Here is a 55,862-nt window from a genome sequence, read left to right as displayed (position 1 = left end):
GTCGTCGCCCTCCTGGCGCGGCTCGGCGTGGGCATCGTCTTCATGGCGCACGGCTGGCAGAAGATCGAGGCGGGCGTCACCGCTACGAGCCGCTCGTTCGACGCCCTCGGCGTGCCGCTCCCGACGGCCGCCGCCGTCTACTCCGCCTTCGTCGAACTCCTGGGCGGGGCGGCGCTGATCGCTGGGCTCGGCCTCCCGGTCACCGGCGTGCTCCTCTTCCTCGACATGGCGGGCGCGTTCATCTTCGTCCACGCCGACAAGGGCCTATTCATGGTGGACGGCAAAAGCGTCCAGAACGGCTACGAGCTGGTCGTCGCGCTCGGCTTGGCCGGCCTGCTGTTCGCCGCGGGGGGCGGCGGGCGCCTGACCGTCGACCAGTGGGTCATCGCGAAGCGCCTCCGCCGTCCCGCCGAGAAGGAGGACGAGGACGACGCGGCGAGCTTCGTGGAGTCGCTCCGCCAGGCCGAACTGAAGCCCGCGAAGAAGCCCCGCCGCTCCCCCAAGCCGCCCGCGGCCCCCGCCCCCGAGTCGTCCGGCGCCCCGGACAAGCCCGCCGACACGAGCGACGACGTGCTGGTGGCCGGCCGCCGCAAGCCCTCCCAGCGCCGCCGCACCTCGACCACCCAGCCGGCCGAGCCCCCCACCGGCGACACCGACCCGCCGGCCTGACGGCGGGCCGCGAACCAGGGAACCGCTCACGAGCGCACGATCCCCCGGCTCCGGACCTCGAGGCGGCCGGCCGCTCCCGGCACCGATCACCCGTCGAGCGCACCCCGGTCGCGCTCGACGGGTCTGCCCTCACGGTCGAAGGCCACGGCCTCGAACAGCGACGGCTGCGTCTCCGTGCGCCAGGGCAGGAGATCCAGGAAGTACCCGTTGGGTTGGACGGTGGTCTCATGGCTTCGGCCGTTCGCGAAGTCGAGACGAACCGCCGCCGCTTCCGGCCTGAACACGTGTCCGGCCGCGAACCAGCGGCCGCGCCGCAGCGTCTCCTCGATCACGATGAGCATGGGAGGCACGCCGGGCGGCCGTCCCTCGGCGCTGTCCCCTTGGGTGCTCCCCATCTCGTCTCCGCCGTCGGCCGGGACCTGGCGCAGGTAGACGAACGTCCCGCCGGCCTCGTTAGGGGCTTCCCACCACTCGACGGCATCCAGCTCGGGCGTCTGGAGCCTTGCCATCAGGGCGGCCTGGTCGGTGATGACCCGGAACATCGGCGAGATGCGATCGAACTCGTCCTGAACGAGCTCGTCGCGGAACTTGCGGATGACGCCGGGGGGAATCGGGTCTGGGGGCATTGACGTGGTCATGACGTCCAGCCTCGGACGCCCTCGCCGCCCGCGGCATCGGGAAGATCCCTGAAGCGACCCTGAAATCACCGCTCCACGACCGAGGGCCGGGGGCGGCCTGGGTACGGGCCCCGGGCCGGACGCGGCGAAGGGGAGACGGGCTGAGCCGTCTCCCCTTCGCCGACCGATCCAGGCTTCGCCGCCGTGGAACCTGGGGTCGGTCCTGGCCATGCGCCGCACGGTTTCCTCGCCGAGGACGTGCTCGTCCATGCGGACGACGCTCAGCAAGTCACGCCATAGCCCGGAAACCTTGGCGCCAGGAGGGGTGTGCCGGGTGCCAGCCCAGTTCGCGCTTGGCCTTGGCGTTGGACGCGCCGCGCAGTTCGGTCATGAGCACGACGCCGGCCTGTCCGGCGGCCAGCCGTCCGACGAACCGCGGTACCTTCATCGGCTTCTTTGCGCCCAGCATCGCCGCCAGTTCCGGCAGCCATTCGGCGACCGGAGCGGGATCGTCATCGACGATGTTGTAGACACCGCGGCCGCCCTTCTCCACCGCTGCGACCGTGGCCTCGGCGGCGTCGGCGATGTGGATGAACGACCACACCCCGCCGCCGTCGCCGACGACCGGGAACTTGCGCTTGCGGATCATCTCGACCTGCTCGGAGCCCGGTGCCATGGAGGTGCCGGGTCCGTAGAACCCGCCATAGCGCAGCACGATCCCCTCGGTCCAGGCGGCGCCCAGCACGGCCTTCTCCAGGTGCTCGATCGCGGCGATCATCGAGGCCATCTGGGGGATCGGTGAGCGGTCCAGGGGGTCTTCCTCGACCTTGACCGGCCCGCCGGTCCGGTCGTAGGTGAACGCGCCGTTGCTCTGGGCGACGAACCGTCGCACTCCGGCGGCGCGGGCGGCCGCGAGCAGGTTGTCGGTGCCCTCGGTCCGCAGCCGGCCGGTGGCGGCGAAGCTGCGTTCGAAATGGCGGGTGTCGATGTCCCCGATGGCGGTCAACTGGTGGACGATCACCTCCGGGGCCGCCTGGCGCACGGCCGCCTCGACCTGGACGCGATCGAGCGCGTCGGCGATGACCGGCACCGCGCCCAGTTCCGCCGCCTTGGACTTGCCGGAGTCGCTGCGGACCATGGCGAACACCTCGTGTCCCGCCTCGACCAGACGAGGCACGAGTTCCGTGCCGATCGCTCCGGTCGCTCCTGCCACGAGCACTCTCATCGTCGGCTCCCTTGCTGTCCGGTTCGGGTTCGCCACTTGAACCGGATGGCCCGCCGATTGCTGACAAGAGTCGAATGTGACTTGGGTCACACTACGAGGAGGGGCTCACCATGGTCGGCCGCCGCCCACTGCTCGGTCGCGCGTGCGAGCTTGTCGGGGTTCGCCTGTGTACGGCAGGCGGCGATCCCCTCGGCCGTGACCTCCAGGCACATGATGCCGACGACCCGGCCTTCCACGACGGCCACGACGGCGGGTTCGCCATTGGCGACCCAGGCGTATATCTCAGACGAGCCACCGACGATGGCGCGCGTCGCCTCGCTGGGCTTGAGGAGTGTCCCCACGAACTTCGCGACCGCGACGGCTCCCTTGAACGCCTTGGTGCGTGCCGGGACCTTCCCTCCGCCGTCACCGATGGAGACGGCGTCCTTGGTGAGCAGGCGTACGAGCTCATCGGTGCGGCCACTGGTGGCGGCGGCGAGGAACTCCTCGACGATCCGGCGGGCGGCGGCCTCGTCGACCTCGCGACGGGCCTTGCCGTACGCGACGTGCTCCTTGGCGCGGTGAAAGATCTGCTGGCTGGCGGCCTCGGTGATGTCGAGGATCTCGGCGATCTCCCGGTGCGGGTAGTCGAAGGCCTCCCGCAGGACGTAGACGGCCCGTTCGTTGGGAGCCAGGCGCTCCATGAGGGTGAGGACCGCGTACGACACCGATTCGCGCTGCTCGGCGGTGTCGGCCGGGCCGAGCATCGGGTCCCCCGCGAACAGCGGCTCGGGGAGCCACCGGCCCACGTAGGTCTCGCGGCGTGCCCGCGCGGAGGCGAGCTGGTTGAGGCACAGGTTGGTGAGCACCTTCGTCAGCCAAGCCTCGGGAACCTGGACGCGGCCGACGTCCGCGGCCTGCCAGCGCAGGAACGTTTCCTGGACGACGTCCTGTGCCTCGTCCGCGGAGCCGAGGAGACGGTAGGCGATGGCCTGCAGACGGGGCCTCGCCAGCTCGAACCGGTCGACGTCATCCGCCCTCAAAGGCATGGCCTGATCATAGTCTTCCGCAGTGGCTTCAGCAGGTCGCGGCCCTTCTCGCGGATCGTGGCCGTCACCTCTGACACGGCGAAGGGGAACCGACCATGGCCGGTTCCCCTTCGCCGTCCGGTGGTTCAACCGGAGTCGATCAGTTCAACGTGCGGATGGAGGTTCGCTCGTCCTACTGGGGCAGAGCACTTATTCGGAGGGTGCGGTATTCCCCCGCTTGGCGTCCTCCTCGCGGGCGATGAGGTATTCGGTCCAGTCCCGTCTGGCGACCTGGGTCCAGCGGACAGCGGTGTTGATGTGCATGCCGAGGACGTCAGCGAGGATCGGGGCGGGCAGGTCCTCGACCAGGGCGATGAGTGCGGCGTTGCGGGCGGGCCGGGCGTCGATGCCGTGGTCTAGGAGTTTCCGGCTGAACCCGGACGGCCCGGCGGGCTGACCGGGCACCCGGCCGGGGAACAGCCAGCCGGCCCCGGCCGCGAGCCGGGTGCGGTTGGCGGGGGTGGCGGCCAGGTCGCCGAGCAGGGTGGCGAGCTTGGGCGGGACGAGCAGCGGGTGGCGGCCGAGGGTGAGGTAGGTGCCGCCGTCGCGGTCGTGCAGATGCTCGGGGCGCAGCATGCGGATGCGTGAGGTCGGCAGGCCGAACAGCAGCAGCAATGCTCCGGCGGCACGGACGTCCAGCGGCAGATCGGTGTCGGTGAGGCAGCGGTGGAGTTGGTCCCAGCGGTCGTCCTCGGCGAGGATGCTGGCCGGGTCCTGCCGCGGAATGGCCGGGACGGTGAGCCGCGGAGTCAGGCCACGGTCGGCGGCCCAGCCGAGAAAGTAGCGGATGGTGTAGGTGCGGGTGTTCCCGGTGACCAGCCAGCGGTCAAGATCCGCCTGGGTGAGCGTGGCCAGGGCGAGGCCGTGCTCGTCAAGCCAGGTCAGTAGCTCCAGCGCGATCCGGATCCGGGTGCGCAGGAAGGATCCAGACCGGGCGGGGTGAAGGCGGTGCGAGGCCCGGCGGCGGGCTTGTTTGAGCAGGAACCAGTGCACGTAGGGGCGGACGAGCCGGGCGTGCTGGGCGGGTCGTTCTGCCAGCAGAGTGTCCAGCCAGGCGGGGATGCGGTCGAGGTCCTCGTGGCGTTCCGGCAGGACGCCGGTGTGCACCAGGGCCTGGCGCACGTAGTGCTCGTAGCGGCCGGGCGGGAGTTCGTCGAGCAGTTCGTGGCTGATGGTCCGGCCGGCGGCAGCCAGCTCGGCGAGCAGGTGGGCGTTGGGGCTGCGTTTGAGCCAGCAGAGCACGCCGCGGGCGTCGTCGGCCTCGGCCAGCGCGTCGGCCAGGGGCCGCAGTTGGTTCGGGACGTGCCCGTCGGGGCCGCCCAGGTGCTGTTCGAGCCGGACCTTCAGCACGCAGCGGGGGCAGCGGCCGTCGGCGTAGAGGCGTCCGCCGGTCCCGCAGCCGGGGCAGGTGTAGGCGCCGGGCAGCCCGGCGCAGGGCCCGCAGATGGCCTCGCCGTCGTCACCGCGGGCGATCAACGGCTGGCTGCTCCCGCAGCGGCCGCACTGCTTGGGATGGTCCAGGACACGGATGTGGCAGGCTGGGCAGACCGGTCCGAGCGGCCAGTAGGCGTGGACACGGCGGACTTCCTCGCAGAGGGCGCAGGGGGCTGGTCTTGTGCGGGCGGCAGCCTCTGCAGACAAAGCCGTATTCGGCGTTGTTCGAGCCGGGTTTGACCTGGTGACAGACCGAGCATTCGGCCGGTGGCGGGACGTTGCAGTTCTCACACAGGTCGGGGCTGTCGGCGGACGCCCGGCGAGAGATCACGCGCGCTTTCCCGCTTTTGCCGCAGACCCGCCGGGGTTGGCGAAGCCGCCGGTAACAGGACTGGCAGAACGCTCCGTTGGCGTCGCGGACCTTGGCGGGGCCGACGGCGCCGCAGGAAACGCACGTGTGCGTCGGCGCCGTCCAGCAGTCCAGGCAGAGCGCCCGGCCGTCCGAGCGGCGGGTGACGGGCATCCGCACGCGTCCGCAGCCAGCGCATTCCTCGACGACCTGGGGATCAACGCGGTAGCAGGCGGCGCAGATGCCGCCCTCGTCCCGGCGTGCCAGGATGCGGGGAACGCGCCCGCATCGGCTGCAGGGCTTCTTGTCGCCGCGGGCGCCGCAGGCTTGGCAGATGCGCCCGGCGGGACCGAAGCGGGGCAGCTCAACGTCAGTGCGGCCGCACTGAGAGCAGCCGGGGGCGATGACGTCGGCGCGTCCAGCAGCGCGCAAGGCGTGTGCGAGCCGCACCACCACGACCGGGGCAGCGGCGTTCTCCCGAGATCAGCGCATCGGGGTGGGCGGCCAAGTACTCGTCCAGCGTGCGCAGCCCGATGCCCTGGTCCGCCCGGGCCGTCGCGACCACCTTGGCGGCCGCGGCGCGGGTGAGTCCCGTAAGGGACGTGGTCAATGCGGTGACGATCCGTTCTCGTCGTTGATGGCGTTCGGCGGCTCGCCGCCGGTCGCGGTCGCGGCTCACTGTCCGGGACGACGGATCTTTGTCCGCCGCGGGCCAGGCAACGGCACAGTCGACTCACCGGCGGTCTTGCGGACCTGGGCGTTGACGACCTCGACCTCGATGAGGTCGCCCGGGGCGCACTCCAAGATGTCGCAGAGCGCGGCCAGGGTGTCCATGCTCAGCCGTTGTGGCGGCTGGGTGACCAGCCTGAACACCTGCTCGCGGGACAGGTGGACGCCGCGTTCGGCCAGCGGGGCGACCAGGTCGGTGGTCTTGAACATCTCGCGGGCGGCCATGAGCTGCCGCAAATTCCAGCGGATGCCCATCTTCTTGATCATTCGCTCTCCCACAGGTCCGGGTGCCGCTTGCGCAGGGCGCGTTGCACCAGCCGTTCGCGGTACTCGTCGGAGACACCGGTGTAGATCGCAGTGGTGCTGGCATAGTCGTGGCCGACCTGCAGCGACACGAACTTTTCCGGATAGTCGAACTCGACCAGGTGGGTGATGTAACTGTGCCGCAGCGAGTGCAGATCCAGCTCGTGCGGCAGCCCGGCGGCGTCACGGGCCTGCACGAAGGCATGGTTGAGCCCGCGCAGCGACATCCGGCCGGCCCGCTCGGTGACGAACAGCGCAGGCAACCTGCCCGGGAGAACAGAGGCCGGACCTCGTTCACCCAGTGGTCGAGTTCGTCGACGATCCAGTCCATCTCGTGCACGGTCAGCGTGGTGCGGCACTTGGGCGGACTGCCTTTGGATGCCTTGCCGTAGCGGACGAACAGTGCGCCGTACTGCCGGTACTGCGGCCTCTTCGGCGTCCGACGCAGGTCCGGTAGGTCGAGCATCCTGGTCTCGTTGCGGCGCAGCCCGTAGGCGTAGACGGTTTTGAGCATGACCGCGTCCCGCATCGCCGTCAGCGCGCCCTTGCGGCCCAGCGACCGGACCTGTTCCACCCGGCCGTCGACGGCGTCGAACAGCGCTTGGAAATCGTCGTAGGTGAGTGACCGCCGTTCGGGACGGCCCTCGTAGTCCGCGACATGGGCAACCCGGTTGTCCTCGGTGAAGATCTGCTGCGGGATCTGCCCGAACCGCTGATGACACTCCTCCGTCCAGCCGTAACGCCGGTCAGTGAGGTAGTCCATGAACAGCGCCAGCGTGGTCTCATACCCCCGGCCGGTCGACATCATCAGCGGCCGGGTCCGGTTCGGCGACCGCAGATGAGCGATGAACGCCTCGCCATCGGCCAGCGTCCACTCCCACGGGTAGGCGTTGGTGAACGCCACCAGCCGCCGCACCAGCGACACCCGCGGCGCGATCGTACCCTTCTCGTTCAGGAACCGGGTCCGCTGCTGACGCACCCACCCAGCCAGCATCGCCTCCAGCACCGCAGGCTTCGGGTCAAGATGGACAACCCCGTCGATGAGTTCCAGATGCGCAGCACCAGGCAGATCGGCGGCTTCAGCCACAGGAGCCTCCCGTTGCATGAGATGCAACATTGTTGAGGTTGAAACATGTGGCGCGCAAGCCCTGCCGCGATCCCGGCCGTGGGCGTCCCCTTCGCGGTCAATCACCCACCCGTCAGGGGCCTGGATTCACAACTTCGGCGATCTCCCGAGCGATCTCTCCGATCGTGTACTGTGCGGTACTCCGAGCGATCTTGTCCGCCAGGGATGGACTCTGTGCCATCACTTCGTCCCGGGTGATTTCATGCCAGATCGGCAGGAGATTCTGCTCACCGGAGACGTACCGGGTGACCAGACCGTCGAGTTCGTACTGTGGCCACCCCTTCCTGAAGAAGGGCTTGGACAGCACGACTACGCCGAAACGACTTCCAGCGAGACCGGCGTCGATCTTACGGCGGAGACTATCCCCGATCCGCAATTCGAAGGTGTCCAGCCACACGTCCAGACCAGCCGTCCGAAGGTGCTCAGCAAGCGGCTGAGCGACTGCCGCCTTGTCCTCGCCGGCATGAGAGATGAAGACGTCCCACACCTGTTGCCCCTCTGTAACGAGGGCAGGAGGCACGTCGTGCCTGATGTGACTCAACGATGCTGGATCGACCGACGACCGGAATGTCGGTAGCGGCGGCGGCTCCACACTGACGGAGGATCTGACCTTCCCTCCAAGGCCTGCGAGATCGACCGTGACGTACCAGTGCCCGCTGCTAGGGACCTTGATTCGAGCCGGTGAACGCTTCACAAGCCCACCGTGAAAGCGCGCCTTCCGCCCATTCTTGTAAGCACGGAAGTTATTAGGATTCATCAGTCGAACATTTGCGGCATTGCCCTTCAACGAAACAACAACCACCGAGCCACGTTCGCAACGCCCCAGGTCATGCACGGCGAATTCCATCGTGAGTCTCCCTTCATGACTCTTCAGAATGAGGTTCAGCACGGTCAGTCACCCGTGCTTGATTGGTGATGCGGCAAGGACCGGCCATCCGAGGTGTGGGCCCTGGACGGCCGGCGTTACCTACTTCTTGCGGCGGCGAGAAGGCGTCTGCGACAGCGCGCTAGCGGCCGCAGCCTTCGCGGCCTTGCTGGCCTTCCCGTTCGACAGCGTCTTTCCCGCCGCAGACGCAGCCTTCTGGCTGGTCTGACGAGTGTTCCTCTTCACCACGATCACCACCTCCTTCCGGACCGACTTGCGTTGCGGCCCGGAAGCTGATGTCATGCGGGTTCCTACACGCGCGCAGGAACATCAACTTCCTCGCCGCAGCGAGCGCCCGACCTCCCACAAGGCCGGGCGTTCGCCGTTTCAGTCGCCAACCTCTAACGACTGAGACGAATCCCGGGCGGCGCCGCGATCCTCCACTGGAACCACGGCGGCACGCCCTCTTCAGTTGTTCTGTGCGCAGCTCACACGCCAGCTACCGAGATGTTGCATCTACTACAACTTTGCCCATCCTCAGCTGCAGCCGCTGGTGGAGCCGCAGCCCTCGCAGACATAGCAGCTGCCCGCCGGGCGCATCTTCGTGCCGCAGGTGAGGCAGAGCGGCGCGTCGGCCGTGCGGCCCTGGCGGCTCTCGATCACCTCCATGGACGAGCGCGCCTCACCCGCCGGGGCCGGGGCGGGCGCCGCGGGCCGGGCGATCTCGGCGGACTGCGCCAGGGACTCGCGGTCGACCTCGTCCTCGGCGTGCAGGGCGGCGGGGTCCTCGCCGTTGGCCTGCATCGCGCGCTCCTCGGCGGTGAAGATGCCGAGCTCGGCGCGCTCCTCGTACGGGAGGTGGTCCAGCGCCAGGCGGCGGAAGATGTAGTCCATCACCGAGGTCGCCATGCGGATGTCCGGGTCGTCGGTCATGCCCGCCGGCTCGAACCGCATGTTGGTGAACTTCTCCACCCACGTCTCCAGCGGGACGCCGTACTGGAGGCTGATGGAGATCGCCATGGAGAAGGCGTCCATCACGCCCGCGAGCGTGGAGCCCTGCTTGCCGAGCTTGAGGAAGACCTCGCCGACGCCGTCGTCCGGGTAGGACGAGGCGGTCATGTAGCCCTCGGCGCCCGCCACGGAGAAGCGGGTCACGGTCGCGGGACGCTGCTTCGGCAGGCGCCGGCGGACGGGGCGCGGCACCGTCTCGGCGGGCGCCGCCGCCTTCGGCTCCTCCTTCTTGCCCGCGGCGGACAGCGGCTGGCCGACCTTGCAGTTGTCGCGGTAGATCGCCAGGGCCTTCAGGCCGAGCCGCCAGCCCTCGAAGTACACCTTCTCGATGTCCTCGATGGTGGCCTGCTCCGGCATGTTGACGGTCTTGGAGATCGCGCCGGACAGGAACGGCTGGACGGCCGCCATCATCCGGACGTGCCCCATCGGGCTGATCGCCCGCTCGCCCATCGCGCAGTCGAACACCTCGTAGTGCTCGGGGCGCAGCCCCGGCGCGTCCACGACGTGGCCGTGCTCGGAGATGTACTCGACGATCGCCTCGATCTGCTCCTGCTGGTAGCCGAGCTTCTTCAGGGCGCGCGGCACCGTGTGGTTGACGATCTGCATGGACCCGCCGCCGACGAGCTTCTTGAACTTCATCAGCGCGAGGTCCGGCTCGATGCCGGTGGTGTCGCAGTCCATCATCAGGCCGATCGTCCCGGTCGGGGCGAGCAGGCTGGCCTGCGCGTTGCGGTACCCGTTCTTCTCGCCGGCCTTCAGGCAGTCGGCCCACTGCTTGGCGGCGGCGGCGTGGATCGCCTTGTCCATCGCGTCCAGCGTGCGGATGCCGTCGTTGGCGGCGGCGTGCTTGCGCATGACGCGCTTGTGCCCCTCGGCGTTGCGCGCGTAGCCGGCGTACGGGCCGACGACGCCCGCGAGCTCGGCCGAGCGCCGGTAGGCGACGCCCGTCATCAGCGACGTGATCGCCGCGGCGAGGGACCGCCCGCCCTCGGAGTCGTAGGCGTGCCCGGTCGCCATCAGCAGGGCGCCGAGGTTGGCGTAGCCGATGCCGAGCTGCCGGTAGTCGCGGGTCGTCTCGGCGATCTTCTCCGTCGGGAAGTCGGCGAAGGTGATGGAGATGTCCATCGCCGTGATGATCAGCTCGGTGAGCTTGACGAACTTCGCGACGTCGAACGCGTTCTCGTCGGTGAGGAACTTCAGCAGGTTGATGCTGGCGAGGTTGCAGGACGAGTTGTCCAGGCTCATGTACTCCGAGCAGGGGTTGGACGCGGTGATCCGCCCGGTCTCGGGGTTGGTGTGCCAGTCGTTGATCGTGTCGTCGTACTGGATGCCGGGGTCGGCGCACTCCCACGCCGCCTTGGCCATCAGCCGGAACAGCTCCTTGGCCTTGACCGTCTCGATGACCTCGCCGGTCATCCGGGCGCGCAGCCCGAACTCGCCGTCCGACTCCACCGCGTGCATGAACTCGTCCGACACCCGGACGGAGTTGTTGGCGTTCTGGTACTGGACGCTGCCGATGTCCTTGCCGCCGAGGTCCATGTCGAACCCGGCGTCCCGCAGCGCGCGGATCTTGTCCTCCTCGCGCGCCTTGGTCTCGATGAACTCCGCGACGTCGGGGTGGTCGACGTCCAGCACGACCATCTTGGCGGCGCGGCGGGTCGCGCCGCCCGACTTGATCGTCCCGGCGGACGCGTCGGCGCCGCGCATGAACGAGACCGGGCCGCTGGCCGTCCCGCCCGAGGACAGCAGCTCACGGCTGGAGCGGATGCGGGAGAGGTTCAGGCCGGCGCCGGAGCCGCCCTTGAAGATGACGCCCTCTTCCTTGTACCAGTCCAGGATCGACTCCATCGTGTCGTCCACGGACAGGATGAAGCACGCCGAGACCTGCTGCGGGGACCTGGTGCCGACGTTGAACCAGACGGGGGAGTTGAAGCTGAACATCTGGTGGACCAGGGCGTACTTCAGCTCGTGGTCGAAGATCTCGGCGTCCTGCTCGGAGGCGAAGTAGCCCTCCTTGAGCCCCGTGTCCACGTACATGCGGACGACGCGGTCGACGAGCTGCTTCAGGCTCCATTCCCGCTGCGGCGTGCCGACCGCCCCGCGGAAGTACTTGGACGTGACGATGTTGACGGCGTTCAGCGACCAGAAGTCGGGGAACTCGACGCCGCGCTGCTCGAAGTTCACCGAGCCGTCGCGCCAGTTGGTCATGACGACGTCGCGGCGCTCCCAGCGCAGCTCGTCGTACGGGTGCACGCCGGGCGTGGTGAAGATGCGCTCGATCTTCAGCCCCTTGCGGCCCCCCTTGCCGCGCCGTGCCGCCGAGCCGCTCACCGTCTCCGTCATGGCCTTCCCCCTCTCGGGCCCTCCCGCCGGGCCCTGTTCAGGAACAACTCCGCCGCCGCACGGGCCATGCCCGGGCGGAGACGCCTTTACATGTGCTGATGTGTTTCCGGAACCGTCCCTACCGGGACGGGCCGGGCTCCCCCGAGGAACCGGCCTTCCGCAGTGCTTCGATCTCCTTGGCGAAGTCGTCCAGCGACTCGAAGCTCCGGTAGACCGAGGCGAATCGCAGATAGGCGACCTCGTCGAGTTCGCCGAGCGGCCCCAGGATCGCGAGGCCGATCTCGTGCGAGGGGATTTCCGCGGATCCGGACGACCTGATCGCCTCTTCGACCCGCTGTCCCAGCTTCGCGAGCGCATCCTCGTCGACCGGGCGGCCCTGGCAGGCCCTGCGCACCCCGGCGATGATCTTTTCCCGCGAGAACGGCTCGGTGACCCCGCTGCGCTTGGCCACCATCACGAGCACATTCTCCTGCGTGGTGAATCGCTTGCCGCATTCCGAGCACGACCGGCGACGCCGAATGGCGCCACCGTCATCGGTCGAACGGCTGTCGATCACTTTGGTGTCAGGGTTGCGGCAGAACGGGCAGTGCACGTTTGGTCCCCTCCCCTGACGTAAACGAGTTACACCGATGTTGATGCCATATATAGGGAACTACATCGATGTGACTACTAGATGTTGTGGTCAACCGTACGGCTCGCCGGAGCCGTTCGCAACCTGATCGGCGGCCCCGTGCGTCACATCCGCCACGTCCGCGCAGGTCACCTCCGACACCCCGATTTTCCCTCCGGGCGTGTCGTCACCCACCGCCTCCGCCGGACGCCTCCGGGTAACCCATCACACCGCAAAGCCCCAGGCCAACGCCCCCGCCACACATGCGCCACCGCCCGCGACCGCTCAGGCCGTCGCACTCGGTGAACGCCTCGCCCGGCGACCTCTCCGGCGTCCGGCAAGGCCGACGCCGCTACGGCACGGGAGCGCCCGGAGTTGCCGCACGCCGGCGGTCGAGCCATGGCGGCACGCAACGCGAGGGAAGGATGGTGACTCGGCGTAGCGGCCGGGGTCAGCTCGCAGGGAGGCGGAGCTCCTGGCCGGGATGGACGGTGGGATCGCCCGCGAGTCCGTTGAGGTCGATGATGCGCTGGACGACCACGCGGGGGTCGCTGCCGGGATCGGCGGCGGAGGCGATCTCCCAAAGGGTCTCACCGGGCTCGACGACGACCGTTCGGGCGGGACGGACCGGGGCGCCGCGGCCTTCGCCGGAGCCGGCGAAGGCGCCCGGCCCCACGGTGAGCCAGAGCAATATCAGCGTCAGGGTGGCGGCGAAGGCGACCAGGACGGCGCGGCCGCGGCGGGTCAGGCGGATCGGGGGACGGTCACTGTGGGGTGAACCCGGCATCTCTCCCCTCCTCGACTTCGAATGCATTTTCGATCGAACGCCTGTACGATGTTCTACCAGGGGGCGTCCGCAAAAAGCGAGCACATCTTCGAACAATTGTTTGATCATCGGGCCTGGACGCGATAGGTTCCATGACAAGGAGTGACGGATCGAGGCGCCCGGGAGGCGACGAGCGATGAGCAAGGTCCGGGAGCTGCCCGACGGGCCGATGGACGAGACGGGCCTGACCCAGCGACAGCGCATGGTCCTGGAGGTGATCCGCGACTCGGTCCAGCGCCGCGGGTACCCGCCCTCGATGCGCGAGATCGGCGAGGCCGTCGGGCTGACCAGCACCTCCAGCGTGTCGCACCAGCTCCGGGCGCTGCAGCGCAAGGGCTTCCTGCGGCGCGACCCCAACCGGCCGCGCGCGGTCGAGGTGAGGGTGCCGGGGGCGACGCCCGTGCGCACCCACGAGGAGGGCTACGAGCCGGGCTCGGCGCAGCCCGCGCCCGCGTACGTGCCGCTCGTCGGGCGCATCGCCGCCGGTGGCCCGATCCTCGCCGAGGAGGCCGTCGAGGACGTGTTCACGCTGCCGAAGCAGCTCGTCGGCGAGGGCACCCACTTCCTGCTGAAGGTCACCGGCGACTCGATGATCGACGCCGCGATCGCGGACGGTGACTGGGTGGTCGTGCGGCAGCAGCCGGTGGCCGAGCAGGGCGACATCGTGGCCGCCATGATCGACGGCGAGGCCACGGTCAAGACGTTCAAGCGCCGCGACGACGGCCACATCTGGCTGATGCCCCAGAACCCCGCCTACGAGCCGATCCCCGGCGACGAGGCGTCGGTGCTCGGACGCGTCGTGGCGGTCCTTCGCAAGATGTGACGCCGCGCCTCAGCGGCCGCCGGAGCCCCTCCGGCGGCCGCTGAAGCCTGCCCTGACCGAGCCCCCCACACCCCGGCGCGCGCCCCGACCGCCGCACGCCCACCGCACCCGGCCACGCAGGCACACGCTTAGCCCGCCCCAGCGCGCGAGCCAGCACATCGCCGCTGCCACCGGTGCCGAGAACCCAGCACGAGGCCCCCGCCAGCACCACACGACGCCTGCGGTGGCACGCCAAGTCACGGCAGTGTCGGCGTGGGTGGGGTGGGCCGCCGCGCCGGTTGGGCGGCGCGGCGGGCCTGGGTCAGCGTTTGGGGACGATGTTGACGATCTTGGGGGCGCGGACGATGATCTTGGCGATGTCGGCACCGCCCAGGGCGTCCTGGATCTTGGCGGAGGCCAGCGCGCGGCGCTCCAGTTCCTCCGCGGTGATCCCGGGCGGGACCTCCAGGCGGTCGCGCACCTTGCCGCCGACCTGGACGACGCAGGTGACCGACTCCTCAACCAGCAGCGCGGGGTCGGCGGACGGCCAGCCCGCGCGGATCACCGGAGCCGTGCGGCCCAGCAGCTCCCACACCTCGTCGGCGGTGTAGGGGGCGAACAGCGACAGCAGCACCGCGATCGCCTCGGCGGCCTCGCGGACGGCCGGGTCGGCGGCGCCGGGGCCCGAGTCGATGGCCTTGCGGGTCGCGGTGACCAGCTCCATGATCCGCGCGATGGCGACGTTGAACCGCTGCGTCTCGACCAGCGTGGTCGCCTCGGCGACCGTGCGGGCCGTGGCGCGGCGCAGGGCCGGGTCGCCGGCGGTGACGTCCACGCCGGGCGCGGACGAGACCTCGGTGGCGATGCGGTGCACGCGGGACAGGAACTTCGACATGCCGTGCTGGGACACGTCGGCCCAGTCGATGTCGTCCTCGGGCGGGCCGGAGAACAGGATCGCCAGCCGGACGACGTCCACCCCGAACTCGGCGATCTGCTCGCCCAGGTCGACGCCGTTGCCCAGCGTCTTGGACATCGCCTTGCCCTGGTTGATCACCTGGCCCTGGTTCAGCAGCCGGGTGAACGGCTCGGTGAAGTCGACCATGCCCATGTCGTGCAGGACCTTGGTGAAGAACCGGCTGTACAGCAGGTGCAGGATGGCGTGCTCGACGCCGCCCGTGTACTGGTCGACCGGCATCCACTTGCGGACCTGCTCGACGTCGAACGGGCCGCCCTCGTAGTTCGGCGAGCAGTAGCGGAAGTAGTACCAGGACGAGTCGACGAACGTGTCCATGGTGTCGGTGTCGCGGGTGGCCGCGCCGCCGCACTTGGGGCACTCGGTGTTCACCCAGTCGGTCGCGGCCGCCAGGGGTGAGGTGCCCTTGGGCGCCAGGTCGGCGCCGCGCAGGCCCTCGGGCAGCTTCACGGGCAGCTGGTCGTCGGGGACGGGGACCTCGCCGCACGCCTCGCAGTGCACGATCGGGATCGGGCAGCCCCAGAACCGCTGCCGGGACACCAGCCAGTCGCGCAGCCGGAAGTTCACCGACGCGCGGCCGGTGCCGCGCTCCTCCAGGATCTCGGTGATGCGGGCGATGCCGTCGGCCTTGGTCAGCCCGTCGATCGGGCCGGAGTTGACGATGGCGCCGTCGCCGGGGGTGGCGACGCCCGTCTCGGCGGGGTCGGCCAGTCCGGTCTCGACGACGACGCGGACGGGCAGCCCGAACTTCAGCGCGAAGTCCAGGTCGCGCTGGTCGTGCGCCGGCACGGCCATGATCGCGCCGTGCCCGTACTCGGCCAGGACGTAGTCGGACGCCCAGACGGGCAGCCGCTCGCCGTTGACCGGGTTGACGGCGTAGCGGCCCAGGAACACGCCGGTCTTCTCGCGCTCGGTGGACAGCCGCTCGATCTCGCTCTCGCGGGAGACCTCGTCGCGGTAGGCCTCGAACGCGGCGCGATGGTCGGGGTGGCAGATCTCCTCGGCCAGCGCGGCGTCGGCGGCGACGACCATGAAGGTCGCGCCGTACAGGGTGTCGGGGCGCGTGGTGTAGACGGTGACGGGCTCGTCGCGGCCCTCGATCACGAAGTCGACGTCGGCGCCGGTGGAGCGGCCGATCCAGTTGCGCTGCATCAGCAGGACGCGCTCGGGCCACTTGCCCTCCAGCTGCGCCATGTCGTCCAGCAGCCGGTCCGCGTACTCAGTGATCTTGAAGTACCACTGGGTCAGCACGCGCTTCTCGACCAGCGCGCCGCAGCGCTCGCAGTGCCCGCCGACGACCTGCTCGTTGGCCAGGACGGTCTGGTCCTTCGGGCACCAGTTGACATGGCCGCCCTTGCGGTAGGCCAGGCCCCGCTCGTAGAAGCGCAGGAACAGCCACTGCGTCCACTTGTAGTACTCGGGGTCGGAGGTGTGCAGGCGCCGCGTCCAGTCGAAGGACGGGGCGTAGCGGTGGAAGGAGGCCGCCTGCGTCTCGATGTTGGCGTACGTCCACTCGGCGGGGTGCGAGTCGCGCTTGATGGCGGCGTTCTCGGCGGGCAGGCCGAAGGAGTCCCAGCCGATCGGGTGCAGGACGTTGTGACCGCGCTGGAACCAGTAGCGCGCGACGACGTCGCCGATGCCGAACGCCTCCGCGTGGCCCATGTGCAGGTCGCCGCTGGGGTAGGGGAACATGTCGAGGGCGTAGCGGCGCTCCTCGGCGGTGCCCGTCTCGTCCGCCTTGAACGGGTCGAGCTCCTCCCAGCGGGCCTGCCACTTGTCCTGAACCGCCCGGGGGTCGTACCCCTCGTTCAGGGGGGACGCCCCCCCTGTACCCCCCGGCGTCGCACGGTAGGGAACGTCGCTGCTCACGCTTCTGACTCCGGTTCCTGCTGCTGGGTCGTGGCCGTCCGCCGACATGAAACGGCCCCTCGCACAGGAGGGGCCACCACGCTGACGTCAGTGCGTCAACGTGGTCGTTCGAGGAGCAGCCTGGCTGACATACCTCAAGAGTAGCGCAGTCGCAACCCCCGCCGCCGCGACTTAGTGCCCCGACTCCTGGCGCGCCATGGACACGACGCCGGTCACCTGGACGCGGGTCAGCTCGAGATCGGCGCCGACGGCCGACAGCGTCTCCTCCTCGGAGACGGTCAGCGGCCCGTCGACCAGCGCGATCTCGGCGGCGGCGCGCAGGATGCTCTCCCGCGCCTCGGGGGCGAGGGCCGAGGCGGCGCGTCCCATCTCGACGCGGACCTCGTCGAAGGGGCGGCCCAGGTCGGCGTTCAGGGCGGTGTCGTCGTACCCGGGCTCGCCGGCCTGCCGGACGACGGCGACGGCGCGGGAGCGGGCGGCCTCGTCGGTGTAGTCGCCGGAGCGCAGGACCTGCGCGATGGCCATGCGCAGCAGCATGGCGGGCATCTGCGCGAGTTGCGCGGTCGTCGGCACGTCGAGCACGCCGGGGTTCCAGCGGCCGTGGCAGGTGTCGCACTCGACGAACTCGCCGCCGGCCTTCATCAGCGGGATGACCGGGATGAAGAACAGCGTGAAGAAGTTGCGCCCCTGCCGGCGGCGGTACTCGCGGTCGCCGCCGCAGTCGGGGCAGTGGAAGGTCCCCCTGGTCAGGGTGAAGAACACCACGCGCCAGCCGAAGATGATCAAGATCGCGCACCCTTTCTCGCCGAAGCGGCACATGGTAACGCCGCCGGACCGCCCGGATGGTAACGACGGCGGGCGGAGCCGCGTTCCCGCCCGGCCCCTTCCGGCCGCGCCGGCCGCCGTCACAACGACGAAAACGGCACGTCAAGGCCTGCGAATGATGGCGCCGGACACGTCCCGTGCAGCAGGATGTGCCAAACGGTTCATACACTCGTCGGTAACTAACCGGCAGGTCACCTTTCCGCGCGAGGAGTGCCATGCTCAACCTGTCCGTGCTGCTGGAGGACGCCGCCCGGGAGACGCCCGACCGCGACGCGGTCGTGTTCGGCGATCTCCGGCTGTCCTACTCCTTCCTCGACCAGGTCGCGAACCAGGTCGCGAACCTGCTGCGCGAGCGCGGCATCGGGCCGGGCGACAAGGTGGCGCTCTCCAGCCCGAACCTCCCGTACTTCCCGATGGTGTACTTCGGGGTGCTCAAGGCGGGCGCGGTCGTCGTCCCGCTGAACGTGCTGCTCAAGCCGCGGGAGATCGCCTACCACCTCGGCGACTCCGGGGCCAAGGCGTTCTTCTGCTTCGAGGGGACGCCGGAGCTGCCCCTCGGCGAGATGGGGCGCGCCGGGTTCGAGCAGGCGGAGGGCTGCGAGCACCTCTTCCTGCTGCCCGCCGACCCGTCCGCCGCGGAGTCCCCGGTCGAGGGGGCCGAGCTGTTCTGGGCGGCGCTCGCCGGCAAGCCGGGCACCTTCGAGACGGCGCAGACCGGGCCGGGCGACACCGCCGTGATCATCTACACCAGCGGGACGACCGGGCAGCCGAAGGGCGCCGAGCTCACGCACAGCAACCTGCTGACGAACGCCATGGTGGACGACACGCTCTTCTACCGGACGCTGCACGACACGTCGCTGGTGACGCTGCCGCTGTTCCACATCTTCGGCCAGACCTGCGTGATGAACGTCGGCCTCTACCGGCGCGCGACACTCGTGATGCAGGCGCGGTTCGACGCCCGGCAGGCCGTCGAGCTGATGGTCAAGGAGAAGGTGAACATCTTCGCGGGCGTCCCGACGATGTACTGGGGGCTGCTGACCGACGAGACCTCCGACGAGGACATCGCGGCGATCCGGGAGAACCTGCGGGTCGCGGTGTCGGGCGGGTCGGCGCTGCCCATGGAGGTCCTCAAGGGCTTCAGGACGAAGTTCGGCGTGGACGTCCTGGAGGGCTACGGCCTCTCGGAGACGTCGCCGGTGGCCTCGTTCAACCGCCCGGACCGTCCGACCAAGCCCGGCTCGATCGGCCTGCCCGTGTGGGGCGTCGAGATGAAGCTGATCGACGACGACTGGAAGGAGATCGAGGGCGAGGGGCCCGGCGAGATCGCCATCCGGGGCCACAACATCATGAAGGGCTACTACGGCCGGCCCGAGGCGACCGAGGCCGCCATCAGGGACGGCTGGTTCCGCACCGGCGACGTGGCCCGCCGCGACGAGGACGGCTACTACTACATCATCGACCGTTCCAAGGACATGATCATCCGCGGCGGGTACAACGTGTACCCGCGGGAGCTGGAAGAGGTCCTGATGACCCACCCGGAGGTGTCGCTGGCCGCGGTGGTGGGCGTCCCGCACCCCTCGCACGGCGAGGAGGTCAAGGCGTACGTGATCCGCACCCCCGGCGCGACCGTCACCGAGGACGAGCTGGTCGCGTGGGGCAAGGAGCAGTTCGCGAACTACAAGTACCCGCGGATCGTCGAGTTCCGCGACGAGCTGCCGATGACCGCCACCGGCAAGATCCTCAAGCGCGAGCTGCGCTGACCGCGCGCGGGGCCCGGGGCCTCAGCGGACGCTGAGGTCCTGGGTCCCGACGACGCGCAGCAGTCTCATCGCCTCGTGCGAGGGCGTGCCCGGCGTGGTCGTGTAGAGGACGACCCGCTGGTCGCGTTCCGGCACGTAGAGGACGTCGCAGTGCATGTCCAGCTCGCCGACGACGGGATGCGTCATGCGCTTGCGGCTGCCCCGCCTGATCCCGACCTCGCCCTCGTCCCAGAGCCGGGCGAACAGCGCGCTGCGGCCGGCGACCTCGGCGACCAGCCCGGCGATGCCGGGGTCGCCCGGATACCGGCCGAACGCCGCCCGCAGGTCGGCCACCAGTCCGCGGGCGAACCGCGTCAGGTACTCGTCGGCGCCGTACCGCTCGATGTCGGAGCCGCCGAACAGCCAGCGGACGACGTTGCGCTCATGGGGCGCCATCGCTGCGAAGTCGGTCATGAGGGCCGCCGCGAGCGGGTTCCAGGCGATGATGTCCTGCCGGGCGTTCAGCACGTAGGCGGGCGTGTCGTCCAGCCGTTCGAGCAGGTGCACGATCCCTGGCGGGACGTCCTGCGAAGGGCCGCTCGGCGGTTCCGGCGCCTCACCGGCGAGGCCGTAGAGATAGGCGCGCTCATCGTCGGTCAGCCTCAGCGCGCGCGCCAGCGCCCCGAGGATCTGCCTGGACGGACGGGGCCCGCGCCCCTGCTCAAGGCGGATGTAGTAGTCCACCGACATCCCGGCCAGCTGCGCGACCTCTTCCCGCCGCAGACCGGGGGTCCGGCGGCGCGTCCCTCCCGGGAGCCCGACGTCCGAGGGCTGGATGCGGGCCCGCCGGGAACGCAGGAACGCCGCCATCTCCTGTCTGTCCATGTCCTCCAGCATGTCCGATACGGCGGAGCGGCGGCCGGGCCGAGGGTGGTACGGCCGATCCCAGCTTCGGGCGGTCTCTCCTCAGCCCGGACGCCGCCGGGAAACCTGGACGGCATGACGACACAGATCGCACTCATCACCGGAGCCAACAAGGGCATCGGCTTCGAGACCGCCCGCGTCATCGGCCGCGGCGGCGCCACGGTGCTGCTCGGGGCGCGCTCGGCCGAGCGCGGCGAGCCGGCCGCCGCCGCGCTCGCCGCGGAGGGGATCGACGCCCGGTTCGTCCGGCTGGACGTCACCGGCGCCGACACCGTCGAAGCCGCCGCCAAGTGGATCGACGCCGAGTTCGGGCGGCTCGACATCCTGGTCAACAACGCCGGGATCACCACGACGGGCGCCACCGGCTTCCCGCCGAGCCGCACGGCCGCGGACCTGGTCCGGACCGCGTTCGAGACCAACGTGTTCGGCGTCGTCGCGGTCACCAACGCGATGCTCCCGCTGCTGCGCCGCTCCCCCGCCGGGCGGATCGTCAACGTCTCCAGCGAACTCGGCTCGCTGACGTTGCACAGCGACCCGTCCAGCCCGGTGCACGGCGTCAACCTGCTGCCGTACAACGCGTCCAAGTCGGCGCTGAACGCCGTCACCGTCGCCTACGCCAAGGAGCTGGCCGGCACCTCGATCACGGTGAACGCCGCCACGCCCGGGTACTGCGCGACGGACCTCAACGGCCACGCCGGGCACCGGACCCCGGAGCAGGGGGCGTCCGTGATCGCCGGGGTGGCCCTCCTCGGCGACGGCGGCCCGACGGGCGCGTTCCTCGCCGAGGACGGCCCCCTGCCCTGGTAGTCCGGGCTCAGATCGAGTAGGGCAGGCGCTTGATCCCGTTGATGAAGTTGGACTCCAGCCGCTCGGGCTCGGCGGCCGCGCGGATCTCCGGCGTCCGGCGCAGCAGCTCGCGGAACATCACGGTGATCTCGCGCCTGGCCAGGTGCGCGCCGAGGCAGAAGTGCGGCCCGGGCCCGCCGAACCCGACGTGCTGCTTGTTGTCGCGCAGGATGTCGAACCGCTCCGGGTCGGTGAAGACCGACTCGTCCCGGTTGGCCGACCAGTAGTAGAGGACGAGCTTGTCGCCCTCCTTGATCTCGTGCTCGTTCAGCATGGTGTCGCGGGTGGCGGTCCGGCGCATCCAGATCACCGGCGAGACGTACCGGACGATCTCCTCGACCGCGCCGGGCATGCGGGCCTCGAAGTCCTCGACGAGCAGGGCCCGCTGGTCGGGGTGGCGGGTGAACAGGTCGAGGCCGTGCGCGATCGCGTTGCGGGTGGTCTCGTTGCCGGCGACGACCAGCAGGATGAAGAACGAGCCGAGCTCCTGGTCGGTCAGAGACTCGCCGTCGAGGTTGGCGTTCACCAGGGCGGAGGTGAGGTCGTCGGTGGGGTTCGCGCGGCGCTGCCGCCCGAGGTCCTCGACCAGGCCGCGGAGCGTCTCGCCGGCGCCGATCAGCGCCATCGCCATCTGCTCGGGGTCGTCGGACGGGATGAACTCGGCGTCGTTGCCCGCCAGGATGACGTTGGTGGCGTCGAGGACGGTCTGGTAGTGCTCCTCCTCGATGCCCATCATGTCGCAGATGATCTTCAGGGGGAGCCGGGCGGCGACGTCCGCCACGAAGTCGCCCGAGCCGCCGCCCGCCGCCACGTTCTCGACGATCTGGCCGGCGACCGCCTCGACCCGGTCCTCGAACCGCTGGATCATGCGGGGCGAGAACGCCCGGGACACGATCCGCCTGATCTTGGCGTGCCGGGGGTCGTCCATGCTGATCAGCGAGCCGAAGTACTCGTGCATGTCGCCCGGCATGTCCGGGATGCTGATGGCGCCCTTGCCGGAGCAGAAGTCCTGCGGGCGGCGGGACGCCTCCACGACGTCGGCGTGCCGGGTCAGCGGGTAGTACCCGGGGCCCTTGGGCACGATGACGACCTCGGGCTCCTCGAAGCGGATGAGGCCGGGGTGCCACCGCAGCGCCTTGAACGCCTCATGGCGGTAGTCGTGCGGCTTCCGCCAGAACTCCCAGTCCGTCAGGTTGATGTCCTCGACTTTGAGCACGCGCCCACCACCTCGTCAACGTCCGAACCCGATTCGGTTTACACGTACCCTCTCAAAGTAAAGAGGAAAGCGCACACTGATCGGCCGGGTGACGCGCCTCACATTAGCCTGCCGGGCCCGGCCCCCGCCCCGGGCCCGGCACGCGGTCACAGCCGCGTCCACGCCTCCTGGAGGACCGAGCGCAGGATCTGCTCGATCTCGTCGAAGTGCCCCTGGTCGCAGATCAGCGGCGGCGCGAGCTGGACGACCGGGTCGCCGCGGTCGTCGGCGCGGCAGTACAGGCCCGCCTCGTAGAGGGCCTTGTCGAGGAACCCGCGCAGCAGCCGCTCGGACTCCTCCTCGTCGAAGGTCTCGCGGGTGTCGCGGTCCTTCACGAGCTCGATGCCGTAGAAGTAGCCGTCGCCTCGGACGTCCCCGACGATCGGCAGGTCGCGCAGCCGCTCCAGCGTGCCCCGGAACGCGTCCCGGTTGCGCAGGACGTGCCCGTTCAGATCCTCGCGCTCGAACAGGTCGAGGTTGGCCAGCGACACCGCCGCCGCCACCGGATGCCCGCCGAAGGTGTAGCCGTGCGCGAACATCTCCGTCCCGCCCTTGAACGGCTCGAACAGGCGGTCGGCGACGAGCATCCCGCCGAGCGGCGCGTACCCGGAGGTCACGCCCTTGGCGAAGGTGATGATGTCGGGCGTGTAGCCGAACCGCTGCGCGCCGAACATCGTGCCGAGGCGTCCGAACGCGCAGATCACCTCGTCCGACACCAGCAGGACGTCGTGCCGGTCGCAGATCTCGCGGACGCGCTCGAAGTAGCCGGGCGGCGGCGGGAAGCAGCCGCCGGCGTTCTGCACCGGCTCCAGGAACACGGCGGCGACGGTGTCGGCGCCCTCGAACTCGATGGCCTCCTCGATCCGGTCGGCGGCCCACCGGCCGAAGGCCTCCGGGTCGTCGCGGTGCTCGGCGGCCCGGTAGATGTTGGTGTTGGGCACCCGGAAGCCGCTCGGCACCAGCGGCTCGTACGGCGCCTTCAGACCGGGCAGGCCGGTGATCGACAGCGCGCCGTGCGGGGTGCCGTGGTAGGCGACCGCGCGGCTGATCACCTTGTGCTTGGTCGGCTTGCCGGTGAGCTTGAAGTAGTGCTTGGCGAGCTTCCAGGCGCTCTCGACGGCGTCGCCGCCCCCGGTGGTGAAGAACACGCGGTCCAGCCCGGCGGGCGCGAGGCCGGCGAGCCGCTCGGCCAGCTCGACGGCCTTCGGGTGCGCGTAGGACCAGATCGGGAAGTAGGCCAGTTCGGCGGCCTGCTTGGCGGCGGCCTGCGCCAGCTCCTCGCGGCCGTGCCCGGCCTGCACGGTGAACAGCCCGGAGAGCCCGTCCAGGTAGCGGCGGCCCGCCGAGTCGTAGACGTAGGCGCCCTCGCCCCGGACGATCACCGGGATCTCGCCGCCGCCCTGGGACGCCGAGTGCCGCGAGAAGTGCATCCACAGATGGTCGCGCGCCGCCCTCTGCATCGCGTCGTGCTGCTGGCTGGTCACGTCCGGCTCCGTCATCACGTTTCCCTCGATGCGATCGATCCAGTTGCGCAGATGCTACGGGACTACGGATTCCGCTGTAAATACGTGGTGATACCTCGATATCCGAAGAGAGACACCCCCGGCGACCGTCGGTCGCGAAGCCGCGGGTACCGTTCGCCGCGAACCGAGGAGGCGGACATGGGCGACATCACGACCGGATCTGTCAGCGCGAACGGGCTCGACTTCGGCTATCTCACCGCCGGCCCCGACGACGGGCCCCTGGCGCTGCTGCTGCACGGCTTCCCCGACTCCCCGCACACCTGGCGGCACCTCATGCCGGAGCTGGCCGCCGCCGGATACCGCGCCGTGGCCCCCTTCATGCGCGGCTACGCCCCCACGTCCGTCCCCGAGGACGGCGCGTACCAGAGCGGCGCCCTCGCCGCCGACGCCGTCGCCCTGCACGAGGCGCTCGGCGGCGGCTCCGACGCGGTGCTCGTCGGCCACGACTGGGGCGCCTTCGCCGCCTACGGCGCGGCCGCCGCCGCCCCGGAGCGGTGGCGCAAGGCGGTCGCCATGTCCGTCCCGCCCCTCTCGGTGATGACGACCGCGTTCTTCGACTACGAGCAGCTCAAGCGCTCCTTCTACATCTTCGTCTTCCAGACGCCGCTGGCCGAGCTCGCCTTCGGCCGCGCGTTCGTCGAGGGGCTGTGGCGCGACTGGTCGCCGGACGACGGCCGCGACCGGTCCGGGGACGTCGACCGCGTCATGGAGTGCCTTGGCGCGCCCGCCAACGCCGCGGCGGCGATCGGGTACTACCGCGCGATGCTCGACCCGTCCCGGCACGTCGAGCGGTACGCGGCCGAGCAGGAGGCGACGACCCTCACCGGCGAGCGCCCCGTCCTCTACCTGCACGGCGCCGAGGACGGCTGCCTCGGCGCGGACGCGGTCGACCTCGACGCCGTCCTGGCGGCCCTCCCGCCGGGCTCGCGGGCGGAGCGGATCCCCGCGGCCGGCCACTTCCTCCAGCTCGACCGCCCCGCCGAGGTGAACGGGCACGTCCTCAGCTGGCTGGCGTCCTGATCAGGTCGGCCGCCTTCTCGCCGATCATGATCGCGGGGGCGTTGGTGTGGCCCCTGGTGATCTGCGGCAGGACCGACACGTCCGCGACGCGGAGCCCCTCGACGCCGCGGACGCGCAGGTCCGGGTCGACGACGGAGTCCTCGCCGGTGCCCATCCGGCACGTGCCGGTGGGGTGGTAGAGCGTCTCGGAGTGGCCCCGGACGTAGGCGGCCAGCGCCTCGTCGTCGTCCGCCCCCACGTAGGGGTCCATGACGTCGCCGACGTACGGCTTCAGCGCGTCTCCGGCCATCAGCTCCTCCGCGTGGCGGATGCCGTGCATCAGCCTGCGCAGGTCGCTCTCCCCGGACAGGTAGCCGGGGTCGATCACCGGCGGCGCGGCCGGGTCGGCGGAGGCGAGCGTGATGCGTCCGGACGACTCCGGCTGGAGCAGCACGACGCCGACCGTCACGCCGTGCTCGGTCGGCGGGGTGAGCCCGTGCGCGACGTACGGGGCCGGCGCGAAGATCAGTTCGAGGTCGGGGGCGTGCAGGGACGGGGCGCTCTTGGTGAAGACGACCGCCTCGCCCACGTTGGAGGTGAAGGGTCCGCGCCGCGCGAGCAGGTAGCGGGCGATGTTCGGCACCGACTCCGCCCCGGCGAGCGTGACCTTCCTGGGGCAGTGCCGGACGACGCCGGCCGACAGGTGGTCCTGGAGGTGGCGCCCGACCTCGGGAGACTCCACGACCGGCTCCACTCCGGCGCTCCGCAGGTGGTCGGGGTCACCGACGCCGGACAGCATCAGCAGATGCGGCGACCCGACCGCGCCCGCGGCCAGGACGACCTCGCGGCGGGCCGTGACGCGTCCGCCGCCGTACTCCACGCCGGTCGCGCGGCCGTCCTCGATCAAGATCTTCGACACCTGCGCGCCGGTCATGACGGTCAGGTTGGGGCGTTTGCGGGCCGGGCGCAGGTAGGCGTCGGCCGCGCTGCACCGCCTGCCGCGCCGCTGGCTGACCGGCGTGAGCGCGAACCCCTCGTTGGAGGGGCCGTTCAGCTCGGGCAGCCTGGTCAGGCCGGCGGCGGCGCACGCCTCCAGGAACGCCCGCGTCGCCTCGTTCGGGCTGCGCTGCTCGGAGATCGTGACGGGACCGGACGTCCCGTAGACGTCGCCCTTGTTGCTGCCGACGCGTCCCTCGACCCGCTTGAAGTACGGGACGACGTCCTCGTACGACCAGCCGGGGACGTCCCAGTCGTCGTAGTCGTCGTAGTGGCCGCGCACCCACATCATCGCGTTCAGCGAGGACGACCCGCCGAGCATCCTCCCCCGCGGCCAGTACAGCTCGCGCCCGTCCAGCCCGGGCTGCCGAGCGGTGCTGAAGTCCCAGTCGTACTCGGTCTTGAAGAGCTTCGGGAACGCCGCCGGGATGTGGATCTCGCCCTTGTCGTCCGGGCCGCCCGCCTCCAGCAGCGCGACCGTGACGGAGGCGTCCTCGGACAGCCGCGCGGCCAGAGCGCAGCCCGCGGACCCGGCGCCGACGATGACGTAGTCGTGTTCCATGAGGGCTCCCGCTCTCCACGGGCCGCGGCACCGGCCCGGTTCTTTCCCCAGGGCTTACCACCGCGCGGCCCGCCCGTCCATGCGTCGCGGAGCGGTTTCGGAAGTCGGCGCGCCGATGGAACCCGGATCGGGCGGACGGCGTCGATCCCGTGGACCTTTGATCACTCGGAGGAGGCGTGCGATGACCGGGTACCCGGCCGGATCAGTCGAACCGTACGAGCGCGGCGTGGAGGCCCGGCGCGACGGGAACCTCGCGGAGGCCGAGAAGCTGCTGAAGCAGGCGTTCGAAGCGGGGCATCCCGGCGGCGCCCACGAACTCGGCGGCATCGCGGCGCAACTCGGCGCCGACCGCGAGGCGGTGGCGTGGTGGCGGCGGGCCGCCGAGGCGGGGCTCCCCGAGAGCGCCTTCGAGCTCGGCTACGGCGCGGAGCGGGACGGCGATCTGGAGGCCGCCGAGCGCTGGTACCGGCAGGCGGCCGAGGGCGGCTTCTCCGGCGGCGCGCTGAACCTGGGCGTCCTGCTGGAGAAGAAGGGCGACGTCGCCGAGGCCATGGACTTCTTCCGCCGGGCCTGGGAGCTCGGCGAGGACAAGGCCGCGTACAACCTCGGCCGGCTGTACGACGACGACGGGAAGGGCGACCTCGAGGCGGCGGAGGCCTGGTACATCCGCGCCGCCGAGCGCGGCAACGGCGGCGCCGCGTTCAACCTGGGGTTCGTGCGGCAGGACAGGGGCGATGCCGCCGGGCAGCTCCAGGCGTGGCGGCAGTCCGCCGATCTCGGGTACCACAAGGCGGCCTTCTGCCTCGGCGACCACTTCCAGAAGGCGGGGGATGAGGACGCCGCCATCGGCTGGTTCCGCAGATCGGTGCAGGAGGCCGGCGTCGAGCACGCCGCCCGCAGGCTCGGCGACATCTACCGCGGCCGCGGCGACGAGCGCAGTGCCCGGTTCTGGTCGGAGTTCGTGAGCGGGCTCAGCTGCTACAGCCCGGAGTTCGAGGCGTTCGCCGCCGCGGGCTCGGCCGCGGCGATCCAGCGGCAGGACGTCCTCAACGCCGCCGTCGGGGACGGCGACATCGCCTTCGACCTCGACGCGCGCACCCTCACCTCGGGCGGACGCACCTTCCACGGCGTGACGTTCCTCGGCAGCTTCTCGCACGTGAGCGACACGTGGCTGTGGGCGTGGGCCAATCCGAACTACGAGAACGACGTGGCCGCCATCGTCCCGCTGGCCGCCGTCCGCGAGTACGGCGAGCGCCATGCCGTCCCCGAGCTGTCGGCGGGACGCCTGGACCTGTGCGACTTCCCCGACCCGCACCAGGCGGCGACCACCATGGTCATCGCCGCCGCCGCGCTGCTCGGCGGCAACGGCGTGCGGAGCTGCCGCGTGAACGACGGGCAGGGCTCGTTCTACTTCCACCTCGACGACCCGTCCCTGCCCGCGGCCGAGTTCGACCCGCTCTCGGCGACGCGCCTCCTGATGGCCGCCGCCGAGATCTTCCCCACCGAGCAGCGCCGCGTCGTCCGCGGCTTCCTCGCCCACCACGGGTGCCGGATCAGGGAGTCCGAGGAGGTCGTCGAGGGCATCGCCCCGCAGGGCGGCCAGGTGACGGTCGCCTTCACGCCCGACGGCCTCATCAAGGCCGCCAGCGCGGGCCACGCCGCCGGCTGACCGGTCCGGCCTCCGGCAGCGGCGGGCGAGGTCAGGCGGAGAAGCGGCGGAGCAGGACGGCCATGCGCTTGTCGTGGTGCTCGCGGTGCATGCGCCCGTCGCGCATCAGGGTGAGGAGGCCGTGCAGGCCGCTCCAGAAAGTCTCGGTGAGGACGTCCACGTCGTCCTCGCCCGCGAACGGCCGGACGGTCTCGCGCAGCTCGCCGAAGGCCTCCTGGAGCGGCGCCGGGGCCTCGGGGGTCGCGAACGGCAGGTCGACGGACCTGACGAACATCACGTCGTAGAGGGCGGGCCTGCGCTCCGCGAAGTCCGTGTAGGCCGCCGCGACGTTGGCCAGCGCCTCGGCGGGCTCGCGGGCCGCGGTGCGCGCCTGCCGCAGCTCGACCGCGAGCTCGGCGCAGCCCTCGACCGCGACCGCCGCCATGATGGCGCCCTTGCCCTTGAAGTGGCTGTAGAGGACGGGCTGGCTGTACTCGATCTCCGCGGCGAGCCGCCGCGTCGTCACCGCGTCCCACCCCTCGCTCTCGGCGAGCTCCCGCGCCGCCGTGATGATCAGCTTCTCGCGTTCCGCGCGCTCGCGCTCCTTGCGGCCCTGGATCGACATGACCGCGACTCTAGCACTGCTAGATATTCTGCTCATGCTCTGCTAGCGTCGATCTCGTTCCTAGCAGCGCTAGCAATGAGGAGACCTCCATGCTCACCCCCATCGCCTATGGCCTGGCCGTCGTGCTCGCCCTGTTCTGCGTCCTGATCGGCCTGCGATTCCTCACGGCCCCCGTGGCGTCGGCCGCCGGCTACGGGGTCCCCGCCAAGCCGGACGGCGACCGCGCCTACCTGGAGATCAAGGGGCTGCGCGACCTGACCTTCGGCGTCCTCGGCCTCGCCTTGATCGCTTTCGCGGGCGCGCACGCCGCGGGCTGGTACATGCTGACCGTGGCACTCGCGCCGCTCGGCGACACCCTCATCGTGCTGCGCTACGGCGGCCCGAAGGCCACCGCCTTCGGCGTCCACTTCGCCACCGCCGCGGCCGTGCTGGTGAGCGCGGCCCTCCTCTTCGCCGTCTGACCGTTCCGTTCCGGACAAGGAGCCCACCGCATGTCACTGATCTCACCGGACTTCGACGAATCTGTGATCGTCCGTGCCGCCGACGCCGAGGTCGTCGACCTCTCCCCCAGCGTCACCCGCCTGCTGGCCGACAGCAGCTCGACCGGCGGCGCCCTGTCCACCCACCGGGTGACCCTGGCCGGCGGCGCCAACGGGGCCCGACCGCACCGCCACGACGGATCCGCCGAGATGTTCTACATGCTGGACGGCGCCGCCCAACTGCTATCGGGCGAGCAGGTGGTCACCGCCGAACGCGGCGACCTCGTCATCGTGCCGCCCGGCCTGCCGCACGCCTTCGCCGCCGCCCCCGGGCACGACGCCGACATCCTCATCGTCATCACCCCGGGCGTCGAGCGGTTCGAGTACTTCCGCCACCTGGAGCGCATCGTCCACGGGAAGGTCCCGCCCGAGAGCCTGCTGGACGTCCAGGAGCTCTACGACACCTACTTCCTCAGCAGCGAGGCCTGGGAGAAGGCGCGCGGCTGACCGCCGGGCCCCGAAACGCCGACGGGCCGACCGGAAGCGTCCGGTCGGCCCGTCGGCGGCGTAGGCCTGCGCGCCGTCACGACCCCCAGTCGGGGCGCAGCGGCATGTGGCTCGTGCCGTCGTCCTCCAGCTTCACGCCGAGCGTCTGGTGCAGCTGGATCCAGTTCTGGTTGAAGCCGAGCACGCAGCCGGCCATGTAGACGCGCCACACGCGGGCCGTGCCCTCGCCGACCTCGGCGACGGCCTCGTCCCAGTGGGCGTCGAGGTTCTCGCACCAGCCGGTGAGCGTGCGCGCGTAGTGCTCGCGCAGGTTCTCCTGGTGGCGGATCTCGAACCCGGCGTCGTTCATCTGGCACTGGACGTAGCCCGGGCCCTCCAGCTCTCCGTCCGGGAACACGTACCGGTTGATGAACCCGTTCTCCTTGCGGGACGGCAGCGTGTTGTCGGGGCGCGTGATGGTGTGGTTCAGCATCCGCCCGCCCTTCTTCAGCTTCCCGTGGAGGAAGGAGAAGTAGGCCGGCAGGTTCTTCTTCCCGATGTGCTCGGTGAGGCCGATGGAGCTGATCGCGTCGAAGCCGGTCTCGGTCACGTCGCGGTAGTCCATGTGCCGGACCTCCGCGAGGTCGGACAGGCCCCGGTCGGCGATGGCCTTCTGCGCCCACTCGGCCTGCTGCTTGGACAGCGTGACGCCGAGCGCCTTGACCCCGTACTCCTTCGCGGCGTGCATCACCATGCCGCCCCAGCCGCAGCCCACGTCCAGCAGCCGCATCCCCGGCTTCAGCCCGATCTTCTTGGCCACCAGGTCGTGCTTGTTGAACTGGGCCTCCTCCAGCGTCGCGCCCTCATGCGGATAGCACGCGCAGGTGTAGGCCATGGAGGGGCCGAGCACCCATTCGTAGAAGGTGTTGGACACGTCGTAGTGGTGGGAGATGGCCCGCGCGTCCCGCCTCTTGGAGTGCCGCAGCCACGAGGGGATGCGGCTGAACGGCGCCTCCTGCGGCGGCGGGTCCAGCCGCCGCGACGCCGCGGCCCGCAGCAGCGGATCGCGCATCACCGAACCGGCGATCTTCGCCTTGTCGCGCGGCGACACGTCGGCGAGCACCTGCTGCATCGTGGTCAGCGCCGTGATCATGTCGCCGTTCACGTCGATCATGCCGGTGACGTAGGCGCGGGCGAGGCCCAGCGCGCCCGGCGAGTGCAGCAGGTACGAGACCGCGTACGGCGAGCGGACGTCGAACCGGATGTCGGCGCCGGGCACCCCGGCACGGGAACCGTCGTAGGCCGTGAACTCCACTGGCGCCTCAGCCCCGGCGAGCTGCTCGAAGACCCTGGCCAGCGTCATCTTGCTCCTCCTGTCTCTCCGCCCCGGCCCGGACGGCGGCGGTCGGCCGCCTCCGCGCGGGGCTCCCCCGAAGCGGGCGCCTGGTCAGCGTCCGCGCACGCACTTGTCATAGAGGTCCAGCAACCTCCCGTCGGGGTCGTAGGACCCCTTGAGCCGCCGGTAGGTCTCCCCGTCGTAGTACCGCCAGAACTCGTCCCGGCCGTAGAAGGCGGTCGAGTAGAGGGACTTGTGGCCGTCGAGGGCGGCCACCTTCCGTTCGATGAGGCGGTTGTGGTACTCGGGGATCTGGCCCGGCGGGATCCGCACCGTCCCCCAGAAACCGGCGTTCACGTAGGGGCGGCCCACGTCCAGCGGGTACAGCGGCCACCGCTCCTTGGCGCGCAGCGGGCAGAGCCAGATCGGGCTCATGCCCACCTTGTCGTGGAAGAACTCCAGGAACTCCGGCAGTTTCTCGACCGGCACCTCGATGTCCTGGATGACGTCCTCGCGCGGCCGCAGCCCGCGCCACCGCTCCGCGCGCGCGACGATGTGGTACCGGCGGTCGTAGGCGACGAGCTTGCGGTACACGTCGGAGCGCTTGTACTTGTCGGGCCACAGCCTCCGGACGGCCGGGTTCTGCACGCCGAACGCGCCCGAGCACCAGAACCAGTCGGTGTCCCAGCGCCAGATGTAGTCGCGGATCGTCAGGAAGTCGACCGACCGCTGCTGGATCGACCTGTAGTAGATCTGCTGGCCGGTGTAGTCGGAGGTGTAGGGCGCCGAGTCGGCGAAGAAGCCGAGCGTGATGTACTGCTCGTCGGCGCTGAAGACCGTCCCGTCCATGAAGTCGACGGTCTCGTCCTCGAACGTCCCCGACTCGGTGATCTCCCCCATCACGCGGGCGAGCTCCGCCGCGTCGGTGAACCGCAGGTGCCGCAGCCGGACGTACGGCCGAACGGGCCGCAGCTCGATCTTCAACCGGAGGCTGTAGCCGAGCGTCCCGTAGGAGTTCGGGAAGCCGTAGAACAGGTCCTTGTGCTCGTTGTCGCGCGTGGCCGTGACGATCTGCCCGTCGCCGGTGAGGACCTCCAGCTCCAGGACGCCCTCGTGCGGCAGCCCGTCGCGGAACGAGGTCGACTCGATGCCGAGCCCGGTCACCGCGCCGCCCAGCGTGATCGTCTTCAGCTGCGGGACGACCGTCGGCATCAGGCCGTGCGGCAGCGTCGCGTCGACCAGGTCCTCGTAGGTCGTCATGCCCTGGACCTGCGCGGTCCGCTCGTCCGGGTCGACGCTCAGCACCTTGTCGAATCCGGAGACGTCCAGGCCGGGCGCCGACGAGGGGTCGCGCCACCGGAACAGGTTCGAGGTCCGCTTCGCCAGCCGCACCGGCGTGCCCGCCGGTATGGCCCGGTAGGACCTCCTGAGCGCCTCCACCGCCCGCTGGTGATCGCCCTTGATCGCAAGCTCCGTCATCTACCCCTCCCTCGCATAGTTAATCGATCATCCCATGCATGGTCCACATAACCCGGACGTCGCGGGAGTCACAGGTAGAGAGGGGAATAAAACCACGGGCGTACACATAGGCGTCGTTTCATCTCCTGGAGGCTGCCGGCCGCCGTCACGGCGGCCACGTCAACTCTCCCCGGAGGCGTACTCCGACAAACCCGAGGCGCGTTCAGCGGCGGTTCCGCGCGCCCCCGTTCACTTCACCAGGCGCAGGATCCACGGGTAGCGGAACGTCTGGCCGGTCAGCGCGAAGACGGCCGCGATCGCCGACAGCACCCACGCCACCGCGTACGCGACCCCGCCGACGCCGAACGTGACGATCGTGAGGAGCAGCAGCGTGACCTGGAAGTTCACGGCCTCCGCCGCCTGCAGCCGGACGTAGGGCGACCGCTTGCCGCTCAGCAGCATCAGCAGGAGCGGGCCGACGAACAGCGTCGGGACGGCGACGGCGTGCGCGGCGGCGGCCAGCATCCGGTCCTCGCCCGTCACCGCCGCGCCCTCCGGCACGACGGGCCGCGCGGGGGCGGGCACCAGGTCGTGGAGGACCGCGCCGAGGTCCTTGCGCGTCTTGCCCGTCATCGCCAGTTGCACGCGCAGGTCGAACTCGTCCTCGTCGAGGCGCCCTTCGGCGTAGGCGTCCTGAAGCCGCTGGATGACCGGTTCCCGCTCGGCGTCCGAGACCCGCAGATCCCCCACCGCGTAGCTGCTGTCCATACGACCAATGCTCCGCGCGGCCCCGCCTCCGGGCTATCAGGGAAGACCCTGAGGATCCCCTGAATTGCGCCGGACGTACTCCTCCCCTGGGATCAGGCGCCCGCCGAACAGCTCCGACACCGTGACGAACACGTACCCCTCGGCGGCCAGCCGGTCGATGATCTTCGGAACGGCCCGCACGCTCGTCGGGTGGATGTCGTGCATGAGGACGATGTAGCCGGGCCTCGCCGCCTTCAGCACCCGCCTCTCGACGTAGGCGGTGTCGCGGTGCTCCCAGTCGAGGGGATCGACCGTCCACAGCACCTGCGCCAGCCCCAGCCGCCGCGTGATCTCCTTCAGCCGCTTGGACGTCGACCCGTACGGCGGCCTGAGCAGCACTGGCACGACCCCCGACGCCCGCCGGATCGCGTCCTGCGTCTTCGTCAGCTCCGCCATGACCTTCTTCTGGGAGGCCCTCCCGAGGTCGGCGTGCGTGTAGCTGTGGTCGGCGATCTCATGCCCGGCCTCATGCTCGCGCCGCACCAGTTCCGGATGCCTCGCGGCGTTCTCCCCCACGATGAAGAACGTGGCCCTGACCTTGCGGGCGGCGAGGATGTCCAGCAGTTCCGCGGTGCTCGCCGCGGGCCCGTCGTCGAACGTCAGCGCCAGGCACTTGAGCCGGGCGCAGTCGGGCGGCGGCGGCTCGGGCGGCGCCGCCGGCTTCGTCCGGGGCCTCGCCGCGGGGGGCTCGGTCCGCGCGACGGGCCTCACCTGGCCCCGGGCGGGGGTGAGCGTGCTCAGGACGCCGCACACCGAGACCGCGAGCACGGCCGCGGCCACCCGCCGAACAAGGTTCGGCCTGCTCATCGACACCCCCGCGTGATGATCCCCCGAAGGCGCCAGTCTAGGGCTCGGGTCCCCGCCCGGCCGGGCTCGCCGCCGCTGTGTCGGGAACCCGCGCGCCGCCGATCTCGTTATCGTCGTACACCGCAACCCCGCCCCGGAGCCGTTCCGGGCGGGACCAGACGACGGGGTGAGGGATGAGGTTCCGGGACCGGTTCGGGATCCGCAGGCACCGCGGGTCCACGGTGACGAAGCTCGACAGGGAGGCGACGGACTCCGACATCGAGGCGCTGATCGCCTTCGCCCGCGACCGCCGCGGCGTCGAGTTCTTCGTCGAGCCGGAGACCTACGCCACCGACACCACGGCCGTCGCCGTCGCCCACGACGGCGAGTGGACGCGCCGCCGCGTCGGCTCCCCCAAGGTCATCGGCAGGGTCGCCCGCGACCTCGGCCTGCCCGTCTACGACGTCCAGATCGTCGGCTACCCGCCCCGCATGCGCGCCTGGAACGACCGCAACCGCGACCGCCGCATCGACCCCGGCACCCCCGGCCAGGCCGTCTCCTCCTGACCCCCGCCCCGTGGTCCGAGAGAGGCTCTAAGCCGTGAGTTCAGCGGCGAGCGCCTCCACGCGGGCGCGGATCTCGTCGCGGATGGGACGCACGGCGTCGACACCCTGCCCGGCGGGGTCGTCGAGCCGCCAGTCGAGGTAGCGCTTGCCGGGAAAGACCGGGCAGGTGTCCCCGCAGCCCATGGTGATGACGACGTCGGAGGCCTGGACGGCGTCGGCTGTCAGGACCTTGGGGATCTCGGCCGCGATGTCGATGCCCTCTTCTGCCATGGCCTGGACGACGGCGGGGTTGACCCGGTCGGCGGGCTCGGAGCCGGCGGACCGGACCTCGACCCGGTCGCCGGCGAGATGGGTGAGGTAGGCGGCGGCCATCTGGGACCGTCCGGCGTTGTGGACGCAGACGAACAGCACACTGGGCTTCTCGGACATCAGGCACCTCGCGGATCGGAAGTCGTGGGCAGGAGGGTCTCGGCGGTCCCGGCCCCGCGCGGCCGGGCGGGGAACCGGCGGCGGAGCCCGAGCGAGACGTGGACGAGGGCGACCAGTACGGGCACCTCGATCAGCGGACCGACGACACCGGACAGCGCCTGGCCGGAAGTGACCCCGAACGTGCCGACGGCCACGGCGATGGCCAGTTCGAAGTTGTTCCCGGCCGCGGTGAAGGCCAGCGTCGCGGTGCGGGAGTAGGGCAGCCGGACAGCGCGGCCCAACGCGAAGGCCCCGCCCCACATGAGCGCGAAATAAGCCAGCAGCGGCACGGCGATGCGGGCGACGTCGGCCGGCCTTGAAGTGATCGCCTTCCCCTGCAGGGCGAACAGGATCACGATCGTGAACAGCAGCCCGTAGAGCGCGACCGGTCCGATGCGGGGCAGGAACCGCTCCTCGTACCAGTCGCGCCCGCGGGTCTTCTCCCCGAGGCGACGGGTGAGGTATCCGGCCAGGAGCGGAACGCCGAGGAACACGAGGACGTTCACCACGATCGCGCCGGTGGAGAAGTGCGCGTCGTCGGTCTCCAGGCCGAGCCGGCCCGGCAGGACCCGCAGGTAGAACCAGCCGAGCGCGCCGAAGGCCACCACCTGGAAGAGCGAGTTCAGCGCGACCAGGACGGCGGCGGCCTCGCGGTCGCCGCACGCCAGGTCGTTCCAGATGACGACCATGGCGATGCAGCGGGCCAGCCCGACGATGATCAGGCCCGTCCGGTACTCGGGCAGGTCGGGCAGGAGGCTCCATGCCAGGGCGAACATCACCGCGGGCCCGACCAGCCAGTTGAGGACGAGCGAGGAGGCCATCAGCCGGCGGTCGCGGGTGACGGCGTCGAGCCGGTCGTAGCGGACCTTGGCCAGCACCGGATACATCATGACCAGCAGGCCGAGCGCGATCGGCAGCGAGATCCCGCCCGCCTCCACCTTGCTCAGCGCGTCGTCCAGGCCGGGGAGGGCGCGTCCGAGACCGAGCCCGAGCCCCATCGCGATGATGATCCACAGAGGCAGGAGGCGGTCCAGGGTCGACAGCCCCGCGCCGCCTTCGGGCCCGCCGGGGCCGGCACCGGGCCGCGCCGGTTCGGTCGCGGTCACGTGCAAGGCCGCTTTCGCCCGTGGAGGTCGACCTGGCGCGCGGCCTCGGCGAGACCCGTCAGCTGGGCGGCCAGATCGTCCAGCACCTCGGGGCGCAGCCGGTAGTAGGTGAAGCGCCCGCACGGCTCGGTGTCGACCAGCCCCGCCTCGCGCAGCGCGCGCAGATGGTTGGAGATGTTGGTCTGCCTGGCCCCCGTCTCCTCGACGAGATGGCACGTGCACAGCGACTCGCTCGCGAGCAGCGAGACGATCCGGGCCCGCAGGGGGTCGGCGAGCAGGCGCAGTACATCAGTTTCAACTGACATCATCACAGACTGATACGTTAGCAGGCGATCCCGGGGCGGCGGCGTGCCGGGGGACGCTGCCCGAGGCGACCGCGGCGGCCAGCGCGGCGATCGCGGCGAGAGCGGCGAACATCGCCGGGTAGCCGCCGAGAGCGGCGGCGAGCCCGGCGCCCGCGGCGGGCGCGATCGCTCCGGCGATCGTGACGGGTGCGGCGAGGATGCCGGAGAGCGAGCCGTAGGCGGCGGTGCCCCAGCGGTCGGACACGGCGGTCGCCTGGAGCAGGGTGGCGATGCCGCGCATCGTCCCGACCAGGACGGCGACGGCGACGAGCAGCGGGACGGGGCCCGGGAGCGCCGCGAGCATGGCGATGGTGACGGCCGAACCCGCCAGGATGCAGACGGTGCGGGAGCGGACACCGGTACGGCGGGTCAGTGCGCCGTAGCCGAGGCGTCCGGCGACCTGGCCGACGCCGCCGAGACCGAGGGCCCAGGCGGCGACGGCGCTGGAGGCGCCACGAGAGGTGAGCAGCGGGATGAGGTTGGTGACCACGGCGTACATGGAGAACGACCAGAGGGTGAGGGCCGTGGTCAGCAGCAGGAACGGGGAACCCCGCACCACCGCCTTCCGCCGTCCGGGCGCGGCGTCGCGGGCCGTGCCGTCGCGGGCCGTGCCGTCGCGGGCCGCGTTGTCGCGGGCTGCGTTGTCGCGGGCTGCGTTGTCGGCCGGACGCCGTCCGGCGGCGGGGGGCCAGGGACGGCGCAGCGCGAAGTGGTGCAGCGGGACGGTGGCGGCGAGCAAGGCCGCGAGCACCAGGTACACGGCCCGCCACGACATGTGCGCCGCCAGGGCGCTGGTGAGCGGGGCGAACACGGTGCTGGCGAGACCGGCGACCAGGGTGAGGGTCGTGAGGGCCCGGACGTGCCGGGGCGCGTAGTAGCGGGTGAGGGCGGCGAATGCCGGCGGGTAGAGCACGGCGGCCATCGCGGCCCCGGCCAGCAACCACGCTGCGACGAACCACGCCAGGCCGGGAGCGGCGGCCAGGCCGAGAACGCCCAGGACCGCGGCGGCCGAGCCGGCGGTCATCGGGATCCGGGGTCCATGGCGGTCGAGGACGCGCCCGAGGGGGACACCGCCGATCGCGGCGACGACCAGCCCTGCGGAGAACGCGGCGGTGATCGACCCGGTGGACCAGCCGGTGTCGCGGGTGATGGCCGGGGCCAGGACGGGGAAGGCGTAGTAGAGCACTCCCCAACTGGTGATCTCGGTGACGCAGAGCGCCAGCAGGGGAACGCGGGAGACCGCGCCCCCGGGCATCGGATCCGCGAGGACGCCGCGGCCGGTGTTCTCGTCCGGCCCCGGCCCCGCGCGCTCGGAGGTCACCGGGATGCTCCTATGAGGTCGCGATCACCCGTTCGGCTCGTGGTGACGCCAGGCGGACCGAGGGCCCCGAAGCGAACGGCCGCGGCGTCGGCCGGACGGCGGGGTCAGATCCGCGGGCGGCGTCATCGCGACCATCATCGCACTCGGTCGTCGGCTCGCTCGGCGTCGCCGGAGTGGCCGTGGGCGCGTCCGGTCGCGAAGCCGAGACCGGCCGGAGCGCCGATGGTGACCGGCTGGGGCTGCGACCCGCCGCAGCAGGAGCCGCCTCCGGTGTCGGCGGACGCGACCGGAACCGCGGCCTGCGCGGGTTCGGTGCCGCAGGAACTGCCGCAGCCGCCGTCGGCGGCGCCCGGGAGCTGGTCCTCGGTGACCAGGGTGGTGGAGCAGACGCCGGTCTCCGGCAGGTCGAGTTCGACGGCGTCGGCGGCGGCGCGGTCTCCGGCCAGTGCGGCGACGACGGAGCGGACCTGCTCGTATCCGGTGGCCATCAGGAAGGTCGGGGCCCGGCCGTAGCTCTTCATGCCGACCAGGTAGAAGCCGGGCTCGGGGTGGGCGAGGTCGCGTTCGCCGTGCGGCGGCACGGTGCCGCAGGAGTGGAAGTTCGGGTCGATCATCGGGGCGAGCCGGACCGGCGCCTCGGTGGCGGGATCGAGCTCGACGCGCACCTCCCGCAGCATGTCGAGGTCGGGCCGGAAGCCGGTGGCCGCGACCACGGTGTCGGCCTCGATGACGCGCTCGCCGTCCGGCGTGGCGCCGACGACCCGGACGGGCCCGGCGGCGGCGTCGGGGACCTCGAAGCCCGTGATGGTGAAGGTCCTCACCAGCTCGATCTCCCCGGCCTCGACGGCTGCCTTGAGGCGAGTGCCCAGCGCACCGCGCGCGGGCAGGCCGTCGGCGTCGCCGCCGCCGTAGAGGCGAGCGACCGAGGAGCCGCGCACCGCCCAGGTGATGCGGGTGCCGGGTGCGGCCTTGGCGAGTTCGGCGAGGGCGAGCAGGGTGTTGGCGGCCGAGTGGCCCATGCCGACGACCAGCGCGCGGCGTCCGGCGAAGCGGTCGCGGTCGCGGCCCAGCACGTCGGGCAGCGGCCCGGCCAGGTAGGGGGCGGCCCGGTCCTCACCTGGGGCGGGCAGCCCGGAGTGGCCGAGCGGGTTGCCGTGCCCCCAGGTGCCCGAGGCGTCGATGACGGCGCGGGCATGCAGATCGGTGACGGTGCCGTCCGGGCCGGCGGTCCGAACCAGCAGCGGACGCTCCTCTCGGCCGATGGTGCGGGTGACGTCCACGCCGCTCCGGGCGACCGCGACCACTCGGGTACCGGTGCGGATCCGCCCGGCGAGTTCGGGCACTCCGGCCAGCGGGACCAGGTAGTCGCGGACGAGGTCGGCGCCGGTCGGCAGGGCGTCCGGATCGGGCAGGGTCCACCCGGTGGGCTCCAGCAGCCGGCGGGCGGCGGCGTCGGTGTCGTAGCGCCAGGGCGAGAACAGCCGGACGTGCCCCCACTCGGACACCGCCGAGCCGACGCCGTCACCGGCCTCCAGGACGACGAAGTCGAGCCCGCGCTCGGCCAGGTGGGCGGCGGCCGCCAGCCCGACCGGCCCCGCACCGATGACCACCACCGGCAGCCGGTCGGCGCCCTGGGGGTCGTCCAGGCAGCCGCACCCGGCGTCGGTCTTCGCCTCGGTCACGGTGAGCGCCGGGTCCACGGACTGCTCGGCGTCGGTGCAACACCGGCTGACGCCGCAGCAACTCCCCTGAGCCGCCGCCCCAGCGGCCTCGGCCGCGTTCTCACCCATACCCCACCTCGCTGTTTCGACGTTCTTCAAATCAGAGCCAGTTTGCGTCCCTGCATAGATGGATGTCAAATTAGATGCATGTCCAAGTTGTTGGAGCTGGAGGACGTCACCGCCCCGGCGTGCTGCGCCCCGCTGAGCGAGTCGTCCCTGGGCGAGGACGAGGCCGCCGAGTTGGCCGCAGTGTTCAAGGCGTTGTCGGACCCCGTCCGGCTGCGACTGCTCAACATGATCGCCTCGGCGGGCGGCGGCGAGGCATGCGTGTGCGATCTGACCGGCTCCTTCGACCTGACCGCGCCGACCATCTCCCACCACCTGAAGGTGCTCCGCAAGGCCGGCCTGATAGACGGCGAACGCCGCGGCACCTGGGTCTACTACCGCGCAGTCCCCGACCGCCTAACCCGCCTGTCAGGCCTGTTCGCCACCCCCACCACCTGACCGCCGCCCCCGTCGCCCTCACGCCCCCGCTAACACAGCCGAGCGACCACGCCGCACGCCGACACCGGCGCGCCCGGCGCGGCTAGCAGGCTTTTCGGTGGTGGGCGGATGGAGGGTCGGGGGGTGTGTGCATGCGGAGACGGGAGGGTGGGATGCCTGCGTTGACCACTTCGCGGAGGATGACGGCCATGGAGTAGGCGGGGTCGCTGTCGAGGGCGCGTTGGAGGGCGACGTTGGCCAGGCCGCCGTCGCCGGCGGAGTAGGCGGTGAAGGCCAGCAGGGACGCGGGTGCCGGGGCGTAGGCGGGGTCGACGCGGCGGACGATGTCGCGCCAGAAGGCGATGTCGGCGGCCGGGGCGTCTTCGTCGAGGCGGGCCCAGGTCTCGTCGCGCAGGCGCAGGTCGGTGAGGAGGAGGCCGAGCCAGGCGACCTCGTCGTCGGTCGGGCGGGTGCCGGTACGGGCGCGGGCGAGCAGGGCGAGGACGAAGGCGAGGTCGTCTTCCGCGGGCGTGGACGGGTGGGCGAGGTAGCGCTTCTCGGCGCGTTCGGTGGCGCGGGCCATGGCGGCGCGGGCGGGGCCGTCGAGCGGCTGGACGGAGGAGACGAGTTCGGCGCGGTCGGCCAGCGCCACGTGGCCCGCGAAGGTGGCCTGGGCGGCGACGGTGGTGGCGGAGATGTCGTACGGGGTGCCTTCGGGCGGGCAGCAGACGTCGACGCAGGTGAGCGACCACCAGCGGCCCTCCGCGACGCGGATGGCCTCGGCGACGGGGACGCCCGCGGACGACAGGGCCGCGCGGATCGGCCCCGCGGCCTGCCTCACCTCTTCGTCGGGGCCGTAGCCGAGGAGGAGCGAGCGGCCGAAGCCGTTGCCGGCCAGGACGGCGGCCACGCGGTCGGCTGCCGCGCGGTCGGTGGCGACACGGTCGGTGGCGACACGGTCGGTGGCGAATCGGCCGGCGGGGCCGGGGGCCGGTAAGTCGAGCCGGATGGCGCATGTGCCTCGGGACCGCCCCTCGAAGCCGATCACGACGAGGCTGCGGGACGGGTGGAAGCCCAGCAGGTAGGGGACGGCCGCGATGGCGTCCTGGGCGCTGCGGATCACCAGGGATGTCATGTGCCGAGCGTCTCAGCGGCGCCGGAGGGGCCGCCGGAGCTTCCCGAACTGTGGATAACTCCTGGCCGATCCGAGGTGCTCTGTTCGAGGCGGTCGCGCCGGACGGGACGCGGGTGTCGGCCGCGGGCGGTAGCGTTGGGCGACGTGCCCGCCCCTGATCTGCTGACCGGCAGCGAGACCCAGATTCCGGACATGGCGACCCTCCTCGCCGCGGCCGTCGCGTCCGTCGGGGGCGCCGAGCGCCCCGGGCAGGTGGCGATGGCCCAGGCGGTGGAGAAGGCGATCGACTCCGGGGAGCACGTCGCCGCGCAGGCGGGCACGGGCACCGGCAAGTCGCTCGCCTACCTGGTTCCCGCGATCCGCCACGCCGTCAAGGACAAGACCACCGTGGTCGTGTCCACGGCGACGATCGCGTTGCAGCGGCAGCTCGTCGACCGCGACCTGCCTCGGCTCGCGGAGGCGCTGGGCCCGCTCCTCGGCACGGAGTTGAAGTACGCGATCCTCAAGGGGCGCCGTAACTACCTGTGCCTGCACCGCGTGCAGACGGGCGCGCCCGAGGAGGAGGACGGCGGGCCGAGCCTGTTCGACCCGCAGCAGTTGTCCTCGCTGGGGCGGCAGGTCAAGCGGCTGAACGAGTGGGCCGAGGAGACGAAGACCGGCGACCGCGACGAGCTGGTGCCGGGGGTGAGCGAGCAGGCGTGGCGGCAGGTCGCCGTGACGGCGAAGGAGTGCCTGGGCGCGCAGCGGTGCCCGCACGGCAGCGAGTGCTTCGCCGAGCTGGCACGGGCGGAGGCCGGCGAGGCACACATCGTCGTCACCAACCACGCGCTGCTGGCCATCGACGCCCTGGAGGAGTTCCAGGTCCTGCCCGAGCACGACGTCGTGATCGTCGACGAGGCCCATGAACTCGTCGACCGCGTCACGTCGGTCGCGACCGGGGATCTGAGCGCGGCCGGTGTGGAGATGACCGCGCGGCGCTGCGGGCGCCTCACCGAGGAGCACCTGGCCGACCGGCTCAAGGAGGCCGCCGAAGGCCTCGGCCTCCTGCTGGAGGAGATGCCCGCAGGACGCATGGACGTCCTGTCCAGCGCCCTTGGCAACACCCTCGCCTCTGTGCGGGACGCCGCGCACGCCTGCATCACCGCGCTCGGGCCGGAGAAGAAGGATTCCGACCCCGGCGACATGGCCGCGCGCAAGGCGGCCCGGTCCTCGCTGGAGGAGCTGCACGACACGGCCGTGCGGATCCTGGATGCGTTCAAGCCCGAGATGGCGCAGCGCTTCGACGTCGTGTGGCTGGAGAAGCCGTTCGTCCAGGAGGGGCGCCCGAAGCGGCCGCCGGCGCTGCACGTGGCGCCGATCGGTGTCGGCGGGCTGCTGCGCGCGACGCTGTTCGAGCAGCGCACCGCGGTCCTGACGTCCGCGACGCTCACGCTCGGCGGGTCGTTCGAGCCGCTCGCCCGCCAGTGGGGCCTGCCGCCGCTCGACGAAGGTGGCCCGAAGGACGCCAAGACCGCCGCCGAGGGCCTCGCGCGTACCGCGACGGAGAAGGGCGAGGAGACCGAGGTCGTCTGGTCGGGGCTCGACGTCGGCTCCCCGTTCGACCATCCGAAGGCGGGCATCCTCTACGTCGCGCGGCACCTGCCGCAGCCGGGGCGCGACGGCCTCGCCGACGCCTACCTGACCGAGATCACCGAGCTGATCGAGGCGGCGGGCGGGCGGACGCTCGGCCTGTTCTCCTCGATGCGCGCCGCGCGCCAGGCCGCCGACGAACTGAAGGACCACCTGTCCCACCCGCTGCTCTGCCAGGGCGAAGACTCCACCTCACTGCTGGTGAAGCAGTTCGCCGAGGACGAGCGGACCTGCCTGTTCGGCACCCTGTCCCTCTGGCAGGGCGTCGACGTCCCCGGCCCCTCACTGCAGCTCGTCATCATGGACCGCATCCCCTTCCCGCGCCCGGACGACCCGGTGTCGTCGGCACGGTCCCGGGCCGTCGCGGCGCGCGGCGGCAACGGGTTCATGGCGGTCGCGGCGACGCACGCGGCGCTGCTGCTCGCGCAGGGCGCGGGCCGGCTGCTGCGGTCGATGGACGACCGCGGCGTGGTCGCCGTCCTCGACCCGAGGCTCGCTACGGCCCGATACGGCGGCTTCCTCAAGAACTCGCTGCCGCCGTTCTGGGCGACCACCGATCCGGACGTCGTCCGCGGCGCCCTCCGCCGTCTCGACGCCGCCGCGACCCAGTCCTGACGCGACGACGCGTCTGACGCCGCGACGCGATCCTGACGGCACAGCCGGAGTCGTGGCGGCGAGACGCGGTCCTAGCGGCGCGACACGGGCATGAGGCGCGGCCGGAGTCGTGGCGGCGCCGCGCGGTCCTGACGGCGCGGCCGGAGTCCTGCCTGCGCTACGGAGGCGCGCTCCCGCGGCCCTGGCACGCCACGCGGCCCTGGCACGCCACGCGGCCCTGGCGGCGTCGCCGGAGGCGTGGTGGCGGGGGCGGGGCTAGCGGCGGTAGGTGGAGAGGAACTCGCCGATGCGGCCCACCGCGTCCTCCAGGTCGTCGGCGTACTGGAGGGTGACGACGCGGAAGTGGTCGGTCGTCGGCCAGTTGAACCCCGTCCCCTGGACGACCAGGAGCTTCTGCTGCTCCAGCAGGTCGAGGGCGAAGCGCATGTCGTCCTCGACCGGGTACATCTCCGGGTCCAGGCGCGGGAAGACGTACAGGGCGCCCTGCGGCTTGACGCAGCTGACGCCCGGCAGGTCGTTCAGCAGCTTCCAGGCGCGGTCGCGCTGCTCGCCGAGGCGCCCGGTCGGCAGGACGAGGTCGTCGATGCTCTGGTAGCCGCCGAGCGCGGCCTGGATGGCGTGCTGCCCCGGGACGTTCGGGCAGAGCCGCATGTTGGCGAGGATGTCGAGGCCCTCGATGTAGGACTCGGCGTGCTCCTTCGGTCCGGACAGCACCACCCATCCCGAGCGGAACCCGGCGACGCGGTAGTTCTTGGACAGGCCGCCGAAGGTGAGGCACAGCAGGTCGGGGGCCAGGGACGCGATCGGGACGTGCTCGGCGTCGTCGTAGAGGATCCGGTCGTAGATCTCGTCCGCAAAGATGATCAGGTTCCGGCGGCGGGCGACCTCGACGATGCGCGACAGCACCTCGCGCGAGTAGACGGCGCCGGTCGGGTTGTTCGGGTTGATGATCACCAGCGCGCGGGTCCGGTCGCCGATCTTGGACTCGATGTCGTCCAGGCTCGGCTGCCACCCGTCGTCCTCGTCGCACAGGTAGTGGACGGGCGTGCCGCCGCACAGCGACACCGACGCCGTCCACAGCGGGTAGTCGGGCGCCGGGATGAGCACCTCGTCGCCGTCGTTGAGCAGCGCCTGCAGCGTCATGACGATGAGCTCGGAGACGCCGTTGCCGAGGTAGACGTCCTCGACGTCGACGCCGGTGACGCCGTTGTCCTCGAAGGTCTGCACGATGGCGCGGCGGGCGGGCAGGATGCCCTTGGAGTCGCTGTAGCCGTGCGCCTCCGGCAGGTTGCGGATCATGTCCTGGAGGAGTTCGGGCGGGGCCTCGAACCCGAACGGGGCCGGGTTGCCGATGTGCAGCTTGAGGATCTTGTTTCCCTCGTTCTCCAGCTGCTTGGCGCGCTTGAGGACCGGCCCGCGGATGTCGTAACAGACGTTGGTCAGCTTGCCCGACTGGTTGACCTGCATGGAGTCACCATAACGGCGGTCCGGCGGCGACACGCGGCGCACCCCGCCGCGGCGTCGCGACCGGATCCGGAAGCCCCCGCCCCCGGCCGCGAGGCCGGGAGGCGGGGACGGGCGTGTCACGGGGCGGAGATCGCCGACAGGATGGCCAGCCGCGCCGCGCGCCGGGCGGGGCGGATCGCGGCGAGGGCCCCGGCGACCGCGCCGACCACGGCGATGACCGCGACCTGCGCGGCCTGCGGCGCGAACGGGTTGCCGAGGGCGGCGCCGAGGCCCCAGCCGAGGAACACCCCGAGGCCGACGCCGCCGCCGGTGCCGAACAGCGCGACGATGACCGACTCCCAGCGCACCATGGAACGGATCTGCGGGCGCGTCGCGCCGACCGCGCGCAGCAGGCCGAGTTCGCGGGTCCGCTCGTGGACGGCGAGCGACAGCGTGTTGGCGATGCCGAGCAGCGCGATGACGATCGCCAGGATGAGCATCCCGTAGACGACGCCGATGAAGCCGGCCATGTCCTCGGTCTGCGCGGCGACGAACTCGTCCCGCGACTCCACGTCGGGCGCGCCGTACGGCTTGGCCAGCGCGGTGAGGGCCTGCCGGGCGGACGCGACCGACGCGCCGGCCTTCAGTTCGACGAACGCCCTGGTGTCGAGCGGCTGCCTGGTGTGCGCGTTCCACACCGACCGCGGGATGAGGTAGTCCCCGGTCAAGTCGGTGTTGCCGTAGACGGCCCCCACGGTGAGCTTCTGTGAGGCGCCGTCCGCGAACGTCACGCCCACCGTGGAGCCCACGCGCCAGCCCTTGTCGTCCGCGGCCTTCTTCGAGACGGCGACCGTACCGGCGTCGTTGAGGCCGCCTTGGGTGACGTCCAGGTCGAGGACGCGCCGCAGGGCGGAGGGGTCGGCCACGCTGACGGTGGACGGCTTGCCGTTCACCCGCATGCTGCCTGTGCCCATCCCGGCGACCTCGCTCACCTGCGGCAGCTTCGCCGCCTCCTGCACGAGCGAGGTGGCGAACCCGCCGGTCTCGTTGGTGCCCGCGTCCACGACGATCGGCCCCTTGAACGACCCGGCGACGCCGTCCTCCAGAGAGGCGCGCAGCGACCCGAGGAACACCGTCATCAGCGTGACGACCCCGACGCCGATCATCAGCGCGGTCGCCGCCCCGGCCGTGCGCGCCGGGCTGCGGGAGGCGTTGTCGCGCGCGAGCGTCCCGGGCACGCCGCGCAGCCGTGCCGCGGGCCCGCCGACCAGCGCCGCGACGGGACGGGCGGCGACGGGGCCGAGGACGACCATCGCCACGACGGTCACCACCGCGCCCGCGGCCGCCATCGCCATCTGCTCGGTGACGGCGCCGAACACGACGGTGCCGACCGCCACGGCCGCGAAGACGGCGCCGACGATGAGGCGGGTCTCGGTCGGCCGGGAGGCCTCGGCCGCGACCTCGCGCAGCGCGGCCAGCGGCGGCACCCGCGACGCCTTCAGCGCCGGGCCGAGCGCGGCGACCAGGGTGACCAGCAGCCCGACCGGCACCGCGATCATGACCGAGGTGGCGGCGACGGTGAGGCCCTCCATCTCGATCCCGATGCGGAACTCGGCGAACAGCTCCCGGAGCAGGGCGGCGAACCCGATCCCGCCGGCGAGCCCGGCGAGGGTCGCGGCGCCGCCGACCACCAGCGCCTCGAAGCCGACGATCGTGACGACCTGCCGGCGCCCGGCGCCGAGCGCGCGCAGCAGGGCCGACTCGCGGGTCCGCTGCGCCATCGTGATCGCGAACGTGTTGTGGATGCTGAACGCGGCGACCAGCAGCGCCACCCCGCCGAAGGCGGCCAGGACGGTCCGGAACACGCGCAGGAAGCCGTTCTGGACGAGGCTCATCCCCTCCTCGACCTGTGCCTTCTTCGACAGGGCCTGCACCCCGGAGGGCAGCACGGCCCGCACCCGCGAGGCCAGCTCCCCCTGGTCGACGCCGTCCTGCGCGCGGATCGAGACGCCGCTGATGCGGTCGGTCCCCTTCGCGACGTACCGGCGCGCGCCCTCAAGGGAGAACGCCGTGAACGACGTCTCGCCGAAGGCCTCCTGGTCGCCGAACATGCTGATGCCGACGACCGTCACGGGGACCTTCTCCGGCGTGAGCACCGCCGTCCGGTCGCCGACCTTGAGGTGGCCCTCGTCGGCGAACATCTTGTCGATCACGACCTCGTCCGGCGCGCGGGGCGCCCGTCCCTCGGCGAGCCGGTAGGGGTTGAGCTTCGGGTCGGTCTTCCAGTTGCCCGCCATCCGGGGGCCGCGCGACCGGATCACCGCGCCGTCCTTGGCGAGCAGCTGCCCCGACCCCTCGATGGTCGGTTCGGCGTTGGCGACGCCCTTCACCTGGCTGACCCTGTCCAAGACGGACGCGTCGATCTGCCCGCGCGCGCCCCACGGCGCGTCGCTCACCCTGGTGGCGTTCCGGACGACCACGTCCGTGTCGCCGTAGCCGCTGGAGACGTACCCGTCGATGCTCGCCGCGAGGGTGTCGCCGAGGACGAGCGTCCCGGTCAGGAACGTCACGCCGAGGAAGACGGCCACCAGGGAGCCCGCCATGCGGCGCTTGCGTCCCCACAGCTCCTTGAACACGAGCCCGATCATCGGTGGTCCCCCAGCCCGCGCATGCGGTCCAGCACCCGGTCGGGTGTGGGCGCGTCCATGACGTCGACGACCTGGCCGTCGGCGAGGAACACCACCGCGTCGGCGTGCCCGGCGGCGACCGGGTCGTGGGTGACCATCGCCACGGTCTGGCCGAGGTGGTCCACGGCGTCGCGGAGGAGACCCAGCACCTCGGCGCCGGTGCGGGAGTCGAGGTTGCCGGTCGGCTCGTCGGCGAACACGATCTGGGGGCGCGTGACCAGGGCGCGCGCCAGCGCCACCCGCTGCTGCTGCCCGCCGGACATCTCGGACGGGCGGTGCGACAGCCGGTCCCCCAGCTTCAGCACGCGGACGACCGTGTCCAGCCACTCCTGGTCCGGACCCGCCCCCGCGAGGGTCAGGGGCAGGAGGATGTTGTCGCGGGCCGTGAGCGTGGGGAGCAGGTTGAACGCCTGGAACACGAACCCGATCCGCTCCCGCCTGAGCCGGGTGAGGCGGCGATCCGAGAGCGCCCCGAGCTCCTGGTCGCCGACGTAGACCTTGCCGGACGTCGCGTCCTCCAGCCCCGCGACGCAGTGCATGAGGGTGGACTTCCCGGCCCCGGACGGTCCCATGATCGCGGTGAAGCGCCGCTCCGGGAACTCCACGCTGACATCGTCGAGGGCCCGCACCGCCATGGCGCCGGACCCGTACACCTTGGTGAGGCCCACCGTGCGGGCGCCGCCCGCGGTGCCCTCGCTCATCGCTCGCCTTGCTTCCGCTGCGTTTCCCATGCCCGGGATCGTGGCCCGGCGGCATGGGGCCCGTCGTCGGGCCAGAAGAGGCACTGCGCCTGCTCCCAGAGGAGGCCGCGCGAGCCGCCGCCTACGTCAGGCGCGGTACGCGGCGATCAATGAGACTCGATGTCCAATTGTGATGCGGGCAACATACATGCAGGCTTGATTGCTTGTATCTCGCGCTCGTACCGTCTGAGTCGTGTCAGTAAGCAGCCGCAGACGTCACCGGCACGGCTCCTCCGGCCGCCGGACGCAGGAGGAGCGCAGGTCGCGCACGCAGGCCAGGCTCCTGGAGGCCACCACGGAGTGCCTGGTGGACCTCGGCTGGTCCGGGACGTCCACCACGGAGGTGGCCCGCCGCGCCGGCGTCTCGCGCGGGGCGCAGCAGCACCACTACCCGACGAAGATGGTCCTCGTCGCGGCCGCGCTGGAGCACCTCCTGGAGGCGCAGCGCCTGGCGTACGAGACGGCGTTCGCGGTGCTGCCGGCGGACCGGCGCAACGTCTCGGGAGCGCTCGACCTGCTCTGGGAGGTGTTCCGCGGCCGTCCGGCCAAGGCCCTCATGGAGCTGGCGGTGGCGGCCCGCACCGACGACGAGCTGCGGCCGCTGTGCCGCGACCTGAACGAGCGGATCCTCCAGGTGATCACGGAGACGTTCGAGCGGCTGTTCCCCGACAACACCCTCCCCCCCGACTTCGTCTCGACGACGCTGCGCACCCTGTTCGCCATGTTCGTCGGGCTGTCCATCCAGAACGCGCTGGACGACGACGCCGAGGGCCACCAGGCCGCGGTGCTGCGCCAGATCAAGGACGTCGCGCAGCTGATCGTCCCCGAGCAGGGCACGGCGGAGGCCGGGCCCCGCACCGGCCCCTGACCCGACCCGTCCCGCACCGGCCCCCGCCGACCGCACCACCCCGAGGGAGCGTCCCCAATGCCGAAAGCCCCCACCGAACTCGCCGACGAGGTCCGCGAGCAGGTCAAGGACAAGAAGTCGTACCTCGGCGTCATCGACCGCCTGAACAAGGCGTCGGTCGAGAAGCACTGGGAGGCCTACGCCGACATCCCGTGGGACGACCCCGAGTTCCTCGTCGACAAGAACGACCCGCGCTGGGTGCTGCCGCAGTTCGACCGGCTCGGGGAGACGGACTGGTACAGGTCGCAGCCGCCGGAGATCCAGTCGCAGATCGGCCTGTGGCGGGTCGCCACCGCGATGAAGATCGGGCTCCAGTTCGAGAACCTGCTCAAGCGCGGGCTGCTCAACTACGCCTACCGGCTGCCGAACGGCCGCCCCGAGTTCCGGTACGTCTACCACGAGACGACCGAGGAATGTCACCACGGGATGATGTTCCAGGAGTTCGTGAACCGGACGAAGATGCCGATCCGCGGCATGCCGCGCTCGCTCAGCCTCATCGCCCAGGCCGCCCCGTGGATCCCGCTGGTCAGCACCGAGATGTTCTTCGTCTTCGTGCTCGGCGGCGAGGACCCGATCGACTACGTCCAGCGCAAGTCCCTCAAGGGCGGGCACATCAAGCACCCGCTCGAGGAGACCATCATGAAGATCCACATCGCGGAGGAGGCCCGGCACATCTCGTTCGCCCGGCACTACCTCAAGCACCGGGTCCCGAACATGCACCCGGTGCGCCGCCGGATCCTCGGCCTCGCGACGCCCGTCGTCCTCGGCGTGATGGCGCGGATCATGCTGTCCCCGCCCGGCCCGATGGTGCGGCACTTCAATATCCCGAAGGACGTCGTCCGCGCCGCCTACAAGAACGACGCGGCCCAGGCGGAGATCTCCAACTCGGTCGGCAAGATCCGCGACCTGATGGCCGAGCTCGGCGTGATCAATCCGGTGAGTAAGCAGGTCTGGAAGGCCTTCGGCATCTGGGACGAGCCGAAGCAGCGCCGCGCGGTCGCGCCGATCAGGGCCGCCTGAGCACGGCGGAGCCCAGGGGCGGCGCGGCCGGCGTCCGGCTGCGGTCGGACTTCCAGATCGATCGGCGGGACGAGTCCGGGGCCGCGAGTTTGTCGCCGCGCTGAGTACCGGCGGCCCGTGCCGCCACCTAGAATCCTCGCAATTGAACATAAGATCCAATTAATCGGCGCGGTCCGGGCTCCCTTCCGAGCCCGGCCCCGCCGTTCATCGAGCGGAGCGCGCACATGAGCATCGCGATCGTGACCGGAGGAGCGTCCGGCATCGGCCGTGCGATCGCCACGTCCCTGGTGGCGCGCGGCGACACCGTCGTGGTCACCGACATCAACGCCGAGGGCGCCGAGCAGGTCGCCGACAAGCTGAACACGCTCGGCAAGGGCAAGGCGGTCTCCGCCGCGCTCGACGTCACCGACGCGGCCGCCGTCGCCGACCTCTACAAGGGCGTCAAGGCCGACCACGGGCGGCTCGACCTGGTGTTCAACAACGCGGGCATCGCGGTCGGCGGGCTGGCCGAGGAGCTCACCCTCGACCACTGGAACCGCGCCATCGACATCAACCTCAAGGGCGTCGTGCACGGCGTCCACGCCGCCTACCCGATCATGCTGGAGCAGGGCGGCGGCCACATCGTCAACACCGCCTCGCTCGCCGGGCTCGTCCCGATGCCGATCGGCATCCCCTACACCGCCACCAAGCACGCCGTCGTCGGCCTGTCCCTTGGCCTGCGCGCCGAGGCCGCCGGACGCGGCGTCAAGGTCAGCGTCGTGTGCCCGAGCTTCGTGGACACCCCGCTCCTGCACAACGTCAACCCCGACCTGCCGGAGACCCAGCTGAGCGGCGACGCCACCGGCGACATCGCGAAGGCGGCCCCCCGCCTCTACACGGCCGAGAAGCTCGCCCGCGACATCATGCGCGGCGTCGCCAAGAACCAGGCCCTCATCGTCGCCCCCGCCCACGGCCGCTTCGCCTGGCGCGGCGCCCGCCTCAACCCGGGAGCCGCCGTCCGCGTCGCCCAGATCGCCGTCGACCGCATCCGCGCCGGCAAGTAGGCGGAGCCCCCGGCGCGGCGCGCATAGGCTGGGCGGCGTGGAGCGCATCCTGGTCAGCTCGTGCCTCGCCGGGCGGCCCGTCCGCTACGACGGCGCGGCCAAGCCGGTCGCGGGCGACCTCTTCGAACGCTGGCGCGCCGAGGGCCGCCTCGTCCCCTTCTGTCCCGAGGTGTCGGGCGGGCTCCCCGTCCCCCGCCCACCCGCCGAGATCATCGGCGGTGACGGCGGCGACGTCCTCGACGGCACGGCCCGCATCCTCACCCGCACCGGCGCCGACGTCACCGGCGAGTTCCTCCGCGGCGCCCGGCTGGCTCTGGAGACCGCGCAGCGCTCCGGCGCCCGCCTCGCCCTCCTCAAGGAGGGCAGCCCGTCCTGCGGCAGCCACCGGATCTACGACGGCACCTTCACCGGCAGCGCGGCCCCCGGAACCGGCGTGACGACCGCACTCCTGCGCCGCTCCGGAATCCGCGTCTTCAGCGAAGACGACCTGGACGCAGTGCAGGCCCTCCTGACCGACCTGGAGAGCTGAAGCGGCCTTCACCGCCCTGGGACGGGCCCAAGTCCCTCTCCGCTGCAAGGCAGAGGGCCGCCTCCGACACCGTGTCCGGACCGGCCATGCGCTGCTTGCGGGTCATGGCCGGGGAGTTGGGGGTCCGGCGGGCGGCAGGGTCTCGCGCGCGGTGCTCTGCCGTGGGGGCAGGGGATCGAGCACCGGGTTGGTCAGGTGCTGGTAGATGATCGAGGTGCGGAAGCTGACGATCTCGCGCCGGTTGGTGAACTGGTCCAGGAGAAAAGCGTGCAGATGGTCGATGTCCTGGGCCGTGACGTGGACGAGGAAGTCGTCGCTGCCGGCCATGGTGTAGACGGAGACGACTTCCGGTAGCCGGGTCACCGAGCGTTCGAAGTCGGCGACGACGTCCCGGCGCAGTGGCCGGACCTGGGTGAAGACCATCGCCTGTACCGAGCGGTTGAGTGCGTGCAGGGAGACCTGGGCCCGGTATCCCTGGATGATTCCGCGCTTGCGCAGAAGCCTGGTGCGTTCGAGGCAGGTGGACGGTGCGATGCCGAGCTTCTCGGCGAGGGCGCGGTTGGACAGCCGACCATCGGCCTGCAGATGGTGCACGATCGCCGTATCTAGTTCGTCCATGGTCGCCTCCCGGGCGTGAATCCGGATTTAGTTCGGCAGCGGGCCGACTGAACCGTACGAGACTCTAACTTCACGGGCATGGGCCAAGCATTTGCACACGAACATGTCGTCATCCGGCGCGGCGTCCGCTCCCGACTGCCGCTGATCGTCGCCGTCCACTCCCGGGCGCTGGGCCCGGCGGTCGGCGGTTGCAGGCTTCGCCGCTACGGCACCTGGCAAGACGGACTGGCCGACGCGCTGCGCCTGTCCGAGGCCATGACCTACAAGGCCGCGGTGGCCGGTCTGGACTTCGGAGGCGGCAAGACCGTGATCGCCCTCGACAGGGGGACCGAACTCACCGCGGATCTGCGCGAGGCCGTGCTCGAGGACCTGGGCGAGCTGATCGCTTCCTTCGAGGGGTCCTATCGAACCGGCCCCGACATCGGCACCGGCCCGGAGGACATGGTGACCCTGCGGCGCTTCTCGCCGTACGCGTACTGCGCACCCGAGGCGCACGGCGGGACCGGCGATTCCGGCGGCCCCACCGCGACCGGCGTTCTGGCGGCCCTGCGCGCCGGAGCCCGGCATGCGTTCGGCGACGCCTCCTGCACCGGCCGCACGGTGGTCATCGCCGGATTCGGGTCGGTCGGCAGTGGCATCGCCGCCGGCCTGGCCGCCGAGGGCGCCCACGTCGTCGTGTCGGACGTGGAGCAGTCCCGCAAGGACGCCGCCCTGGCGAGCGGGTACCGGTGGGTCGAGCCCGACCAGGCCCTGCTCGCACCGGCCGACATCCTCGTCCCAGCGGCCGTCGGTGGCGTGCTCGACGAGGCAGTCGTCCCCCGGCTCACCGCGCGCCTCGTCGTCGGCCCGGCGAACAACCAGCTCACCGAGGACTCCGTCGCCGATTCCCTCGCGAAGCACGGCATCGTCTGGGTTCCCGACTACGTCGCCAGTGCCGGCGGCATCATCTACGCTCTCAGCCGGGAATCGGAGAACCACGCCCACGAGGCCGCCCAGCAGCGGGTGGAGGGTATCGGCGACACCGTCGGCCACCTTCTCGACCTGGCTCGCTCGACCGGCGTCACCCCGATGCGCGCCGCCCAGCAGATCGCCGAGCGCAGGCTCGCATCCGCCGCCTCACACGTCCTGGACGCCTGACGGCCGGGGCAGCCTCCCCCACGGCCGCGCCGGCCGATGACAATGTTGCCTCCGTGAACGGGGCACGCAGGGCAGCCTCCCCCACTTCGCCCGAATGCCTTGCCCCTGCTCGCCTAGCCTCGGAAAGGCAGGAGATGGACGAAACGACCCTCCGCCGAAGAAGCGAGATCTTCGGTGCCGAGGAAGATGGCCGATTCACCTTCCCCGCCGTCGGAGACGAGCGGACGCTGCTCGCCCACGTCCTCGCCGCGCAGCGGGCGACCCTGGAACTGAAGTGCACGGGTCTGAACGCCGAGCTGGCCCGGCGGCCGGTGGAGCCGTCCACGCTGTCGCTGCTCGGCCTGGTCAGGCATCTCGCCGACGTCGAGCGCCGCTGGTTCAGGGCGGTCCTGGCCGGCCAGGACGCGCCCGCCCGCTTCTCCTCCCCCGAGAACCCCGACGGCGACTTCGACGGTGCCGCACCGGACCCCGAGGTCATCACCGGGGCCTGGCAGGCCTGGCGGGAGGAGGTGGCCTTCGCCGACGCCTACGTCGCCCAGGCCCCCCACCTCGACGTCGAGGGTCACGACGCCTGGCGCGGGCCGGTCTCGCTGCGCTGGGTGCTCATCCACATGATCGAGGAGTACGCCCGGCACAACGGGCACGCCGATCTGCTCCGCGAACGCATCGACGGGGCGCGGGGCCTCTGAGCGCGCGCCACGCCCTGCGATCCGGCACGCTTGACCTGCAAGGAGTTGCTTGCCTAGCGTCGTGTGTGTGGGAGACGTATTCAAGGCTCTGGCCGACCCCACGCGACGCACCATCCTCGACGAGCTGACCGACCGGAACGGCCAGACGCTCTTCGAGATCTGTGCCCGCCTGACGACCAAGTACGACCTCGGCTCGTCACGGCAGGCGATCTCGCAGCACCTCGAGGTCCTCGAGGCGGCAGGACTCGTCGTCACCAAGCGCGAGGGCCGGGACAAGTTCCACTACATCAACACCGGCCCGCTGGAACCGATCGTCGAGCGGTGGCTCAGAAAGCCCAAGAGGACCGTCCAGCATCGCTGACGGCGGCGCCGGCACGACGGGAGGGGGCCCGACGTGAGAGCCAACCTGGCGAACATGTTCGGCACGACCAGAAGAAGGCGCTGAGGAGCTGCGCCGAGGCGCAGCGGTCCGTGAAGAAGCACGAGTCCCCAAATGAGGACCGATGCCTGACCCTCGCGCCCCCAAGGCTCTGACGGCCGTGTCCCCTCAGGACTCTGACCGTCGTGTCTGCACAGGACCCGGACCGTCGGGTCGTGCACAGGACCCGGACCGTCGGGTCCTGCACAGGACCCGGACCGTCGCGCCCCCCATTGAGCCCTGACCGTCGTGTCCTCGCAGGACCCTGACGGGGCGGACCTGCGACTCCAACCGAGCGGCCGTCCAGCCGTGAGGCCGTGACGGCCCTGATCGGCAGTTGGCTCCCGTACGCCTCGTCCGCCGGCGACGACGCCAAGTCCGTGTACGAACGGCTGCGCGGCCTCGCTGTGCGCTTCACCCAGGAGTCGACCGCGGTGCCGGAATCACGGCCGTGCTCGACGACACCTGCGGCAACCTGATCGAGGCTCATCGAACCGGCTGACCCTCATCCGGACACGCTGCGGACGCGTGCGGACACGGGTGCCCGCCATTCCGGGCAAGCACGTCTATGCGGGCAGCCTTTGTCATCCAGATGACGAGGCTGCAGCCCGTAGCCGCATGCCGCCCGGCCTTTCCCAGGTCAGCTCAGGTCGTGCCCGCCTGCCTTGACCGCCTTGATGAATGCCGCCCACTGCTTCGGGGAGACAACGAGAACAGGGCCGTTCGGTGCCTTGCTGTCCCTGATCCCTATGGCGTACCGGAACCCTGCGATCTCGACGCAGTTTCCCGACCCATTGCTCCAGGAACTCTTGCGCCATGCAACACGACCACGAACGGCACGATTCATCGGGATCCTCCTCTGCCCGCATCCTCTGTACCCCCGCCACCCGATTCATTAGCGGATGTCCGAATGCGGTCAGTCAGTCGCGCGGCCCCCGTCCGGATGACCTTTCCGGCGCCTGGGCGCCGCATTCTCCGCCCTGGTCACCGGACAGCCGGCGGGCCGAGGCAGGGGCAGCGAGCCTCGTGGGCAGGGGGCGGCGACAGGCACGGAGAGTGGCGCGGACCTCCCGCCCCTGAAAAACAAGAAAGGCCCCGCCAGTAACGGCGGGGCCTTTCCTAATATGT

Annotated in this window: 52 protein-coding genes (1 of these 52 running past the window's edge); 19 read left to right on the top strand and 33 right to left on the bottom strand. The window is 71.2% G+C overall.

What is annotated here, in order from left to right:
• On the top strand, positions 1-669 hold the 3' portion of the coding sequence (locus tag K4S16_RS28355; RefSeq protein WP_149262112.1) for a DoxX family protein. It extends 24 nt beyond the left edge of the window; only the last 669 of its 693 coding nucleotides appear in the window; the start codon falls outside the window, past its left edge; its stop codon occupies positions 667-669.
• Positions 670-755: 86 nt separating this feature from the next.
• Here the strand turns inward: K4S16_RS28355 and K4S16_RS28350 are convergent, their stop codons facing one another.
• The 11 genes from K4S16_RS28350 to K4S16_RS44525 all read right to left on the bottom strand — a co-directional run bounded on the left by K4S16_RS28350 (position 756) and on the right by K4S16_RS44525 (position 13,135).
• A complete protein-coding gene (locus K4S16_RS28350) occupies positions 756-1,307 on the bottom strand; it encodes a hypothetical protein (RefSeq protein ID WP_149262111.1) in 552 nt (183 codons plus the stop codon).
• Between the two features lie 268 nt (positions 1,308-1,575).
• Positions 1,576-2,511 carry an NAD(P)-dependent oxidoreductase gene (locus K4S16_RS28345; protein ID WP_149262110.1) on the bottom strand — a complete coding sequence of 312 codons (936 nt, stop codon included), beginning with the start codon at positions 2,509-2,511 and terminating at the stop codon, positions 1,576-1,578.
• 86 nt (positions 2,512-2,597) lie between these two features.
• The gene (sigJ, locus tag K4S16_RS28340) at positions 2,598-3,539 is read right to left on the bottom strand and encodes an RNA polymerase sigma factor SigJ (protein ID WP_149262109.1); all 942 of its coding nucleotides are present in this window, start codon (positions 3,537-3,539) and stop codon (positions 2,598-2,600) included.
• A 189-nt stretch (positions 3,540-3,728) separates the two neighbouring features.
• The gene (locus K4S16_RS28335; protein ID WP_149262108.1) at positions 3,729-5,054 is read right to left on the bottom strand and encodes a hypothetical protein; all 1,326 of its coding nucleotides are present in this window, start codon (positions 5,052-5,054) and stop codon (positions 3,729-3,731) included.
• Positions 5,055-6,036: 982 nt separating this feature from the next.
• Entirely contained in the window at positions 6,037-6,357 is a 321-nt protein-coding gene (locus K4S16_RS28330; protein WP_149262107.1) for a helix-turn-helix transcriptional regulator, read from the bottom strand.
• A complete protein-coding gene (locus K4S16_RS45230; RefSeq protein ID WP_375708350.1) occupies positions 6,354-6,656 on the bottom strand; it encodes a tyrosine-type recombinase/integrase in 303 nt (100 codons plus the stop codon). Before K4S16_RS45230 ends, K4S16_RS28330 begins: the two co-directional genes overlap by 4 nt.
• Positions 6,657-7,592: 936 nt before the next feature.
• Entirely contained in the window at positions 7,593-8,366 is a 774-nt protein-coding gene (locus K4S16_RS28320; RefSeq protein ID WP_149262106.1) for a DUF1883 domain-containing protein, read from the bottom strand.
• Between the two features lie 120 nt (positions 8,367-8,486).
• On the bottom strand, positions 8,487-8,687 hold the full coding sequence (locus tag K4S16_RS28315; protein WP_149262105.1) for a hypothetical protein: 201 nt from the start codon (positions 8,685-8,687) through the stop codon (positions 8,487-8,489).
• 234 nt (positions 8,688-8,921) lie between these two features.
• Positions 8,922-11,738, bottom strand: a complete 2,817-nt coding sequence (locus tag K4S16_RS28310) for a vitamin B12-dependent ribonucleotide reductase (RefSeq protein WP_149262104.1) — start codon at positions 11,736-11,738, stop codon at positions 8,922-8,924.
• Positions 11,739-11,856: 118 nt separating this feature from the next.
• The gene (gene nrdR / locus K4S16_RS28305) at positions 11,857-12,330 is read right to left on the bottom strand and encodes a transcriptional regulator NrdR (protein ID WP_141583086.1); all 474 of its coding nucleotides are present in this window, start codon (positions 12,328-12,330) and stop codon (positions 11,857-11,859) included.
• 469 nt (positions 12,331-12,799) lie between these two features.
• Positions 12,800-13,135: a LysM domain-containing protein gene (locus K4S16_RS44525; RefSeq protein ID WP_160161063.1), complete on the bottom strand. Its 336-nt coding sequence runs from the start codon at positions 13,133-13,135 to the stop codon at positions 12,800-12,802.
• Positions 13,136-13,310: 175 nt separating this feature from the next.
• Between K4S16_RS44525 and lexA the strand changes: the two genes are divergently transcribed.
• On the top strand, positions 13,311-13,997 hold the full coding sequence (gene lexA / locus K4S16_RS28295; protein ID WP_149262102.1) for a transcriptional repressor LexA: 687 nt from the start codon (positions 13,311-13,313) through the stop codon (positions 13,995-13,997).
• A gap of 301 nt (positions 13,998-14,298) precedes the next feature.
• Here lexA and leuS read toward each other — a convergent pair whose 3' ends face one another.
• Both leuS and K4S16_RS28285 read right to left on the bottom strand, forming a co-directional pair.
• Positions 14,299-16,761, bottom strand: a complete 2,463-nt coding sequence (leuS, locus tag K4S16_RS28290; RefSeq protein WP_235037162.1) for a leucine--tRNA ligase — start codon at positions 16,759-16,761, stop codon at positions 14,299-14,301.
• 228 nt (positions 16,762-16,989) lie between these two features.
• Complete coding sequence (locus tag K4S16_RS28285) at positions 16,990-17,604, bottom strand: TerB family tellurite resistance protein (RefSeq protein WP_149262100.1); 615 nt, start codon at positions 17,602-17,604, stop codon at positions 16,990-16,992.
• Between the two features lie 254 nt (positions 17,605-17,858).
• On the opposite strand from K4S16_RS28285, the gene K4S16_RS28280 reads away from it, so the two are divergent.
• The gene (locus K4S16_RS28280) at positions 17,859-19,403 is read left to right on the top strand and encodes a long-chain fatty acid--CoA ligase (RefSeq protein WP_149262099.1); all 1,545 of its coding nucleotides are present in this window, start codon (positions 17,859-17,861) and stop codon (positions 19,401-19,403) included.
• A gap of 21 nt (positions 19,404-19,424) precedes the next feature.
• Here K4S16_RS28280 and K4S16_RS28275 read toward each other — a convergent pair whose 3' ends face one another.
• Positions 19,425-20,267 (bottom strand): helix-turn-helix transcriptional regulator, encoded by an 843-nt coding sequence (locus tag K4S16_RS28275; protein ID WP_149262098.1) that lies wholly within the window; start codon positions 20,265-20,267, stop codon positions 19,425-19,427.
• 114 nt (positions 20,268-20,381) lie between these two features.
• On the opposite strand from K4S16_RS28275, the gene K4S16_RS28270 reads away from it, so the two are divergent.
• On the top strand, positions 20,382-21,113 hold the full coding sequence (locus K4S16_RS28270; protein WP_149262097.1) for an SDR family oxidoreductase: 732 nt from the start codon (positions 20,382-20,384) through the stop codon (positions 21,111-21,113).
• Positions 21,114-21,120: 7 nt separating this feature from the next.
• Here the strand turns inward: K4S16_RS28270 and K4S16_RS28265 are convergent, their stop codons facing one another.
• Together K4S16_RS28265 and K4S16_RS28260 are read right to left on the bottom strand one after the other, a co-directional pair.
• Positions 21,121-22,368, bottom strand: a complete 1,248-nt coding sequence (locus tag K4S16_RS28265; protein ID WP_149262096.1) for a cytochrome P450 — start codon at positions 22,366-22,368, stop codon at positions 21,121-21,123.
• 146 nt (positions 22,369-22,514) lie between these two features.
• Positions 22,515-23,906 (bottom strand): aspartate aminotransferase family protein, encoded by a 1,392-nt coding sequence (locus tag K4S16_RS28260; RefSeq protein ID WP_149262095.1) that lies wholly within the window; start codon positions 23,904-23,906, stop codon positions 22,515-22,517.
• 162 nt (positions 23,907-24,068) lie between these two features.
• Between K4S16_RS28260 and K4S16_RS28255 the strand changes: the two genes are divergently transcribed.
• Entirely contained in the window at positions 24,069-24,950 is an 882-nt protein-coding gene (locus K4S16_RS28255) for an alpha/beta fold hydrolase (RefSeq protein ID WP_149262094.1), read from the top strand.
• Here K4S16_RS28255 and K4S16_RS28250 read toward each other — a convergent pair.
• Entirely contained in the window at positions 24,931-26,487 is a 1,557-nt protein-coding gene (locus K4S16_RS28250; RefSeq protein ID WP_149262093.1) for a GMC family oxidoreductase, read from the bottom strand. The two genes, K4S16_RS28255 and K4S16_RS28250, sit on opposite strands and share 20 nt — an antisense overlap.
• 181 nt (positions 26,488-26,668) lie before the next feature.
• Here K4S16_RS28250 and K4S16_RS28245 point away from each other — a divergent pair, with 181 nt between their 5' ends.
• On the top strand, positions 26,669-28,156 hold the full coding sequence (locus K4S16_RS28245; protein WP_160161062.1) for a tetratricopeptide repeat protein: 1,488 nt from the start codon (positions 26,669-26,671) through the stop codon (positions 28,154-28,156).
• A 31-nt stretch (positions 28,157-28,187) separates the two neighbouring features.
• On the opposite strand, the gene K4S16_RS28240 is transcribed toward K4S16_RS28245, so the two are convergent.
• Entirely contained in the window at positions 28,188-28,760 is a 573-nt protein-coding gene (locus K4S16_RS28240; RefSeq protein ID WP_149262091.1) for a TetR/AcrR family transcriptional regulator, read from the bottom strand.
• A gap of 89 nt (positions 28,761-28,849) precedes the next feature.
• On the opposite strand from K4S16_RS28240, the gene K4S16_RS28235 reads away from it, so the two are divergent.
• Positions 28,850-29,221: a DUF4267 domain-containing protein gene (locus K4S16_RS28235; RefSeq protein WP_149262090.1), complete on the top strand. Its 372-nt coding sequence runs from the start codon at positions 28,850-28,852 to the stop codon at positions 29,219-29,221.
• Between the two features lie 30 nt (positions 29,222-29,251).
• Positions 29,252-29,746, top strand: coding sequence for a cupin domain-containing protein (locus K4S16_RS28230; RefSeq protein WP_149262089.1), 495 nt, complete (start codon positions 29,252-29,254; stop codon positions 29,744-29,746).
• Between the two features lie 76 nt (positions 29,747-29,822).
• Here the strand turns inward: K4S16_RS28230 and K4S16_RS28225 are convergent, their stop codons facing one another.
• The 4 genes from K4S16_RS28225 to K4S16_RS28210 form a co-directional block, all read right to left on the bottom strand.
• On the bottom strand, positions 29,823-31,088 hold the full coding sequence (locus K4S16_RS28225; RefSeq protein ID WP_149262088.1) for a cyclopropane-fatty-acyl-phospholipid synthase family protein: 1,266 nt from the start codon (positions 31,086-31,088) through the stop codon (positions 29,823-29,825).
• An 84-nt stretch (positions 31,089-31,172) separates the two neighbouring features.
• Positions 31,173-32,540, bottom strand: a complete 1,368-nt coding sequence (locus tag K4S16_RS28220) for an FAD-binding oxidoreductase (RefSeq protein ID WP_149262087.1) — start codon at positions 32,538-32,540, stop codon at positions 31,173-31,175.
• Between the two features lie 228 nt (positions 32,541-32,768).
• Positions 32,769-33,287, bottom strand: coding sequence for a DUF1707 and DUF4870 domain-containing protein (locus tag K4S16_RS28215; RefSeq protein WP_149262086.1), 519 nt, complete (start codon positions 33,285-33,287; stop codon positions 32,769-32,771).
• Between the two features lie 36 nt (positions 33,288-33,323).
• Complete coding sequence (locus K4S16_RS28210) at positions 33,324-34,133, bottom strand: polysaccharide deacetylase family protein (RefSeq protein WP_149262085.1); 810 nt, start codon at positions 34,131-34,133, stop codon at positions 33,324-33,326.
• 173 nt (positions 34,134-34,306) lie between these two features.
• Here K4S16_RS28210 and K4S16_RS28205 point away from each other — a divergent pair, with 173 nt between their 5' ends.
• Entirely contained in the window at positions 34,307-34,678 is a 372-nt protein-coding gene (locus K4S16_RS28205; RefSeq protein ID WP_149262084.1) for a hypothetical protein, read from the top strand.
• A gap of 27 nt (positions 34,679-34,705) precedes the next feature.
• Here the strand turns inward: K4S16_RS28205 and K4S16_RS28200 are convergent, their stop codons facing one another.
• From K4S16_RS28200 to K4S16_RS28180, 5 genes are all read right to left on the bottom strand, one after another.
• Complete coding sequence (locus K4S16_RS28200) at positions 34,706-35,107, bottom strand: arsenate reductase ArsC (RefSeq protein WP_149262083.1); 402 nt, start codon at positions 35,105-35,107, stop codon at positions 34,706-34,708.
• Positions 35,107-36,252, bottom strand: a complete 1,146-nt coding sequence (gene arsB / locus K4S16_RS28195) for an ACR3 family arsenite efflux transporter (protein ID WP_375708349.1) — start codon at positions 36,250-36,252, stop codon at positions 35,107-35,109. Before arsB ends, K4S16_RS28200 begins: the two co-directional genes overlap by 1 nt.
• Positions 36,249-36,557 carry a helix-turn-helix transcriptional regulator gene (locus tag K4S16_RS28190; protein WP_235037122.1) on the bottom strand — a complete coding sequence of 103 codons (309 nt, stop codon included), beginning with the start codon at positions 36,555-36,557 and terminating at the stop codon, positions 36,249-36,251. The genes arsB and K4S16_RS28190 overlap by 4 nt, the downstream gene beginning before the upstream one ends.
• Positions 36,547-37,917 carry an MFS transporter gene (locus K4S16_RS28185; RefSeq protein ID WP_235037121.1) on the bottom strand — a complete coding sequence of 457 codons (1,371 nt, stop codon included), beginning with the start codon at positions 37,915-37,917 and terminating at the stop codon, positions 36,547-36,549. The genes K4S16_RS28190 and K4S16_RS28185 overlap by 11 nt, the downstream gene beginning before the upstream one ends.
• A gap of 134 nt (positions 37,918-38,051) precedes the next feature.
• The gene (locus tag K4S16_RS28180; protein ID WP_149262081.1) at positions 38,052-39,707 is read right to left on the bottom strand and encodes an FAD-dependent oxidoreductase; all 1,656 of its coding nucleotides are present in this window, start codon (positions 39,705-39,707) and stop codon (positions 38,052-38,054) included.
• 78 nt (positions 39,708-39,785) lie between these two features.
• On the opposite strand from K4S16_RS28180, the gene K4S16_RS28175 reads away from it, so the two are divergent.
• Positions 39,786-40,142, top strand: coding sequence for a helix-turn-helix transcriptional regulator (locus K4S16_RS28175; protein ID WP_149262080.1), 357 nt, complete (start codon positions 39,786-39,788; stop codon positions 40,140-40,142).
• An 82-nt stretch (positions 40,143-40,224) separates the two neighbouring features.
• Here the strand turns inward: K4S16_RS28175 and K4S16_RS28170 are convergent, their stop codons facing one another.
• Positions 40,225-41,256, bottom strand: a complete 1,032-nt coding sequence (locus K4S16_RS28170; protein WP_149262079.1) for a DUF4192 domain-containing protein — start codon at positions 41,254-41,256, stop codon at positions 40,225-40,227.
• 192 nt (positions 41,257-41,448) lie between these two features.
• Here K4S16_RS28170 and K4S16_RS28165 point away from each other — a divergent pair, with 192 nt between their 5' ends.
• Positions 41,449-43,500, top strand: a complete 2,052-nt coding sequence (locus tag K4S16_RS28165) for an ATP-dependent DNA helicase (RefSeq protein ID WP_200842193.1) — start codon at positions 41,449-41,451, stop codon at positions 43,498-43,500.
• 255 nt (positions 43,501-43,755) lie between these two features.
• Here the strand turns inward: K4S16_RS28165 and K4S16_RS28160 are convergent, their stop codons facing one another.
• The 3 genes from K4S16_RS28160 to K4S16_RS28150 all read right to left on the bottom strand — a co-directional run bounded on the left by K4S16_RS28160 (position 43,756) and on the right by K4S16_RS28150 (position 48,334).
• Positions 43,756-44,967 (bottom strand): pyridoxal phosphate-dependent aminotransferase, encoded by a 1,212-nt coding sequence (locus K4S16_RS28160; protein WP_149262078.1) that lies wholly within the window; start codon positions 44,965-44,967, stop codon positions 43,756-43,758.
• 116 nt (positions 44,968-45,083) lie between these two features.
• Positions 45,084-47,594: an ABC transporter permease gene (locus tag K4S16_RS28155; RefSeq protein ID WP_149262077.1), complete on the bottom strand. Its 2,511-nt coding sequence runs from the start codon at positions 47,592-47,594 to the stop codon at positions 45,084-45,086.
• Positions 47,591-48,334, bottom strand: coding sequence for an ABC transporter ATP-binding protein (locus tag K4S16_RS28150; RefSeq protein WP_149262076.1), 744 nt, complete (start codon positions 48,332-48,334; stop codon positions 47,591-47,593). Before K4S16_RS28150 ends, K4S16_RS28155 begins: the two co-directional genes overlap by 4 nt.
• A gap of 232 nt (positions 48,335-48,566) precedes the next feature.
• On the opposite strand from K4S16_RS28150, the gene K4S16_RS28145 reads away from it, so the two are divergent.
• The 4 genes from K4S16_RS28145 to K4S16_RS28130 all read left to right on the top strand — a co-directional run bounded on the left by K4S16_RS28145 (position 48,567) and on the right by K4S16_RS28130 (position 51,872).
• Entirely contained in the window at positions 48,567-49,241 is a 675-nt protein-coding gene (locus tag K4S16_RS28145; protein ID WP_235037120.1) for a TetR/AcrR family transcriptional regulator, read from the top strand.
• Between the two features lie 57 nt (positions 49,242-49,298).
• Complete coding sequence (locus K4S16_RS28140; RefSeq protein WP_149262075.1) at positions 49,299-50,300, top strand: diiron oxygenase; 1,002 nt, start codon at positions 49,299-49,301, stop codon at positions 50,298-50,300.
• Positions 50,301-50,524: 224 nt separating this feature from the next.
• Complete coding sequence (locus K4S16_RS28135; RefSeq protein ID WP_149262074.1) at positions 50,525-51,343, top strand: SDR family oxidoreductase; 819 nt, start codon at positions 50,525-50,527, stop codon at positions 51,341-51,343.
• A 37-nt stretch (positions 51,344-51,380) separates the two neighbouring features.
• Positions 51,381-51,872 (top strand): DUF523 domain-containing protein, encoded by a 492-nt coding sequence (locus K4S16_RS28130; protein WP_149262073.1) that lies wholly within the window; start codon positions 51,381-51,383, stop codon positions 51,870-51,872.
• 102 nt (positions 51,873-51,974) lie between these two features.
• Here the strand turns inward: K4S16_RS28130 and K4S16_RS28125 are convergent, their stop codons facing one another.
• Positions 51,975-52,490: an Lrp/AsnC family transcriptional regulator gene (locus tag K4S16_RS28125; protein WP_149262072.1), complete on the bottom strand. Its 516-nt coding sequence runs from the start codon at positions 52,488-52,490 to the stop codon at positions 51,975-51,977.
• Positions 52,491-52,568: 78 nt separating this feature from the next.
• On the opposite strand from K4S16_RS28125, the gene K4S16_RS28120 reads away from it, so the two are divergent.
• The 4 genes from K4S16_RS28120 (at position 52,569) to K4S16_RS44520 (ending at position 55,213) form a co-directional block, all read left to right on the top strand.
• Entirely contained in the window at positions 52,569-53,627 is a 1,059-nt protein-coding gene (locus K4S16_RS28120) for a Glu/Leu/Phe/Val dehydrogenase dimerization domain-containing protein (protein ID WP_149262071.1), read from the top strand.
• A 134-nt stretch (positions 53,628-53,761) separates the two neighbouring features.
• Positions 53,762-54,316, top strand: coding sequence for a DinB family protein (locus K4S16_RS28115; protein WP_149262070.1), 555 nt, complete (start codon positions 53,762-53,764; stop codon positions 54,314-54,316).
• A gap of 67 nt (positions 54,317-54,383) precedes the next feature.
• The gene (locus tag K4S16_RS28110) at positions 54,384-54,677 is read left to right on the top strand and encodes a helix-turn-helix transcriptional regulator (protein ID WP_149262069.1); all 294 of its coding nucleotides are present in this window, start codon (positions 54,384-54,386) and stop codon (positions 54,675-54,677) included.
• Between the two features lie 374 nt (positions 54,678-55,051).
• Positions 55,052-55,213, top strand: a complete 162-nt coding sequence (locus K4S16_RS44520) for a hypothetical protein (protein ID WP_160161061.1) — start codon at positions 55,052-55,054, stop codon at positions 55,211-55,213.
• A 161-nt stretch (positions 55,214-55,374) separates the two neighbouring features.
• On the opposite strand, the gene K4S16_RS28105 is transcribed toward K4S16_RS44520, so the two are convergent.
• Entirely contained in the window at positions 55,375-55,581 is a 207-nt protein-coding gene (locus K4S16_RS28105; protein WP_149262068.1) for a DUF397 domain-containing protein, read from the bottom strand.
• Between the last annotated feature and the right edge of the window lie 281 nt (positions 55,582-55,862).

The sequence above is a fragment of the Actinomadura sp. K4S16 genome, assembly GCF_008327685.1.
Classification (GTDB): domain Bacteria; phylum Actinomycetota; class Actinomycetes; order Streptosporangiales; family Streptosporangiaceae; genus Spirillospora.
Note: the sequence above shows the minus strand (reverse complement) of the source record. Positions and strands in the feature narration are given on the sequence as shown.

What these genes read in the sequence shown, in the direction of transcription:
- K4S16_RS28105 (WP_149262068.1), bottom strand. Translation starts at nt 55,581, where the DNA reads ATGAATCGTGCCGTTCGTGGTCGTGTTGCATGGCGCAAGAGTTCCTGG.
- K4S16_RS28190 (WP_235037122.1), bottom strand. Translation starts at nt 36,557, where the DNA reads ATGTCAGTTGAAACTGATGTACTGCGCCTGCTCGCCGACCCCCTGCGG.
- K4S16_RS28220 (WP_149262087.1), bottom strand. Translation starts at nt 32,540, where the DNA reads ATGACGGAGCTTGCGATCAAGGGCGATCACCAGCGGGCGGTGGAGGCG.
- K4S16_RS28225 (WP_149262088.1), bottom strand. Translation starts at nt 31,088, where the DNA reads ATGACGCTGGCCAGGGTCTTCGAGCAGCTCGCCGGGGCTGAGGCGCCA.
- K4S16_RS28150 (WP_149262076.1), bottom strand. Translation starts at nt 48,334, where the DNA reads ATGAGCGAGGGCACCGCGGGCGGCGCCCGCACGGTGGGCCTCACCAAG.
- K4S16_RS28315 (WP_149262105.1), bottom strand. Translation starts at nt 8,687, where the DNA reads ATGACATCAGCTTCCGGGCCGCAACGCAAGTCGGTCCGGAAGGAGGTG.
- K4S16_RS28235 (WP_149262090.1), top strand. Translation starts at nt 28,850, where the DNA reads ATGCTCACCCCCATCGCCTATGGCCTGGCCGTCGTGCTCGCCCTGTTC.
- K4S16_RS28125 (WP_149262072.1), bottom strand. Translation starts at nt 52,490, where the DNA reads ATGGACGAACTAGATACGGCGATCGTGCACCATCTGCAGGCCGATGGT.
- K4S16_RS28205 (WP_149262084.1), top strand. Translation starts at nt 34,307, where the DNA reads ATGAGGTTCCGGGACCGGTTCGGGATCCGCAGGCACCGCGGGTCCACG.
- K4S16_RS28345 (WP_149262110.1), bottom strand. Translation starts at nt 2,511, where the DNA reads ATGAGAGTGCTCGTGGCAGGAGCGACCGGAGCGATCGGCACGGAACTC.
- K4S16_RS28180 (WP_149262081.1), bottom strand. Translation starts at nt 39,707, where the DNA reads ATGGGTGAGAACGCGGCCGAGGCCGCTGGGGCGGCGGCTCAGGGGAGT.
- K4S16_RS28175 (WP_149262080.1), top strand. Translation starts at nt 39,786, where the DNA reads ATGTCCAAGTTGTTGGAGCTGGAGGACGTCACCGCCCCGGCGTGCTGC.
- K4S16_RS28140 (WP_149262075.1), top strand. Translation starts at nt 49,299, where the DNA reads ATGCCGAAAGCCCCCACCGAACTCGCCGACGAGGTCCGCGAGCAGGTC.
- K4S16_RS28215 (WP_149262086.1), bottom strand. Translation starts at nt 33,287, where the DNA reads ATGGACAGCAGCTACGCGGTGGGGGATCTGCGGGTCTCGGACGCCGAG.
- K4S16_RS28160 (WP_149262078.1), bottom strand. Translation starts at nt 44,967, where the DNA reads ATGCAGGTCAACCAGTCGGGCAAGCTGACCAACGTCTGTTACGACATC.
- K4S16_RS28155 (WP_149262077.1), bottom strand. Translation starts at nt 47,594, where the DNA reads ATGATCGGGCTCGTGTTCAAGGAGCTGTGGGGACGCAAGCGCCGCATG.
- K4S16_RS28350 (WP_149262111.1), bottom strand. Translation starts at nt 1,307, where the DNA reads ATGACCACGTCAATGCCCCCAGACCCGATTCCCCCCGGCGTCATCCGC.
- K4S16_RS28120 (WP_149262071.1), top strand. Translation starts at nt 52,569, where the DNA reads ATGGGCCAAGCATTTGCACACGAACATGTCGTCATCCGGCGCGGCGTC.
- K4S16_RS28255 (WP_149262094.1), top strand. Translation starts at nt 24,069, where the DNA reads ATGGGCGACATCACGACCGGATCTGTCAGCGCGAACGGGCTCGACTTC.
- K4S16_RS28250 (WP_149262093.1), bottom strand. Translation starts at nt 26,487, where the DNA reads ATGGAACACGACTACGTCATCGTCGGCGCCGGGTCCGCGGGCTGCGCT.
- K4S16_RS28270 (WP_149262097.1), top strand. Translation starts at nt 20,382, where the DNA reads ATGACGACACAGATCGCACTCATCACCGGAGCCAACAAGGGCATCGGC.
- K4S16_RS28245 (WP_160161062.1), top strand. Translation starts at nt 26,669, where the DNA reads ATGACCGGGTACCCGGCCGGATCAGTCGAACCGTACGAGCGCGGCGTG.
- K4S16_RS28260 (WP_149262095.1), bottom strand. Translation starts at nt 23,906, where the DNA reads ATGACGGAGCCGGACGTGACCAGCCAGCAGCACGACGCGATGCAGAGG.
- K4S16_RS28280 (WP_149262099.1), top strand. Translation starts at nt 17,859, where the DNA reads ATGCTCAACCTGTCCGTGCTGCTGGAGGACGCCGCCCGGGAGACGCCC.
- K4S16_RS28275 (WP_149262098.1), bottom strand. Translation starts at nt 20,267, where the DNA reads ATGGACAGACAGGAGATGGCGGCGTTCCTGCGTTCCCGGCGGGCCCGC.
- K4S16_RS28320 (WP_149262106.1), bottom strand. Translation starts at nt 8,366, where the DNA reads ATGGAATTCGCCGTGCATGACCTGGGGCGTTGCGAACGTGGCTCGGTG.
- K4S16_RS28230 (WP_149262089.1), top strand. Translation starts at nt 29,252, where the DNA reads ATGTCACTGATCTCACCGGACTTCGACGAATCTGTGATCGTCCGTGCC.
- K4S16_RS28210 (WP_149262085.1), bottom strand. Translation starts at nt 34,133, where the DNA reads ATGAGCAGGCCGAACCTTGTTCGGCGGGTGGCCGCGGCCGTGCTCGCG.
- K4S16_RS28200 (WP_149262083.1), bottom strand. Translation starts at nt 35,107, where the DNA reads ATGTCCGAGAAGCCCAGTGTGCTGTTCGTCTGCGTCCACAACGCCGGA.
- K4S16_RS28170 (WP_149262079.1), bottom strand. Translation starts at nt 41,256, where the DNA reads ATGACATCCCTGGTGATCCGCAGCGCCCAGGACGCCATCGCGGCCGTC.
- K4S16_RS28115 (WP_149262070.1), top strand. Translation starts at nt 53,762, where the DNA reads ATGGACGAAACGACCCTCCGCCGAAGAAGCGAGATCTTCGGTGCCGAG.
- K4S16_RS28135 (WP_149262074.1), top strand. Translation starts at nt 50,525, where the DNA reads ATGAGCATCGCGATCGTGACCGGAGGAGCGTCCGGCATCGGCCGTGCG.
- K4S16_RS44525 (WP_160161063.1), bottom strand. Translation starts at nt 13,135, where the DNA reads ATGCCGGGTTCACCCCACAGTGACCGTCCCCCGATCCGCCTGACCCGC.
- K4S16_RS28240 (WP_149262091.1), bottom strand. Translation starts at nt 28,760, where the DNA reads ATGTCGATCCAGGGCCGCAAGGAGCGCGAGCGCGCGGAACGCGAGAAG.
- lexA (WP_149262102.1), top strand. Translation starts at nt 13,311, where the DNA reads ATGAGCAAGGTCCGGGAGCTGCCCGACGGGCCGATGGACGAGACGGGC.
- sigJ (WP_149262109.1), bottom strand. Translation starts at nt 3,539, where the DNA reads ATGCCTTTGAGGGCGGATGACGTCGACCGGTTCGAGCTGGCGAGGCCC.
- K4S16_RS28310 (WP_149262104.1), bottom strand. Translation starts at nt 11,738, where the DNA reads ATGACGGAGACGGTGAGCGGCTCGGCGGCACGGCGCGGCAAGGGGGGC.
- K4S16_RS28330 (WP_149262107.1), bottom strand. Translation starts at nt 6,357, where the DNA reads ATGATCAAGAAGATGGGCATCCGCTGGAATTTGCGGCAGCTCATGGCC.
- K4S16_RS28165 (WP_200842193.1), top strand. Translation starts at nt 41,449, where the DNA reads ATGGCGACCCTCCTCGCCGCGGCCGTCGCGTCCGTCGGGGGCGCCGAG.